This is a genomic window from Pseudoxanthomonas sp. Root630 (assembly GCF_001427585.1).
In the GTDB taxonomy this organism is placed as follows: domain Bacteria; phylum Pseudomonadota; class Gammaproteobacteria; order Xanthomonadales; family Xanthomonadaceae; genus Pseudoxanthomonas_A.
Genome location: NZ_LMGY01000001.1, coordinates 450316 through 507668, shown reverse-complemented (window position 1 = coordinate 507668; position 57353 = coordinate 450316). Strand labels below are relative to the sequence as shown.

Below are 57353 nucleotides of genomic sequence, written 5' to 3'. Positions count from 1 at the left end.
GACGGCGGCCTGATGCGGCCGCCGTCGCTTGCGCTTACTGCTCGTCCCGCTCGACGAACGGCTTGCGCGGCAGTCGCTCTTCGCGCATCGCGGCGTGGTACGCGAACGAGGCGATGATCGCCGCCGCCTGCTTGAGGTCTTCCGGCACCACGTGGTCGTACGTGTCCAGGTGCGTGTGGTGGACGTGGGTGAAGTAGTCCGCCGGGTCCTGCACGAACTGGAAGCCCGGCAAACCGACACGGTCGAACGAAACGTGGTCCGTACTACCCGTGTTGCGGGTGGTCACGATGGTCGCGCCGACATCGGCGAAGGGTTCCAGCCAGGCCTTGAAGACCGGCACGGCGGCGTGGTTTTCCTGCGCATAGATGCCGCGGATGCGGCCGGTGCCGTTGTCGAAGTTGAAATACGTCGAGAAGCCATCGTAACCGCGCTGGCGTTGCAGCGGCCCGGTGCCGCGCTGGTAGGCACGCGGCAGCGCCTTCTGCTCCGGATCGGTCGGGGCCGGGTAGTCGGCCAGGTACTTGGCGACGTAAGCCGCCGAGCCGTGCAAGCCTTGTTCTTCACCGCCCCACAGCGCCAGCCGGATCGTGCGGCGCGGCTTCACCCCGATCGCCTTCAGGATGCGCATGGCCTCCATCATCACGACGACACCGGCACCGTTGTCGCTGGCGCCCGTACCGGTATGCCACGAATCCAGGTGCGCGCCGATCATCACGACCTCGCCCGCTTTGCCGCCACTGCCCGGGATTTCCGCGAACGTGTTGGTGGCCGGCAGGTCCTGCTCGCTGGTGAAGCGGGAATCCACGTCGATGCGCAGGCGCACCGGCTGCTTGCCCTGCACGGCACGCACCAGCGGGTTGTAGTGCTCGGTGGGCAACACCAGCTCGGTCACGCCGACCGGCTCGTCCGCCTTGCGCGCGCCACCGCCGGTGGCCCGGATGATGCCGTTATCCCATGAGCTGAGCGACAACGTCGCCAGCACGCCCTCCTCCGCGAGGAACGTGTTCAGCGCCTTGGTCAGTGCCTGGCGCTTGCGGTATTCCTCCAGGCGCTTTTCCTGCGCGTCAGGCGCCGCATCCGCCGCGACGGGGAAGGTCTGCAGTTCGCCCAGCTCGGTCTCGCTGTATCGGCGGAAATCGGCCTTCTCGGCAGGTTTGTAGGCACGCGCGTCGTCCAGCAGCACGATCTTCCCGCGCAGCTTGCCGCGCTGCTTGTCGATGTCGGCCAGCGTCTTGAACGAGGCCAGCACCACGTCGCCCTCTACCGGCCCAGTCGTGCCGCGTGTCCAGGCTTTCGGCAGGGCATGCACGGGCACCTGCCGCGGCGACACCATCTCTACCCGCACGGAGCTGAACTCCCAGCCGCGGCCGAAAGCGGGATCGAAGACTTCTTCGTGCACCCCGGAGAGACCCCAGCCGGACAGCTTGCCGCGTGCCCATGCGCTGGCGCGGGTGTAGTTGGGCGACGCGGTCAGGCGCGGCCCGACGGTCTCGGTGAGCTCCTTCAGATTGGCCGCGGCCTGCGAGCGGTTGAACGCCTCGTGCCGGATCTTCGCGACCACATCCAGGTCCACCGGCTCGGCGGCCCGCACGTCGCCCGCCATCACGCACATCGCCACGCAGGCGACAATCCACAGCCGCTTCATCCAACCCCCTGATTGATAAGGATCCCCATCCCTGTGACCCATGGCGCACGCCAGGGGCCGCCCCGCAGTGTCCCTGCTGGGCTTCACCGGGACCCCTGCCAATGGTCATGGTCGGTGGGCCGGAAACGCGAAGGCCCGGGATGCGATCCCGGGCCTCCGTGTCGCGGTGACGGCGCGCGTGCGCCGCGCGGCTTACCAGGCGAACTGCGTGCGCAGCGCGTACTGCGCGGTTTCGTCGCCGGTGACTTCGTTGTCGCCCTGCGTGTAGTTGAACATGAAGCGCAGGTTGGGATTGACGTAGTAGTTCACGCCGAGGATCCAGCTGGTGACTTCGCGGTTCAGCGTTTCGTTCTCGACATAGTCGTAGCGACCGGTCAGCTCCCACAGGCCCTTGTCGGCGACCTTCGGCGAACCGAACACGCCGGTGGCGCCCTTGTACGGCTTGTGGCCGCCGTTGAGCATGAAGCTGCCCTGCACGTAGTACGTCGTCACATCCTGGTCGCGGCCCAGCGGCTGGCCGAAGGTCGCGTCGGCGTACTCGGCCTGGAAGAAGGTCGGGCCGAACGAACCGGCGGCTTCCACCGCCATCACGTCCACGGTGTTGCGGCTGGCGCCGGTCGTGGTGGCGATGACCTGCGACGGACCGCGGCGACCCGCGTAGTTGGAGGTGGCAACCAGGTCTGCCGAACCCTGGTTCTGGTCTTCGAAGCTGTACCAGGCGCCGAAGTGCAGGGTGCTGTTGTCGTTGTTGATCGGCGCGAACGTCACGCGGCCGGCAGCGCCGACGCCTTCGTTGCGCGTACCGGCGGCACCACGCAGATTGAACACGCTCAAGCCCGCCGTGTAGTTCTCGCCGGCACGCAGGTAGCCCACGCCCTGCTGGAACTGGCGACCGTTGAACAGACCGGTGGCGGACGCGAACGGACGCTCCATGGTCAGCAGCTCGTTGGAGCTGGTCAGCTCCTCCATCGCGCGGTAAGGCTTGAAGTGACCGATGGTGAACTTGCCGCCCAGCGCCGACTTGGCGATGTAGACGTCGCGGAAGCCGTCGAGGCCACCGCCCGCACCGAAATCGTTCTCCATCTTGTATTCCCAGCCATAGGCCTTGCCCTGCAGGGTCAGGCGCGCGCGGCGGAACTCGGTGGTACCGGTGGTGCTGGCCAGGTCGCGGTCGAACGCATAGGTGTCGAACTGGATGCGGCCACCGACGGAAGCTTCGAACTTGCCGTCGGCCGAGGTGATCTTCAGGCCGCCCTTGGTATCGACCTTCGGCGAGCCGGTGTTGAGCTTGTCCAGCTGCGAAGCGGTATCGATGTTGACGTCCGACTGCGCGTCGCTGCGCTCTTCCAGCTCGGCCACCTTGGCCGACAGCGCTTCCAGCTGCGCCTTCAGTTCGGCGATCGTCTGATCGCGGGAGTCGGCGGCGGACGCCGAGAAGCTGGTGCTGCCCATGGCGACGGCGAGCGCGGCAGCCAGGAGGGAATAACGCATGGTGACTCTCCGAGTGGAAGTAGAAGTAAGAGCGCTGGCTTCGTGGGCGCCGGCTTCACTTCCGAGATCACCTTCGGAAATCATTAAGCGCCCGTCAAAGATGCGCTAAAGGATGGGAGTGAAATCTTGCAGTCACATGTGCGTTTCGTGACCGGAATATGACAAGGGCGCATCGCCACCCACCGCCTGCCGACCACCCCGGCGTGCGCTCCTATAGATAGGTGCGCACGCATCCGCGCACCTCCCGGATCCGTCGCGCGCGCGAAGCACGCCACTCCTGTACGGAATGCCAGCACGGCCTGGGCCGCATCGCCCGCCGTCACGGGACTGTCTTAATCGCGACACCGGGCTGTCACACAAACGTCGTGGAATGGCCACCCAACGGGCACGCCCGTCCTTCCACCCTGCCTTCTCCCAGGAGACTTCCGTGTTGAACTCGATCAAATCCCGCGTGGCGCTGCTCGCGCTCGCCTCGGCCTTCTCGGTGCAGGCGTTCGCCGCCGACGTGACCGGCGCCGGTGCGTCGTTCGTGTACCCGGTGATGACCAAGTGGTCCGCCGACTACGCCAAGGCCACCAACAACCGCGTGAACTACCAGTCGATCGGTTCCGGCGGCGGTATCGCGCAGATCAAGGCCGGCACCGTGGACTTCGGTTCGTCCGACGCCCCGCTGAAGCCGGAAGAACTGGCGAAGTACGGCCTGGCCCAGTTCCCGTCGGTGATCGGCGGCGTGGTCCCGGTGCTGAACGTGGCCGGCCTGAAGCCGGGCCAGCTGAAGCTGGATGGCCCGACCCTGGCCAACATCTTCCTCGGCACCATCAAGACCTGGAACGACCCGGCCATCGCCGCGCTGAACCCGGGCGTGACGCTGCCGGCGCAGCGCATCACCGTCGTGCGTCGTTCGGATGGTTCGGGCACCACCTTCAACTTCGTCAACTACCTGTCCAAGGTCAGCCCGGAGTGGAAGAGCAAGGTCGGTGAAGGCACCACCGTGCAGTGGCCGACCGGCGTGGGCGGCAAGGGCAACGAAGGCGTCGCCGCCTACGTGAAGCAGATCAAGGGCGGCATCGGCTACGTCGAGCTGTCGTACGCGCTGCAGAACAAGATGGCCTACGCGAGCCTGAAGAATGCCTCCGGCAACTTTGTGCAGCCGAGCGACGAGTCCTTCGCCGCCGCTGCGGCCAGCGCCGAGTGGGCCAAGTCCAAGGACTTCTACCTGGTCATGACGAATGCCCCGGGTGCCAACTCCTGGCCGATCACCGCCACCAACTTCATCCTGATGTACAAGGCACCGAAGAAGGGCAACAAGGACGCCCGCGATTTCTTCCGCTGGGTCTACGCCAATGGCGACGCCCAGGCCAAGTCGCTCGACTACGTGCCGCTGCCGCCGGCGCTGGTGCAGCAGATCGAGACGTACTGGAAGGCCAACCTGAAGTACTGATCGCAGAACCGCCGGCACGTTCTCTCCTCCGTGCCGGCACCGGGATCGCGTCCCCTCCCGCGCGATCCCACCTCTGGCGGGCCTTCGGGCCCGCTTTCTTTTTGCCCGGACGCACGGACGTGGCGGTCGCATGACGGCGCGAGACCGCCATGTCATCACGCTGTAACAAAAACATCATTTCATAGCGTGGATCACAAACGACCCGTCTGGAGCGCCCATGCACGTCCGTAACGCCCGCCTGGCCACGTTGGCCCTGGCCACCGCCTTCTTCGCCGCCGCCTGCGGCGGAAAGACCGATGCCCCGGCCACGAGCGCGGGCGCCGAAGGTGCCGCTGCCCCCGCCGAAGGTGCACAGAAGATCTCGGCCGAGCTCACCGGCGCCGGCGCATCCTTCATCTATCCGCTGATGGCCCGCTGGTCCACGGACTACAACAAGGCCACCGGCGCCAAGATCAACTACCAGTCGATCGGTTCCGGCGGCGGCATCGCCCAGATCAAGGCCGCGACCGTCGACTTCGGTTCGTCCGACAAGCCGCTGTCGCCGGAAGAACTGGCGCAGGCCGGCCTGGGCCAGTTCCCGTCGGTGATCGGCGGCGTGGTCCCGGTCATCAACGTGGAAGGCCTGCAGCCGGGCCAGTTGAAGCTCAACGGGACCGTGCTGGCGGACATCTTCCTGCACAAGATCACCACCTGGAACGACCCGGCGATCGTCGCGCTGAACCCGGGCGTCACGCTGCCGGCCGGCAAGATCAACACCGTGCACCGCTCCGACGGTTCGGGCACCACCTTCAACTTCGTCAACTACCTGTCCAAGGTCAGCCCGGCGTGGAAGGACACGGTCGGCGAAGGCACCAGCGTCAACTGGCCTGGCGGCGTCGGCGGCAAGGGCAACGAAGGCGTCGCCGCTTACGTGCGCCAGCTGAAGGGTTCGATCGGCTACGTCGAACTGGCCTATGCCGAGCAGAACAAGATGTCGTACGCCTCGCTGCAGAACGCGGCCGGCCAGTTCGTGCTGCCCACCGCCGAGAGTTTCGCCGCTGCCGCGGCCAGCGCCGACTGGGCGAATGCCAAGGACTTCAACCTGGTCATCACCAATGCGCCGGGCGAGCACGCGTGGCCGATCACCGCCACCAACTTCATCCTGGTCTACAAGCAGCCGAAGGACGCGGCGAAGGCCAAGCACACGCTCGAGTTCTTCAAGTGGGCCTACGCGCAGGGCCAGGCGCAGGCCAACGAACTGGACTACGTGCCGCTGCCGCCGGAACTGGTGGGCCAGATCGAGCAGTACTGGAACACCGAGATCAAGCTCTGAGTCGCCCGCACCGGGCCGCCGTGATGGGCGGCCCGGTGTCATCACGCGGTAACGACATACCCGTGCACTAGCCAGACCGCCACACCGCCCTCCCCCACCCTTCGGGTTGCATGAACGCCACTGCCCTCCCCGTTTCCCTGACGGACGTGCGCACCGCCAAAGATGCGCGCGCAGACAAGCTGTTCCGGCTCACGCTGACCGGCGCCGGCCTGTTCGTCCTCGTTTCGCTGATCGCCGCCGCCGTGTCGATGCTGTGGGGCGGTCGCGAAGCCCTGCAGACCTTCGGCCTGGGCTTCTTCACCAGCACCGAGTGGAACGTCGGCACGCGCGAATTCGGCGCGCTGGTGCCGATCTTCGGCACGCTGGTCAGCGCCGGCATCGCCATGCTGATCGCGGTGCCGGTGAGCTTCGGCATCGCGGTCTTCCTGACCGAAGTCGCACCGGCCTGGATGCGCGGCCCGGTCGGCATGGCCATCGAACTGCTGGCCGGCATCCCCTCGATCATCTACGGCATGTGGGGCCTGTTCGTGCTGGCGCCGCAGCTGAGCGAACACGTCTATCCGTGGATCAACGACAACCTCGGCCAGATCCCGCTGGTGGGCGTGCTGCTCTCCGGCCCGCCGCTGGGCATCGGCATGATGACCGCCGGCCTGGTGCTGGCGATCATGGTGATCCCCTTCATTTCGTCGGTGATGCGCGAGGTCTTCCTGACCGTGCCGGGCCGCCTGAAGGAATCGGCCTACGCGCTGGGTTCGACCAAGTGGGAAGTGGTCTGGGACATCGTGCTGCCGTACACCCGCTCGGCGGTGATCGGCGGCGTGTTCCTCGGCCTGGGCCGCGCACTGGGTGAAACGATGGCGGTGACCTTCGTCATCGGCAATGCCTACGCCATCAGCCTGGCGCTGCTGGAGCCGGGCACTTCGATCGCCGCGACGATTGCGAATGAATTCGCCGAAGCCACCGACCCGCTGCACAAGGGTTCGCTGCTGCTGCTCGGCTTCACCCTGTTCGTGCTGACCTTCATCGTGCTGGCGATCGCCCGCCTGATGCTGCGCCAGCTCGCCAAGCGGGAGGGCAACTGATGTCCGCTTCGCTCTACACGTGGCGCAAGGTCAAGAATGTCGCCGCCCTCACCCTGTCCATCGCCGCGGCCATGTTCGGCCTGATGTGGCTGGTCTGGATCCTCTGGACCACGATCACCAAGGGCATGGGCAGCCTCAACCTCGATCTCTTCACCCAGATGACGCCGCCGCCGAATGAACCGGGCGGCCTGGCGAACGCGCTGTTCGGCAGCGTGGTGATCAGCCTGCTGGCGATCGTGCTGGGTACGCCGATCGGCATCGCCGCCGGCACCTACCTGGCCGAGTACGCCAACAAGCACTGGCTGGGCGAAACCGTCCGCTTCGTCAACGACATCCTGCTGTCGGCGCCGTCGATCGTGCTGGGCCTCTTCATCTACACCGTGATGGTGGCGCAGATGGGGCACTACTCGGCCTGGGCCGGTGCCGTGGCGCTGGCGTTCATCGCGCTGCCGGTGATCGTGCGCACCACCGACGAGATGCTCCGGCTGGTGCCGCAGCAGATGCGCGAAGCCGCGCTGTCGCTGGGCGTGCCGCAGTGGAAGGTCACCACCCAGGTGCTGATGCGTTCGGCGTTGCCGGGCATCGTCACCGGCATCCTGCTGGCGCTGGCGCGCATCAGCGGCGAAACCGCGCCGTTGCTGTTCACCGCCTTCAACAACCAGTTCTGGAGCACGGACCTCAACCAGTCGATGGCCAACCTGCCGATGGTCATCTTCCAGTACGCGATGAGCCCCTACGACTCCTGGAATTCGCTGGCCTGGGCCGGCGCCTTCCTCGTCACCGGCATGGTGCTGATCCTCAGCCTGATTGCGCGAACCATCCTTCTTCGAAACAAGGTGACCCATGAATGACGCCGCCCGCATTGCCGTGGTGACGCCGCAACGCCACGACGACCTCGCCGCGCCGGCCAGCGTGAAGCTGGCCGCCAAGGGCCTGGACTTCTACTACGGCGACTTCCACGCGCTGAAGAACATCAACCTGGAGATCCCCGAGAAGCGCGTCACCGCGCTGATCGGTCCCTCCGGCTGCGGCAAGTCCACCCTGCTGCGCGTCTTCAACCGGATCTATTCGCTGTACCCGAAGCTGCGCGCCGCCGGCGACGTCCTGCTGGATGGCGAGAACATCCTGGACCCCAAGTACCCGATGAACCGCCTGCGCAGCAAGGTGGGCATGGTGTTCCAGAAGCCGGTGCCGTTCCCGATGACGATCTTCGAGAACGTGGCGTACGGCATCCGCCACCACGAGCGCCTGAACAAGGCCGACATGGAAATCCGCGTCGAGCAGGCATTGCGCCAGGCGGCGCTGTGGGACGAGGCCAAGGACAAGCTGAAGCAGAGCGCGCTGGGACTGTCCGGCGGCCAGCAGCAGCGCCTGTGCATCGCGCGCGCCGTCGCGCTGCGCCCGGACGTCATCCTGCTGGACGAACCGACCTCCGCGCTGGACCCCATCTCGACCAGCAAGATCGAACAGCTGATCGAAGAACTGAAGCACCAGTACACCATCGCCATCGTGACGCACAACATGCAGCAGGCCGCGCGCGTGTCCGACTACACGGCCTTCATGTACCTGGGCGAGCTGGTCGAACACGACGCCACGTCGACGATCTTCTCCAACCCCGGCAAGCAGCAGACCGAAGACTACATCACCGGACGTTTCGGCTGAGGACGCCCATGAACACCCAACCCAACGACCATATCGTGAAGAGCTACGACGAAGAACAACGCCGCCTCGTGGCCGAGATCGTCCGCATGGGCGAGACCGCCGTCGCCCAGTTGGAGGCCGCGCTGGACGTGGTCGAACGCCGGGACGACAAGGCCGCACAACGCATCATCGCCAACGATGAAGCGATCGACGCCATCGAGCACCAGGTCAGCCACGACGTGATGCACCTGGCCCTGCGTGGCCCGATGGCGCGCGACCTGCGGGAGATCCTCGCCGGCCTGCGCATCCCGGCCGACATCGAGCGCATCGGCGACTACGCCGCGAACGTCGCCAAGCGTTCGATCGCCCTCAACGTGTCGCCGCCGATGCCGCAGATCACCGGCCTGCGCGCGCTCGGCAAGCTGGCGGCGCGCCAGGTCCGCGACGTGCTGGCCGCATACCAGAACGGCGACGCCGAACAGGCCGTGCAGGTGCGCGAACGCGATGCCGAGCTGGACGCGCACTACACCGCGCTGTTCCGCGAGCTGCTGACCTACATGATGGAAGACCCGCGCAACATCACGCCGTGCACGCACCTGCTGTTCATGGCCAAGAACCTGGAGCGGATCGGCGACCACGCCACCAACATCGCCGAGAACGTGTGGTTCCTGGTGCATGGCGAGCAACCGCTGCCGCCGCGGGCCAAGCGCGACGACACCAGCACCACCGGCGCCGTCTGATCCCGGCGCCACGCCGCAACACGCGACGGGCCCCGCTCCGGCGGGGCTTGCCCGTTCTGGGCCGTGCGCAAACGGCACGCTAACGTCCCGCGGCTACAATCGCGCCACGCTGGTGCGGATCCCCCGCACGCCCTGGGAGAGAACACGATGTCCAAGACCACCAAACCCGCCGCCGTCGCCGTCGCGCTGGCGGGCGGCATCCTGCTGGCCGGCTCGAGCTTCGCGATGGAGCCGCTGGCGCAGGGTTACCTGCTGGCCGCGCCGGAAGCCGCGAAGGCAGGCGAAGGCAAGTGCGGTGAAGGCAAATGCGGCGAGGGCAAGTGCGGCATGGCCAAGGCCGATACCGACAAGGACGGCAAGGTCTCGCAGGCCGAATTCGCCGCCGCCCATCCCGGCAAGGCCGCCGACTTCGCCGGCATCGACACCAACAAGGACGGCTTCATCGACGCCGCCGAGCACAAGGCCCACGCGGGCGCCAAGGGTGCCGAAGGCAAATGCGGTGAAGGCAAGTGTGGCGAAGGCAAGTGCGGCGCCGACAAGAAGACCGGCGACAAGTAAGCCTGTGCGCAAGGGTCCCGGCGCATCCGCCGGGACCCGACGCCTTCCTGCATGACCACACCCCTGCCCTCCGCCTCTGCAGGCCTCGGCCTGCGCCGTGCCCTGCTCGATGACCTGCTGGACGCGCCCGCAGGCAGCTTCGACTTCCTCGAGTGCGCGCCGGACAACTGGATCGGCGTGGGCGGCCGCTACGGCGAGGCGCTGCGTGAGCTGTCCTCCCGCCACCCGATCACCTGCCACGGCCTGTCGCTGTCGCTGGGCGGCATGGCGCCGCTGGACGACACCTTCCTTGCGCGCACCCGCCGCTTCCTCGACCAGCACGGCGTATCGCTCTACAGCGAGCACCTGAGCTACTGCAGCGACGATGGCCATCTGTACGACCTGATGCCGATCCCGTTCACCGAGGAAGCCGTGCACCATGTCGCCGCGCGTATCCGCCAGGTGCAGGACACCCTCGGCCGGCGCATCGCGGTGGAGAACGTCTCCTACTACGCCGCGCCTTACCAGGCGATGGCGGAAGCCGACTTCATCGGCGCGGTACTCGACGAGGCCGACTGCGACCTGCTGCTGGACGTCAACAACATCTTCGTCAACGCCATCAACCACGGCTACGATGCGCGCGCGTTCCTGGCCCGCATGCCGTCGGCGCGGATCGCGTCGTACCACATCGCCGGCCACTACGACGAAGCCGACGACCTGAAGGTGGACACCCACGGCGCGCCGGTGAAGGACGACGTGTGGTCGCTGCTGTCGCTGGCCTACGAGCGACACGGCGTGCGCCCCACCCTGCTCGAACGCGATTTCAACTTCCCGCCGCTGGCCGAGCTCGCCGCGGAAGTGCAGCGCATCCGCGACCTGCAATCCGCATGCTCTGGCACGGCCGTGCGCGCCACCCATGGCTGACACCCTGCACGACCAGCAGTTCAGGCTGTCGCGGCATCTGCGGGATCCGTCCGCGCACCCCCCGCCTCCCGGCATCGAAGAACGGCGGCTCGCGATCTACCGCGACCTGTTCTTCAACAACATCGAAGGCCTGCTGGCCGGCAATTTCCCGGTGATACGCAAGACGCTGGGCGACGACGCCTGGCGCCGGCTCGTGCGCGGTTTCTACGCCGACTACCGCAGCCACACGCCGCTGTTCCCCGAGATCGCGCGCGAGTTCATCCGTTTCCTCGACACCCGGACGGACGACGGCGATCCGCCATGGCTGCGCGAACTCGCCCACTACGAATGGGTGGAGCTGGCGCTGCAGATCGCGGACGACGCCGTGCCGCCACATGACCCGGAGGGCGACCTGCTCACGGGCGTACCCGTGATGTCGCCGTTCGCGTGGGCGCTGGCGTACCCATGGCCGGTGCACCGGATAGGCCCGGATTTCCAGCCCGAGGCGCCACCGGCGGAACCCGCCCTGCTGCTGGTCCGGCGCGACGCAGGCCACCACGTGCGCTTCGCCACCATCTCGCCGCTGGTGTACCGCCTGGTCGAACTCCTCGGTGAAGGCGGCCGCAGTGGCGCCGATACGCTGCGGCAACTGGCGGCGGAAGCGGGAGTCGACGACGTGCCTGCCTTCGTCGAACAGGGGGCGGCGATGCTGTCGCGCATGCGTGAGGAAGGCACGTTGTTGGGCGCACGCCCGTAACTGCAGTGGGAGCGACGTCAGTCGCGATTCCGCGACTGCACGTCGCCATCGCGACTGATGTCGCTCCCACACCTCGATTTCGCCCCCAGTCGGGGTCCGACCACGGCGACCTGCTACGCTTTCGCCCATGGAAAACGCCCCCGAAACCGCCCGCATCACCCCCATGGCCCACCGCTTCCGCGGCTATCTGCCCGTGGTGGTGGATGTGGAGACCGGCGGCTTCGACTGGAACCGGCACGCCCTGCTGGAATTGGCGGCGGTCCCCCTCGATCTGGACGAGAACGGCCTGCTGGTGCCCGGCACCACCTCCAGCGTGCACCTGCATCCGGCGCCCGGCCTGGAGATCGATCCCAAGTCGCTGGAGGTCACCGGCATCGACCTCGACCATCCGTTCCGCTTCGCCAAGCACGAAAAGGATGGACTGGACCACGTGTTCGCGCCGGTGCGCGCGGCGGTGAAGAAGCACGGCTGCCAGCGCGCGATCCTGGTCGGCCACAACGCGCACTTCGACCTGAACTTCCTCAATGCCGCCGTGGCGCGTGTCGGCCACAAGCGCAATCCGTTCCATCCCTTCAGCGTGTTCGACACGGTCACGCTGGCCGGCGTGGCGTACGGCCAGACCGTGCTCGCGCGCGCCGTCGCAGCCGCCGGTTTCGACTGGAATGCCGAAGACGCGCATTCCGCCGTCTACGACGCGGAACAGACCGCGCGCCTGTTCTGCACGATCGCGAACGCGTGGCCGCGGCCGCTGGCCTGAGATTCCGCGTGGGCCTGCGATGCAACTGACTGCGCTCCTGGCCGACATCACGACGCTGCACGTCGATGCCATCGTCAATGCGGCGAACTCATCGCTGCTCGGCGGTGGCGGTGTCGACGGCGCCATCCATCGCGCCGCCGGGCCGGAACTTGTCGCCGAGTGCCGCCTGCTGGGTGGTTGCCGCACGGGCGAGGCGAAGATCACCCGCGGCTACCGATTGCCCGCGCGGTCCGTGATCCACACTGTCGGCCCGGTGTGGCACGGCGGCGAAGAGGACGAACCCGCGCTGCTGGAAGCCTGCTACCGCAACAGCCTCGCGCTGGCGGCGCGGCATGGCGTGCTCAGCATCGCGTTTCCCTGCATCAGCACGGGTATTTACGGGTATCCCGCCGATCTCGCGGCGCGCGTGGCGGTCGATACCGTGCGCACAAGCCTGGCCAATACGACGCTGCCGTCGGGCGTGATCTTCTGCTGCTTCTCCCAGGACGATCTGGCGCGCTATCGCGCCCTGCTGGCCTAGCCTTCACCACTGCCCGCCGACTCCACCGGCGCACGTGACGTCATCGCGGCACCCGCGGACGCGACGATGATCGCGGCAATGGCCAGCCACTGCAGCACGGTGAGGCGCTCGTGCAGGAACAGCAGGCCGCACAGTGCGCCGATGGCGGGTTCCAGGCTCATCAGCATGCCGAACGTCCGGGTCGGCAGTTTCGTCAGCGCAACCATTTCCAGGCTGTACGGCAAGGCCGTCGACAGCAGTGCGACCGCGAACGCGATCGGCAACAACGCGGGCGACAGCAATGCTGCGCCGGCATGCACCACGCCGAACGGCACCGCGACCACCGCGGCGATGCAGGTGCCCAGCGCAACGGTCTGCGGACCGTGTTCATTGCCCGCCTTCTGCCCGAACACGATGTACAGCGCCCAGCACGCACCCGCGCCCAGCGCATAGGCGGCGCCGAGAGGATCCAGCGCCTGCGTGCCCTGTTCCGGCACCAGCAGCACCAAGCCCAGCACCGCCAGCGCGACCCAGACGAAGTCGCGCAGATGGCGCGAACCGAACAGCGCCACCGCCAGCGGCCCGGTGAATTCGAGCGCGATGGCGATGCCCAGCGGCACGGTTTCCAGCGACTTGTAGAACATGAGGTTCATCAGGCCCAGCGAGACGCCGTACGCCAACAGCGCGGGCCATTGGTGGCGTTCGACGCGCATGCGCCAGGGACGGAACACGGCCACCAGCAGCACCGTGGCCAGGCTCAGGCGCAGGGCCGTCGCCCCCGTCGCACCGACGGCGGGAAACAGATGCTTGGCCAGCGACGCGCCGGACTGGATGGACACCATGGCGACCAGCAACAGGGCGATCGGCTGCCAGCGCGAGGCGGCGGGGGAAGAAGAGACGAAGTTCATGGAGGAGCTACCTGCCAGGGCACGTGAAAGGCCCTGCGCTTGTGGGGAGATACGATTGCGCACTATATTGCGCAATCGAAGCTTACCCGATGCGCAATATACTGCGCAACCCCTACCCATGAGCGTACTTGAACACGTCGCCGAGAACGTCCGCCGCCTGCGGACCGCCGCCGGCCTCAGCCAACAGGCCCTGGCCGACGCGGCGGACGTCAGCCGCCGGATGCTGGTCGGCATCGAATCCGGCGACGCCAATGTCAGCCTGAACACCCTGGACCGGATCGCCGAGGCGTTGCAGGTCAGCTTTGCCGATCTGGTGAAGGCGCCGGCCCGGGACCTGCGCAGGATCGAGGCCCTAGCCTGGAGCGGCAGCACGCCCGGCTCCCAGGCCGTGCTGCTGGCCACCGCGCCGGCGGCGCACGATGTCGAACTGTGGGCATGGACGCTGATGCCCGGGGATCGCTACACCTCGGGTGCCGATCCGGCCGGCTGGCACGAGATGTTCTACGTCATGGACGGTCGGCTGACCGTGGAGTTGCCCAGCGGCGAGCAGGTGATCGACGCAGGCGACTTCTTCGTCTTCCCCAGCGACTGCAAGTACGCCTACCGCAACGACGGGCAGGCGCCGTTGCGCTTCATCCGCAACGTCGTGCACTGAGCCACGGGCGCATCACTTCGCCGGTGCGATGCCATGCCGGCGCAGGATGTCGCGCACGCGGTCCAGCGGAATCGCTTCGACCGTCTCGCCGTTGCCGCTGACGGTGGTGGCCATGAACAGCGCGTTGTAGATCGCTTCCTCGATCGCATCCACGCTGGCCTGGAACACCGCAGTGGTCTGTTCGTTCGCCAGTTCACTGGTTTCCACGCGTGGCGCGTCGAATGCACGGCGCACGGAGTCCGCGGTGGAGAACGCCACGATGTAGTCGCCGCTGCCGTTCGAAGCGGCACTGCCGGTGCGCCCCAGCCCCATCATGCCGCGCGAGGCCAGCCGGCGCAGGTTGCGGTCGCCCAGTGGCGCATCGGTGGCGATGACGATGATGATGGAGCCGTCGCCGCGGTCGTCCGCGCGGCCGCGCGCACCATTCGCGTTCCCCGCCACGGCGTTCTGGAACGCGTAGCGGTCCAGGTCGCGCCCTACCGGCGCACCGGACACCTGCAGCACGCCACCGAAATTGGCCTGCACCAGCACACCCACCGTCCACCCGCCCAGCGACGCGGGAAGCTTGCGCGACGAGGTGCCGATGCCGCCTTTCCAACCGAACGCCACGGTCCCCGTACCCGCGCCGACGCTGCCTTCCTGCACGGCGCCATCGCGGGCGGTGTCCAGCGCGCGCCGCACGGCCTCGGCCGTGACCGGACGCGCGCGGATGTCGTTGAGGCCGCCATCGTTGGTCTCGCCGACCACGACGTTGAGCGAACGCACCTGCTGCATGTCCGGACGTTCCAGCATCCAGGCCGCCATCGCATCGGCGGCCTTCCACACGCACAAGGTGCAGGTCAGCACGATGGGGGTTTCGAGTTCGCCCAGTTCGTTGACCTGGGTGCTGCCGATGAACTTGCCGAAGCCGTTGCCGACATGCACGGCAGCAGGCACCCGCGAACGGTAGGTGTTGCCAGGATGCGGCAGGATCGCAGTGACGCCCGTGCGCACGGTGTCGCCTTCCACCAGCGTCACCTGGCCGACCCGCACGCTCGCCACGTCGGTGATCGCGTTGTGCTTGCCGGGGGCGAAGATACCGGGGGCCACGCCCAGATCACGGGCACGCGCACGCGGTGCGTCCTGCGAGAGGGCGTTGGCGGAAACGGCGGCGAGCAGCAGCGCCGCCAGCCGGATCGAGGAACGGTGCGGCGCAGCGGGCATGCGGATTCCTTTATTGGCGCTGACGGACGGCTTCGAACAGGGTGACGCCGGCGGCGACCGACACGTTGAGGCTTTCGATCTCGCCGGGCATGGGAATCTTCACCAGACCATCGCAGTGTTCACGCGTCAGCCGGCGCAGACCGTCGGCTTCGCCGCCCAGTACCAGGGCGACGTTGCCGCGCAGGTCGAGCGAATACAGCGACGCGTCGGCCTCGCCGGCCAGGCCGTAGATCCAGACGCCGAGTTGCTGCAGGTCGCGCAGGCAGCGCGACAGGTTGGTCACCTGCACGACCGGAATGCGGTCGGCGGCACCGGCCGAGGTCTTGCGCACGGTGGCGTTGACGCCCACCGACTTGTCCTTCGGAATGACCACGGCGGTGACGCCGGCACCGGCGGCGCTGCGCAGGCACGCGCCCAGGTTGTGCGGATCCTGCACGCCGTCCAGCACCAGCAGCAGCGCCTTGCCTTCGGCGGCTTCGACCAGGCCCTGCAGTTCGCCTTCGTCCCAGGTCTTCGCAGCGGCATAGCGCGCGGCGACACCCTGGTGGCGCAACGAACCGGCCACGCCATCGAGCGCCTGCCCGGTGACGCGGCGCACGTCGATGCCCTTGCGGCGCGCGTTCTCTTCGATCTCGGTCAGGCGGGCATTCTTGCTGCCGCCCTCGACCAGCACCTCGCGCACGTTGTCGGCATCGTTCTCGATGGCCGAAGCCACCGCGTTGACGCCGACGATCCACTGGTTCTGCTTGCTCATGCGCTGTGTGGCCGCGTAGGAAAGGCCGGCATTATCGCACCGACCAGCCGGTCAGCGCGGCGGCCAGGCCGGCGTGTCGTGGTCCGGGTGCTGGAAGGACACCACGTTGGCGAGGAACGCGGCGGCGGCCTCGTCCTCCTCGGTGCGTCGCTGCGGCAGCGCAGGAAGCCCGTCGACATACGGCAGCTTGCCCTCGACGCCGTACTGCACCCACGGCGCCAGCCCGGCCGGATCGTCGAACGCACCCGCGGCCAAGGCCACGCCATCCGGCGCTTCGTAGGTCAGCGGCGTACCGCAGCCGCCGCAGAAGCCGCGCTGCACCACGTTCGACGAGCGGAAGCGCTTCGGCTCCCCGCGCGTCCATTCGAGCCGAGCGCCACGCGTGGACACCAGCGGTGCGTAGTAGGCACCGAAGGCCTTCTGGCACATGCGGCAATGGCAGATGGACGCGTCTTTCAGCTCACCGGTGACCCGGAAGCGGACCGCGCCGCATTGGCAGCCGCCGGTGTGGATTTCGGGGGACATGGGCGCTCCGGATCAGCAAAGAAAAAACAAAGAAATCCCAATCGTCATCCCGGCGAAAGCCGGGACCCAGCGACTTCCGTTCCATCGCCGTGATGCCTGTGCGCAGGCTATGCAGGGGCAGGCGCTAAAGACACTGGGTCCCGGCGTTCGCCGGGATGACGGAACTGCATCAGTACGGGAACGGCGTCAGTGCAGAAACGGCATCAGTACTTCTGCTTCTTCCGCTTGGCCGGCTGCCCGCGCGGCGCGGGTGGCGGCAGGCCGCCATCCTGGGTCTTGTCCTCGACCAGGCGGAAGTCGATCTTGCGCTCCTCCAGGCTGGCCTTCAGCACGATGATGCGCACGCGGTCGCCCAACCGGAACTGCAGGCCGCGGCGTTCGCCGGAGAGCGTCTTGCGGACGGGATCGAAGTGGTAATAGTCATGCGGCAGCTGGGTCACGTGGACCAGGCCGTTGACCTTGGACGCGTCCAGCTCCACGAACAGGCCGAAGCTGGTGACGCCACTGATGACGCCATCGAACTGCCCACCGACATGCTTCTCCATCCAGGCGGCGCGATAACGCTCGTCGACTTCGCGCTCCGCCTCGTCGGCACGACGTTCGCGCTCGGAACACTGCAGTGCCAGCGCCGCCATGTCGCGCGGCGAATACGGGAAGGCATCCGGCTGTTTCCGCGACAGGCCATGCTTGATCGCACGATGCACCAGCAGGTCCGGGTAACGGCGGATCGGCGACGTGAAGTGCGCGTAAGCCGCCAGCGCCAGGCCGAAATGACCGACGTTCTCGGGCGCGTACACCGCCAGGCTCTGGCTGCGCAGCAGCACCGATTCCAGCAGGGCGGCGTCCGGACGCTCGCGCACCTTCTTCAGCAACTGGGTGAAATCCTTCGGCTGCACCTTGCTCCATGACGGCATCGACAGCTTGAATTCCTTGAGGAATTCCAGCAGGTCCGCGTACTTGGTTTCCGGCGGCTTGTCGTGGATGCGGTACGGCGCCGGGATGTGCGCGGCGAGCAGGTACTTCGCGGCTTCCACGTTGGCGGCGATCATGCACTCCTCGATCAGCTTGTGCGCGTCGTTGCGCACCAGCATGCCGGCCTGGGTGACCTCGCCGCGATTGTCCAGCACGAAGCGGACTTCCGAACTCTCGAACTCGATGGCGCCGCGCTGCGCGCGCGCCTTGGCCAGCACGTGGTACAGCTGGTACAGCCGCTCCACGTGCGGCAGCACCGGCGCGATCAGCGCACGCACTTCTTCATCGTTCTCGCCGACGGCCTTCCACACCTGCGTATAGGTCAGGCGCGCGTGCGAATTCATCACCGCCTCGTAGAACTTCGACTGCGTTACTTCACCGTCGCGATTGACGTGCATGTCGCAGACGAAGGTCATGCGATCGACCTTCGGGTTCAGCGAGCAGATGCCGTTGGACAGCGTCTCCGGCAGCATCGGCACCACGAACCCGGGGAAATACACCGAGGTCGCGCGCTTCTGCGCCTCATCGTCCAGCGGCGTGCCGGGACGCACGTAGTGCGACACGTCGGCGATGGCGACGACCAGGCGGAAACCGTCGCGCGTGGGTTCGCAGTAGACGGCATCATCGAAGTCCTTCGCGTCTTCGCCGTCGATCGTCACCAGCGGCGTCGATCGCAGGTCGACGCGGTCGCCGATCATCGCCGGCTCGACCACCAGCGGCACCGCCGTGGCTTCGTCCAGCACTTCCTGCGGGAATTCGTGCGGCAGGTTGTGGCCGTGGATCGCGGCCTCGACCACCAGCGACGGGGTCAGGCTGTCGCCCAGCACCGCGATGATCTTGCCGATGGGGGGACGACGCGCATCCGGCGCCTGCGTCAGCTCGACGACGACCAGCTGGCCGTCGCGCGCGCCACCGGTGGCGTCCTGCGGGATCTGCACGTTGCGCTGGATGCGCTTGTCGTCCGGCGCCACGTAGGCGATGCCGGCCTCGAAGCCGAAGCGCCCGATCAGGCGGGTGACGCCACGTTCCAGCACGCGCGCGATGCTGCCTTCGCGGCGGCCGCGACGATCGATGCCGGTGACGTTGGCCAGCGCGCGGTCGCCGTGCATCACCTTGCGCATCTCGAACGGCGGCAAGAAGAGATCGTCGCCACCGCCCGTGTCGGGACGGAGGAAACCGAAGCCGTCGGGGTTGGCGATCACGGTGCCGGCGATCAGGTCGGTGTGCTGCACCGGTGCGAAGCCACCGCGGCGGTTCTGCACCAGTTGCCCGTCACGGACCATCGCGCCAAGCCGCTTGGACAGCGCGTCGAAGCGGTCGGGTGCGTCCAGACCCAACGGCCCGGCGATCTCTTCGGCCGTCTGCGGCCCCCCCGCCGCCTCCAGGAAACCAAGGATGGCTTCGCGGCTGGCGATGGGCTGGTCGTAGCGCTGCGCCTCGCGCTGCGCGTGCGGATCGACGAAGCGTCCCGCGGCACGCGGCGGCGGACCGGCGCGATGGGGCGCCGACGCAGCGGTTTTCGCACGGCCACCCGATGCCGGCAGGTCTGGCATCCAGGGGGGCAGGCTCTTTTTGGCCGGCTTGCCCGGTTTGCCGGCGGGCTTGCCCGCCTTGGCTGAGGTATTGCGGGAGGCGGGCTTTGCGCCGGCCTTGGCGGTCGCGGCGGGCTTCTTGCCGCCGCCAGTCGGGGTCTTCTTGGTCATCGGCGCATCGTACACCCCGCCTGAACAACACCGCGCGAAGACACCCGTTGACATTCCCCCGCCCTATCCTCAAAATGCGCGCCTCGCTTACCTGCCCAGGTGGCGGAATTGGTAGACGCACTAGTTTCAGGTACTAGCGGGTAAAACCGTGGAGGTTCGAGTCCTCTCCTGGGCACCACGCAAAACGGAACCCTCGCGCAAGCGGGGGTTTTTCGTTTCCGGGCATCGCTCACGCGCGCAAGCGCTGAGACCGCGACGGGTAGAATTGCGGCAGGACACTGCTGCAGACGAATGCACCCGATGAGCGACACCATCCGCCCCACCTTCCACGGTTTCGAACAGATCCCGCTACGCGAGTACGCCGAGCGCGCCTACCTCGATTATTCGATGTACGTGGTGCTCGACCGCGCCCTGCCCTTCATCGGCGACGGCCTCAAGCCGGTGCAGCGCCGCATCATCTATTCGATGAGCGAGCTCGGCCTCAATGCGGGCGCCAAGCCGAAGAAATCCGCACGTACCGTCGGCGACGTGATCGGCAAGTACCACCCGCATGGCGACAGCGCGTGCTACGAAGCGCTGGTGCTGATGGCCCAGCCTTTCTCGTACCGCTATCCGCTGATCGAAGGCCAGGGCAACTTCGGTTCGCCGGACGACCCAAAGTCGTTCGCGGCCATGCGTTACACCGAATCCAAGCTCACCCCCATCGCCGAAGTGCTGCTGGGCGAACTGGGCCAGGGCACGGTGGACTGGGCATCGAACTTCGACGGCACGCTGGAAGAACCCACGTGGCTACCGGCACGCCTGCCGCACCTGCTGCTCAACGGCACCACCGGCATCGCCGTGGGCATGGCCACCGACGTACCGCCGCACAACCTCAACGAGATCGTCAGCGCGTGCATCCGCCTGATCGACGATCCGGACGCGACGGTCGCCGACCTGTGCGAACACGTGCGCGGCCCGGACTACCCCACGAAGGCGGAGATCATCACCGCGGCGTCCGATCTGCGCACGATGTACGAGAACGGGACCGGCAGCGTCCGCGCGCGCGCCGTGTGGCGCAAGGACAACGCGAACCTCGTGATCGACGCGCTGCCCTACCAGGTGTCGCCTTCCAAGGTGATCGAGCAGATCGCCACGCAGATGCGGGCGAAGAAGCTGCCCTGGCTGGAAGACATCCGAGACGAATCCGACCACGCGAACCCGGTGCGCGTCGTGCTGATCCCGCGCTCCAACCGCGTGGACGCCGAACAACTGATGGGCCACCTGTTCGCCACCACGGACCTCGAGAAGAGCTACCGGGTCAACCTCAACATCATCGGGCTGGATGGCCGCCCGCAGGTCAAGAACCTGAAGATGCTGCTGACCGAGTGGCTGGCATTCCGCAGCGACACGGTGACGCGCCGCCTGAAGCACCGGCTGGAGAAGGTCGAGCGCCGCCTGCACCTGTTGGAAGGTTTGCTGGTCGCGTTCCTCAACCTGGATGAAGTGATCCGCATCATCCGCACCGAGGACGAGCCGAAGGCCGCGTTGATCGCCCGCTTCAAGTTGAGCGAGGAGCAGGCGGACTACATTCTCGAGACCAAGCTGCGGCAGCTCGCCCGCCTCGAGGAAATGAAGATCCGCGGGGAGCAGGACGAGTTGCAGGCCGAGCGCGAGAAGATCGCCGGCATCCTGGATTCCAAGGCGAAGCTGAAGAAGCTGATCAAGGACGAACTGACGGCCGACGCGAAGAAGTTCGGCGATGGCCGCATGTCGCCGCTGGTGCAGCGCGATGCCGCGCAGGCGCTGGACGAAACCGAACTGGTCGCCAGCGAGCCGATGACCGTGGTGGTGTCGGAGAAGGGCTGGATCCGCGCGGCGAAGGGCCACGACGTGGACGCTGCCACGCTGTCCTACCGCGACGGCGACGGTCTGCTGGCAGCGGTGCGTTCGCGCAGCACGCAGCAGGTCGCGTTCCTCGATTCCGAAGGCCGCAGCTACTCGACGGCCGTGCACACGCTACCCTCGGCGCGCGGCAATGGCGAACCGCTGACCGGCCGCTTCTCGCCGGCCGCGGGCGCATCGTTCCAGGCGTTGGCCAGCGGCGACAACGACAGCCGCTTCGTATTGGCCTCGTCGCACGGCTACGGCTTCGTCACCCGCTTCGAGAACCTCACCGGCCGCCAGAAGGCGGGCAAGGCGATGCTCAACCTGACCGTGGGCGCGAACGTGCTGCAGCCCGCGCAGGTGGCCAACACCGAGACCGACCGCATCGTCGCCGTGACCAGCGCGGGCCACCTGCTCGCCTTCCCGGTCAGCGAACTGCCGGAACTCGACAAGGGCAAAGGCAACAAGATCATCGAGATCCCGAAAGCCAAGCTCGGCACCGAGCGCGTGGTCGCCATCGCGGCCGTCACGCCGGGCAGCACGCTGCTGGTGAAGAGCGGCCAGCGCACGATGAGCCTGTCGTTCAAGGACCTGGACGAGTATGTCGGTGCACGGGCGACACGCGGCGGGCTGTTGCCGCGTGGGTGGCAGAAGGTCGATGGATTGGATGTCCAGTAACTCGCCATACGGGCGCGCTGCGGCGCGCCCATGGAGGCATCGCCATTGCAGGAGGGGCTTCAGCCCCGACCGCTTTACGGCGGAAAAGCATCGGGGCTGAAGCCCCTCCTACAACAGTCGGATAGGTTCGACTCTGGGGTTTCAAGAAAGGACCGCACGATGGATGCCGATTTCTGGTTGCAGCGTTGGCAGGAAGGCCAGATCGGCTTCCACCGCAGCGATGTGATGCCGCTGCTCGAGAAGCACTGGCCGTCGCTGCAGCTGCCCGCAGGCAGTCGCGTGCTGGTGCCGCTGTGCGGCAAGTCGCTGGACATGCACTGGTTGGCGGCACAGGGCCACCGCGTGCTCGGCGTGGAGCTGTCGCCGCTGGCGGTCACGCAGTTCTTCGAGGAGGCCGGACTCGAACCGGTACGGACCACGAGCCCCTACGGCGAGCATTTCAGCGCGGGGCCGGTGGAGATCCTGCTGGGCGACGCCTTCGGCGTCGATCCGGCGCTGCTTGCGGACGTGGCGGGTGTCTACGACCGCGCGGCACTGATTGCGCTACCCGCGGACCTGCGTTTGCGCTATCGCGATACGGTGTATGCCTCGCTTCCCGCGGGATCCCAGGGGCTGCTCATCACGCTGGAATACCCGCAGGCCGAAAAAGCCGGACCACCGTTCTCGGTGGAGCAGCCGGAGGTCGAAGCGCTGTTCGCCGCACCGTGGCGGCAGACCCTGCTGGAGCGGCGCGACATCCTGGACCAGGAGCCGCGCTTCCGCGAAGATGGCCTGAGCGCGCTGGAAACGGCGGTCTACCGCCTGCGCCGGGCCTGACGCCGCCGCTTATCCGGCGACGGCTTCGCCGTCCAGCTTGGAGGTCAGGTACAGCTGGATGCCCAGGCGCTTGATCAGGCCGAGCTGCTGTTCCAGCCAGTGCGCGTGGTCTTCTTCGGTGTCCTGCAGCTGGGTCAGCAGGATTTCGCGGCTGACGTAGTCGCCATGCTGCTCGCACAGCGCCACGCCCTTGGCCAGGTGCGCACGCACCGCGTACTCGACTTCCAGGTCGCGCTGCAGCATCTCCTCGACCGTCTTGCCGGCGGTGAACGCTTCCGGGCGCATGTCCGGGTCGCCTTCCAGGAACAGGATGCGGCGCAGCAGCGCGTCGGCGTGCTGGGTCTCTTCCTGCATCTCATGGTCGATGCGGTGGAACAACGCCTTCAGGCCCTGGTCCTCGTAACGCCGCGAATGGATGAAGTACTGGTCGCGCGCGGCCAGCTCGCCACGCAGCAGGAACTTGAGGTAATCGACGACGTCCGGGTGGCCTTTCATGGGGGCGGCTCCTGTGGCGAGGCGCACAGGATGCCCGATCCCGCCGGCCGGCGACCGAATCGGAATCAGTCGCGTTCGTCGTCGCATCGCGGCATGGAACGTCACCGCTTCCATGGAATAATCGCCCCGCCCGCCCCTACCCTCAGGACCTGCAATGCTGAAGTGGACCCGCCGCATCGCGCTGCTGCTGTTGGCCTTGATCGTCGTGGTGGTGCTGGTTGCATGGTGGATGTTGCGCGGCAGCCTGGCTCAGCTGGACGGCGAGTCGGGCCTGGTCGGACTGTCGGCGCCCGTCAGCGTGCAACGCGACGCGTTGGGGGTGGTGACCATCGACGCGGCCAGCGAGACGGATGCCGTCCGTGCGCTGGGCTACGTGCACGCGCAAGAGCGCTACTTCGAAATGGACCTGATGCGCCGCAGCTCGGCGGGCGAGCTGTCAGAGCTGTTCGGCCCCATCGCCGTCGACCTGGACAAGGAACGTCGCGTGCACCGCATCCGCGCGCGCGTGTCGGATCACCTGGACGCCTTCGCGGGCAACCGCGTGCCGCAGCTGCAGGCGTATGCCGACGGCGTGAATGCCGGGCTGGGCAGCCTGCGCGCGCGTCCCTGGTCCTACCTGTTGCTGCGACAGGAACCGCGTCGCTGGGAGGTGCTGGATTCCGCGCTGACCGGTTACGCGATGTACTTCGACCTGCAGGATGCGCAGAACGTGCGCGAACTGGGGCTGTGGCAGATCCGCCAGCATGTGCCGCAAGGCCTCTACGACCTGCTCGCGCACGATGGCACCGAATGGGATGCGCCCCTCCTGGGGGAACCGCGCGGGAACGCCACGCTGCCGGACGCCGGCCAGGTGGACCTGCGCACGCTGCCGATGCCGAAGACGGATTCCCACCAGCGCCTGGCCGACAAAGGCACGCCCGGCAGCAACAACTGGGCGGTCGCCGGCGCGCTGACCGCCGACGGCCGCGCCATCGTCGCCGACGACATGCACCTGGGCCTGCGCGCACCCGGCATCTGGTTCCGCGTGCGCCTGCGCTATCCCGACCCGCACGCACCGGGCGGCAAGGTCGATGTGTCCGGCTTCAGCCTGCCTGGCCTGCCCGCGATCATCGTGGGCAGCAACGGCCGTGTCGCCTGGGGCTTCACCAACAGCTATGCGGACACGGCCGACTGGTATCCGGTGGTGCCGTGCGAAGGCAAGACGACCGAGGGCTGCGAGGCCGTCGAGCGCCACGCCGAAACCATCAAGGTCGCCGGTGGCGAAGACGTAGCCTTCGAGGTGCTCGAAACGCGCCACGGCCCGATCGTCCATCCCGCGAAAGGCGATCGGCCCGCACTCGCACTGCGCTGGGTGGCGCAGCAGCCGGGCGCGTTGAACTTCGGCCTGTCGGAACTCGCGCGCGCAGACGACCTGTCCGCCGCCCTGGCCGTGGCCCAGCGCACCGCCACGCCGGCGCAGAACCTGGTCGTCGCCGACCGCAATGGCCGCATCGCCTGGCGCATCCTCGGGCCGCTGCCTTCGCGTGCGGGTGCATGCACGCACGCCCTCGATGGGGTCGCGACGACGGCGCCCGCCGACGCTGCGGCCGCGCCCTGCAAGCCGTGGGATCTCTCCTACCAGCTCTCGCCGGTGCTGACGTCGCCGGAAAACCATCGCCTCTGGACCGCCAACGCCCGCGTGCTGGACGGCGCCGCGCTCGCCCGCGTCGGCGATGGCGGCTATGCACTGGGTGCGCGCGCGAAGCAGATCCGCGACGGCCTGATGGCAAAGGATCGCTTCACCGAAAAGGACCTGCTGGCGATCCAGCTGGATGATCGCGCCCTGTTCCTGGAGCGCTGGTGGACGTTGTTGCAGGACGAAGCGAAGAAGCTGCCGGCCGATTCCGCCGTGAAGGCCCTTGCCGACGCCGGCAAGACCTGGGATGGCACCGCGAGTATCGATTCGGTGAGCTACCGGTTGGTGCGCGCGTGGCGCCTGGCCGTACATGCGCGCATCGCCGACGGCCTCACCGCACCGGCGCAGGCCGCGCTGGGCAGCGACTTCATCATGCCCGACCTGCCGCAATTGGAAGGCGTGGTGTGGCCGCTGCTCGAACAGCGCCCGGCCCACCTGCTGTCGCGCCGCTACCAGACCTGGGACGCCCTGCTGGAAGACGCAGCGAAGGAAGTGCGCGACGACCTGGCCGAACAAGGACCGCTGTCCGAGCGCCGCTGGGGCGAGCGCAACACGGCAAAGATCTGCCATCCGCTGGCGACCGCCCTGCCCGCCTCGCTGAAACCGCGGCTCTGCATGCCCGGCGAGCCGCTGGCAGGCGACGGCGCCATGCCGCGTGTGCAGGGTCCGGCGTTCGGCGCGTCCGAACGCATGGTGGTGTCGCCGGGGCACGAGGCCGACGGCATCATCCACATGCCCGGTGGCCAGAGTGGCCACCCGATGTCGCCGTTCTGGGGCGCCGGCCATGACGATTGGGTGCATGGCAGGCCGACGCCCTTCCTGCCGGGCGAAGCGACCCACACGCTCACGCTGCGGCCCGCCAACGCTCAACCCAGGTAGTGATCCGGGACCGCCAGCCCTTGCTGGCGGAAGAAGCTGAGCTGGTCGAAGTAGCCGCGCTGGAACACGATGCGGCCGTCGCGCACCTGGAAGAAGCCGCAGCCGCGCAATCCGAGCGGATCGCGCCATTCCATGACGGCCCACTCGCCGTCCTCGAGGATCTGTTCCACCTCGCACACCATCGTCGCGCGCGCGAATTCGGTGCGGAACAGGTTCGCGATCGCCTCGCGGCCGTGCAGCGGATCGGTCACCACCTGGTGGTTGACGGCATTCTCCGCGTACAACGCCGCCAGTCCGCCGACGTCCGCCGCATTGAAGCGGCGGACCCATTCGCGGACGACCTCGGACGGCGTCATGTCGTCGTCGCCTGCAGCGCGGACGCATGCACGCCCGCGACGGCGCGACCGGACGGATCGGCCATCTTCGCGAAGCTGGCGTCCCAGGCGATGGCGGCCGGCGACGAGCACGCGATCGATTTGCCGCCGGGCACCGTCTCGGCGCAGGCCTGGCCCGGGTAGTGCTGCTCGAACAGCGTGCGGTAGAAGTAGGCTTCCTTGGTCTGCGGCGGGTTCACCGGGAAACGCTTGTCGGCCGCCGCCAGTTCGCGGTCGCTGACCTGCGCTTCGGCATGCGCCTTGAGCCCGTCGATCCAGCCATAGCCGACGCCATCGCTGAACTGCTCCTTCTGCCGCCACAGGATCGACTCCGGCAGATAGCCGTCGAACGCCTCGCGCAGTACGCCTTTCTCCATGCGCCGCGCACCCTGGCTCGTCTTGTCGATCATCTTGTGCGCGGCGTCCATCTTCATCGCCACGTCGAGGAATTCGACGTCCAGGAACGGCACGCGCGGCTCCACGCCCCAGGCCATCATCGACTTGTTGGCGCGCAGGCAGTCGTAGTTGTGCAGCGCGTCCAGCTTGCGCACCAGTTCTTCGTGGAACTCGCGCGCGTTCGGCGCCTTGTGGAAGTACAGATAGCCGCCGAAGATCTCGTCGCTGCCTTCGCCCGACAGCACCATCTTCACGCCCATCGCCTTGATCCGCCGCGCCAGCAGGTACATCGGCGTGGAGGCGCGGATGGTGGTGACGTCGTAGGTCTCTATGTGGCGGATGACCTCCGGAATCGCGTCCAGGCCCTCCTGGAAGGTATAGGTGAAACCGTGGTGCACGGTGCCCAGCGCCTTCGCCGCGACCTCGGCCGCCGCCAGGTCCGGTGAACCGTCCAGGCCGATGGCGAAAGAATGCAGTCGCGGCCACCACGCTTCGGTCGTGTCGTTGTCCTCGATGCGGTGGCGTGCGTAGCGCGCGGCGACCGCCGCGACCAGCGACGAATCCAGTCCGCCGGAGAGCAGCACGCCATACGGCACATCGGTCATCAGCTGCCGGTGCACGGCACGTTCGAAGGCTTCGCGCAGTTCGTCCTTCGGCACCTGCGCGCCTTCGACATCGGCATAGTCGCGCCAGGGCTTCTCGTAGTACTTCACCAGTTCCCGCGTGGCGGTGTCGTAGTAGTGGCCCGGCGGGAACTGCGCCACGTCGGCGCAGATCGGCGCCAGGGCCTTCATCTCCGAGGCCACGCACAGGCGGCCTTCGCGATCATGGCCCCAGTACAGCGGGCAGACGCCGATCGGGTCGCGTGCGATCAGCGCACGCCCTGTCGCGCGGTCCCACAGCGCGAACGCGAAGATGCCGTTGAGGCGGTTGAGGAACGAGGCCGGCGTGTCCTCGCGATACAGCGCGTTGATCACTTCGCAGTCCGAACCGGTCTGGAAGGCGTAGTCCTGCGCCAGCTCGCCCTTCAATTCCCGGTGGTTGTAGATCTCGCCGTTGACCGCCAGCACCAGCGCGCCATCGGCCGAACGCAGCGGTTGCGATCCACCCGCCGGGTCGACGATGGCCAGGCGCTCGTGCACGAGGATCGCGCCGTCGTCGTGATGGACGCCGCTCCAGTCCGGCCCGCGGTGGCGCTGCTTCTGGGAAAGTTCGAGCGACTGCCGTCGCAGCGCCGCGATGTCGTCGCCGGGCTGCAGCCCGAAGATGCCGAAGATGGAACACATGGGTGGAAGCTCCTGGTGGGGTTCGGGATCGGGGGCCTGAAACGAAGAAACCCGCATCTTGCGATGCGGGTTTCTGGAATCCGGCAGGTCTTTCTTTGCCTAGTCGCAGAGCCGCATCGCCCGCGTCCCGTTGTTCGGGCGCAGGTTGTTGCGGTTATTGGCGATGGTGGTGCGGCAAGGCATGGGGCGACCGTAACCGGTCCCGGCGGGGCCGCGCAACTGTTTCATCCGTAAGGGAACCGTGTCGCCTGCCGCCGTCAGGTCGCGGGCCGGGTCAGCATCAGCCGCTCCACCAGCGCCTGGTAGAGGCCCGGCAGCGCTTCCAGGTCGGACATCCGGACGTGCTCATCGACCTTGTGGATGCTGGCGTTGACCGGACCGACCTCGATGCACTCCGCGCCCAGCGGGGCGATGAAGCGGGCATCCGAGGTGCCGCCTGCCGTGCTTTCTTCCGGTGGGGCACCCGCGAACTCGCCGAGCACCGTGCGCGCCGTGGCCCGCAGGTGGCCTTCGGGCGTGTAGAACGGCTCGCCGCCACGCAACCATTTGATGCTGTACTCCAGCCCGTGCCGCCGGAAGATCGCCTCGATCTCCTGCTCCAGCCTCTCCGCCGTCCACGACGGATTGAAGCGCAGGTTGAACACCACCTGCAGTTCGCCGGGGATGACATTGCTGGCGCCGGTGCCGGCGTGGATGTTGGAGATCTGCAGGCTGGTCGGCGGGAACGTCTCGTAGCCCTCGTCCCATTGCCGTGCCGCGAGTTCGTCCAGCGCAGGCATCGCCTTGTGGATCGGATTGAGCGCCTTGTGCGGGTAGGCCACGTGACCCTGCACGCCATGCACGCTGAGCGTGCCGGTCAGCGTGCCACGCCGGCCGACCCGCAACAGGTCGCCGAGCGCCTCCTTCGAGGACGGCTCGCCGGTGATGCACCAGTCGATCCGCTGGCCGCGCTCGCGGAACAGCGCCGCGACTTTCTTCACGCCATCGTGCGCGTCGCCTTCCTCATCCGAGGTGACGAGCAGCGCGACCGTGCCCGGATGGTCCGGGTGCGCATCGACGAAACGCTCCAGCGCGATCGTGCACGCGGCCACACTGCATTTCATGTCCGCCGTGCCACGCCCGTACAGCACACCGTCGCGCACGGTCGGCACAAAGGGATCGCTGGTCCAGGCGGACAGCGGACCCGGCGGCACCACGTCGGTGTGGCCGAGCAACACCAGCACCGGCTCACCGCTGCCGTGGGTCGCCCACAGGTTGTCGGTATCGCCGAAACGCAGGTGTTCGCAGTGGAAGCCCCACTGGTTCAATCGCGTCGCGAGCGCCTGCTGGCAACCGGCGTCGTCCGGCGTCACCGAATGGCGACGGATCAGTTCGCTGGAAAGTTCAACGACGTCGCTCACGCGCCGGCTCCGAACAGTTTCTTGAAGCCATTGTCGCTGAAGCCCTGTGAAAAGCCCGCCACGTCGCCGACGACCACCGGACGGCGGACCAGTTGCGGGTACTCCTTCAACAACAGTTTCCATTCCGCATCGGAGCCGGGCGACTTGCGGTTCTCCGGCAGCTGCCGCCAGGTCGTCGACGACTTGTTGATCAGCGCGTCCCAGCCGCCCGCCTTGTCCGCCCATTCCTTCAGCGTCTCGGGCGCCTGCCGGTTGTCGCGGTAGTCGATGAATTCATGCGCGACGCCGAAGCGATCCAGCCATTTCGTCGCCTTCTTGCAGGTGTCGCAGTTCTTCAGGCCGTAGAGCGTCGTCGCCATCGGTCAGTCCGCCAGCCCACGCAGCAGCTCGTTGACGCTGGTCTTGCTGCGCGTCTTCTCGTCGACCTGCTTGACGATCACGGCGCAGTACAGCGAGTGCGAGCCGTCCGCGGCCGGCAGCGAGCCGGAGACCACCACGCTGCCCGGCGGCACGTAGCCGTAGGTGATCTCCTTCGTCGCGCGGTTGTAGATGCGGGTGGACTGGCCGATGAACACGCCCATGCCGATCACGCTGTGATGGCCGACGACCACGCCCTCGACCACTTCCGAACGCGCGCCGATGAAGCAATGGTCTTCGATGATCGTGGGGCTGGCCTGCAACGGCTCGAGCACGCCGCCGATGCCGGCGCCGCCGGACAGATGGCAATGCTTGCCGATCTGGGCACAGGAACCCACCGTCGCCCACGTATCGACCATCGTGCCCTCGCCGACATGCGCGCCGATGTTGACGAAGCTCGGCATCAGCACCACGTCCTTGCCGAAATAGCTGCCGCGACGGGCAATGGCGCCCGGCACGACGCGCACGCCGAGCTTGCGGAAGTCGTTCTCGTCGAAGGCGCCGAAACGCGCTTCGACCTTGTCCCAGAACGGCGCGGGGTAGGCTTCGACCAGTTCCATCTCGTTGACGCGGAAGTACAGCAGCACGGCTTTCTTCAGCCACTCGTTGACCTTCCAGCCGCCTTTGCCGTCCGGCTCGGCGACGCGCAGCTTGCCGGCTTCCAAGCCTTCGATGGCGAGCTCGACGGCGGTACGGGTGGAGCCTTCGATTTCGGCGGGCGTGAGTTCGGCCCTACGCTCGAACGCGCTCTCGATGGTGGACTTCAGTTCTTCGGTCTTGGTGGCTTTGCGGGTCATCAAACGTCTACCGGATTCTGCTCAGGTGGGGGTATCGAGGCCGGCGCGCAGCGCATCGCGCAGCGCGTCCTGCTGGGTGGTGTCGGTGAGGGGCTGGTCGTGCTCGTCGGTGATCTGGAAGACGTCCTCGGCGCGCTCGCCGAAGGTCGCGATGCGCGCGTCGTGCACGCGCAGGCGCTGGCCACGCAGCACCTGGGCCACGTCGGACAGCAGGCCCGGGCGGTCGGGCGCGACCAGGCCGAGGACCGTGCGGCGGCCATCCGGCGTGGTGCCGAACTCGATGCGTGGCGCGAACCGGAAATGCTTCAGCTGGCGCGGCACCGCGCGGCGCGAGGTGCGCACGCTGTCCAGCGGCCTTGCCAGCGCTTCGCCGAGCCCGCGCTCGATGTCGGCCGGGTCGCGTGGTGCGTAGGTGTCTGCCGGCAACACTTCGAACGTATCGAAGATGGCGCCCTGCGGCCCCACCAGCACGCGGGCCTGGTGGATCGCGAAGCCCATCCGGTCCAGCGTGGCGAGGATGGCCGCGAACAGACCGTCGCGATCCGGCGAGTGGACGAACACTTCCATCGCATCGGCGTCGTCGGCGATCCGGCGCGCACGCACGCGGGTCTCGCCCGGCGTCGCGCCACGGAGCGCGTGCGCCTGCCAGGCCAGTTGTTCCGGACGGAAACGCAGGAAACTCTCCTCCGGCATCGTGGCGAACAAGGTGTCGGCCTGCATCGCCGTCATGCCCTGCACCTCCAGCAGCGCGCGCACGCTGCCGCGCGCCTCCGACAGGCGCTCATCCACCGCCACCGGATTCTCGAGCCCCTCGCGCAGCACGCGGCGCGCGGCGAAATAGAGGTCCGCGAGCAGCCGGTCCTTCCATGCGTTCCAGAGCTTCGGGCTGGTGCCCGCGATATCGGCGCAGGTCAGCAGATAGAGGTAATCCAGTCGCTCGCGGTCCTTCACCAGGGCAGCGAAGGCATGGATGACGTCCGGATCGGCGATGTCCTGCTTCTGCGCGGTCACCGACATGCGCAGGTGTTGCTCCACCAGCCAGGCCACCAGGTCGGTATCGGACTCGCTGAGCGCGTGCGCAGCGCAGAACTCGCGCGCATCGACCGCACCGAGTTCGGAATGGTCGCCGCCGCGGCCCTTGGCGATGTCGTGGAACAGGCCGGCCAGCAGCAGCAGTTCCGGCTTGCGGAGTCGTGGCCACACCTCGTGCGCGATCGAGAAGCGCTCATCGGCGCGACCTGCGGCGAAGGCCGCGATGTTCCGCAGCACCATCAGCGTGTGCTGGTCGACGGTGTAGACGTGGAAGAGATCGAACTGCATCCGCCCGGACACGCGGGCGAAGGCGGGAATCCACTGCCCCAGCACGCCGAGTCGCGCCATGCGGGTGAGCGTCTCCACCGCGCGCGGCCCGCGCAGCAGCGCCATGAAGGCATCCCGCTGGAGACGGCCCGCCTGGGGATAGGACTGCAGCTTCGGCAGCGCCTCGGCCAGCGCACGCGCCGTGCGCGAATGCAGCCCGCGCACCTGCGGGTTCGCCGCCCACGCCGCGAACAGCGCGAAGACCTGCGTCGCGTCGCCGGACGGCCACGCCGGATCGCGCGCGGCCAGGTAGCCACGACGAAGCGCGAAGTCCGCGTCCAGCGGTTCGGCCAGCGCTTCGCCGTCGAACTGTTCCTCGAAACGCTGCAGCAGGCGGTCGCTGATCCGGCGCACGATGGCGGCGCTGCGGTAGAACCCCTGCATCATCTTTTCGACGCCGAGGTTCTCCGCGTCGTCGGCGAAGCCCAGCCGCTGGGCCAGGGTCTTCTGGTAATCGAAGCGCAGGCGTTCTTCCGCCCGTCCGGCCACGCGGTGCAGGCCATACCGCAGGCGCCCCAGCGCACGGCGTTCGCGCGCCAGGGCCACGGCTTCGTCCTGGCCCAGGTGGCCCATGCCCACCAACGGCTCCAGGTCGCGCACGCCGAACGTACGCAGCGCCATCCAGCCCAGCGTATGCAGGTCGCGCAGGCCGCCGGGGCCATCCTTGATGTTGGGTTCGAGATTGTCCGAGGTGTCGCCGAAGCGTGCGTGGCGGATGCGCAGTTCCTCGCGCTTGGCCACGAAGAAATCGCGCGGCGGCCAGACGCGGGCCGGGCCGATCGCATCGATCAGCAAGCCTTCGTCGACGGGCTCGCCGACGATCAGGCGCTCTTCGATCAGCGCGGTCAGCACGGTCTGGTCCGCAGCAGCGGCGGCGGTGCATTCCGCGGCCGAGCGCACACTGTGGCTGATCGGCAGGCCGGCATCCCAGAGGGTGGCGAAGAATCGCGCGACCGCATCGTGGTGGACCTGCTGGACATCGCTGCCGGCCAGCACCAGCACGTCGACATCCGATTGCGGGAACAGTTCGCCGCGCCCGTAGCCGCCGACCGCGAACAGCGCCATCGGCGCCTGCCCGGGGATGCAGCGAAGCCACGCATCTTTCAGAAGATGGTCGACCGCGCGTGCGCGCAGGGCCAGGATGCGGTCCATGCCGTCGTCCTGGTCGAAGCGCTTGTCCAGGCGGGCGTCGGTGTGGGCCAGCGACGCGCGGGCCGCCGCCGACCAGGCCGCGTCATCTCCGACATCCGGGCCGATGTCCGGAAGCCGCGTCGCATGTCCGTTCGCGGCTGCCGGGACGCTCACAGGTCGTTGTCGTCGCCCGGCACGCGGGTCAGGATCTCGACACCATCCTCGGTGACCGCCACCGTGTGCTCCCACTGCGCCGAGAGCTTGCGGTCCTTGGTCACCACGGTCCAGCCATCGGGCAGCACCCGGGTATGGCGGGCGCCCTCGTTGATCATCGGCTCGATGGTGAAGGTCATGCCCGGCTTGAGCACCACGCCCTCGCCCGAGCGGCCGTAGTGCAGCACTTGGGGTTCGTCGTGGTAGACCTTGCCGATGCCGTGCCCGCAGTACTCACGCACCACGCTGAAGCGTTCGCCCTCGGCGTACTGCTGGATCGCGTGCCCCACGTCGCCGAGGGTGGCGCCCGGCTTCACCGCCCGGATGCCGCGGAACATGGCCTCGCGGGTGACGTCCACCAGGCGCTTGGCCATCACCGACGGGGTGCCGACGACGTACATGCGGCTGGTGTCGCCGTGCCAGCCGTCCTTGATGACGGTGACATCGATGTTGAGGATGTCGCCGTCCTTGAGGACCTTCCCCTCGCTGGGGATGCCGTGGCAGATGACGTTGTTGACCGACGTGCAGACGGTGGCCGGGAAGCCCTTGTAGCCCACGTTCGCCGGGATCGCCTTCTGCACGTTGACGATGTGATCGTGGCAGATGCGGTCGAGTTCGGCGGTGGTCACGCCCGGCTTCACGTGCGGGGCGACCACCTGGAGCACCTCGGCGGCCAGCCGGCCGGCGATGCGCATCTGGGCGAGGTCTTCGGGGGTTTTCAGCTGGATGGCCATTGGCCGATTATCCCCCATTTGGCGTGCCAGCTGAACGCCCCGGAGCCCCGGGCCCTTCCGCGGCCCGCCCCCGGTTTGCGGCCGGCCGCGCATGACGGCTATAATCCCGCGGCTTCGCGCCCGGGCACGCCCGGCCGGACCGCCCACGTCGGGCGCCACCGACGAATCCACACCTGTCGCCACCACCCGTGCCGGGGTGCCCTTCGCCTGAAGGGTTCGGTCACGGAAGCGACAGGGAGGCCCAACCCCGGAACCCTGCCCTCGCGGGCACCGCCTTCCATATGCCTGGCGGCGGGTTCCTTATCAGGAGTAGAGCAATGCCCCAAGTCACCATGCGCCAGATGCTGGAAGCCGGCGTCCATTTCGGCCACCAGACCCGCTATTGGAACCCCAAGATGGCGCCGTACATCTTCGGTGCCCGCGGCAAGATCCACATCATCAACCTCGAGAAGACCGTTCCGCTGTTCAACGACGCGATGAACTTCCTCTCGGGCGTCGCGCAGAAGCGCGGCACCGTCCTGTTCCTGGGCACCAAGCGCAGCGCGCGCGAAGCCGTGAAGGAAGAGGCCGTGCGTTGCGGCATGCCGTACATGACCCAGCGCTGGCTGGGCGGCACGCTGACCAACTTCGCCACCGTGAAGAAGTCGGTCGCCCGCCTGAAGGAGCTGGAATCCGCCGAAACCGACGGCACCTTCGAGAAGCTGGTCAAGCACGAAGTACTGGGCCTGCGCCGCGAGCGCGACAAGCTGGAAGCCTCGCTGGGCGGCATCAAGGACATGAACCGCCTGCCGGACGCGCTGTTCGTCATCGACATCGGCCATGAAGACATCGCCATCAAGGAAGCCAAGAAGCTCGGCATCCCGGTGATCGCGGTGGTCGACTCGAACTACGACCCGGCCCTGGTCGACTACGCCATCCCCGGCAACGACGACGCCATCCGCGCCGTGCAGCTGTACGCCCGCGCCGCCGCCGACGCCGTGCTGGAAGGCAAGGCCGCGTCGCCGAACGCCGCGACCGTCCGCGAGGAAGAGTTCGCCGAAGGTGGCGACGACAAGGGTGCCCGTCGCGCCCCGGCCAAGAAGGCCGCCGGCAAGAAGTCCGACGAAGCCGCTGCCGAGTAATCCGGCTGCAACGCCGCCGCGCCATGCTGCGCGGCGGCCCATGTTCATCCCTTCTCCCATCGGGAGAAGGTGCCCGAAGGGCGGATGAGGGTGCGGTAAGCACGTTGGCGCTCCATGCGTCGCGACACCGCCGGACCCCCACCCCAACCCCTCTCCCGACGGGAGAGGGGCTTTGCCAATCTAAACCGAGGTAATCCCGTGGAAATCACCGCTTCCCTGGTCAAGGAACTGCGCGAGCGCACCGGCGCCGGCATGATGGAGTGCAAGAAGGCGCTCACCGAGAACAACGCCGACATCGACGCCGCCGCCGAGTGGCTGCGCAAGTCGGGCCTGGCCAAGGCCGACAAGAAGGCCGACCGCGTCACCGCCGAAGGCCGCGTCGCCGTGGCCCAGGCCGGCGGCAAGGCCGTGCTGGTCGAGATCAACTCCGAGACCGACTTCGTCGCCAAGGACGCCAACTTCATCGCCTTCACCGACGCCATCGCGCAGGCCGCGCTGACCTCGGGCGCCGCTGACGTCGAAGCCCTGAAGAGCGCCAAGCTCGCCTCGGGCGAGACCGTCGAGGAGGCCCGTGCCGCCGCGATCGCCAAGCTGGGCGAGAACATGCAGATCCGTCGCCTGGTCGCCATCGACAGCGCCAACAACGTGGCGGCCTACGTCCACGGCGGCAAGATCGGCGTGCTGGTCGAGGTCAAGGGCGGCGACGCCGACCTGGCCCGTGGCCTGGCGATGCACATCGCCGCGATGAACCCCCCGCACAACAAGGCGGCCGACGTGCCGGCCGAGTTCGTGGCGAAGGAGAAGGAAATCGAACTGGCGAAGATGTCCGACAAGGACAAGTCCAAGCCGGCCGACATCCTGGAGAAGATCATCTCCGGCAAGATCAACAAGATCGTCAACGAAGTCACCCTGTACGGCCAGCCGTACGTGCTGGACAGCGACAAGTCGGTCGAGCAGGTGGTCAAGGCCGCCGGCGCCGATGTGATCGGCTTCCAGCGCCTGGTGGTCGGCGAAGGCATCGAGAAGGTGGTGGAAGACTACGCCGCCGAAGTGATGAAGCAGGCCGGCCTGGCGTAAGCCATCGCCCCACCTGTCGTACACGGGAAAGCCGCGGGGAACCGCGGCTTTCCTGCTTTCCGGGAATGCATCTTCCGCATGCAGCGACCGCTCGTCGCGCTCCGCTAAAGTTTGTCCTTGTTGCGCCGAAACTGGTTACAAAGGTGACACTTCGTCACGCTTTGCTGGCATGCTGCCGGCGACCTCTCTCAACGCAGTGCGCACCCGGATGCGTCCCGAACTCGAAGCCCAGCTCCTGAATTGCCGCAACCTGCCGAGCCCGCCGGGCGTGGCGTTGCGCATCCTCGAGCTCGCGCAGGATCCGGAAGTGGTGATGGCCACTGCCGCCGACGCGATCGGCCTGGACGCCGCCCTCAGCGCGCGTATGTTGCGCATCGCCAATTCGCCGCTGTATGCCAGCCGTCGCCGCGTGGAGAATCTCTCGCAGGCGCTGACGGTGCTGGGCCTCAACGCCACCCTGACGCTGGCGCTGGGCTTCTCGCTGGCGCGTTGCGGCAGCGGCAGCCATCCGGTTGCGCAGGCGCGCGTCTGGCGCCGCAGCGTGGTGGCCGCGCTGGCCAGCCGCCTGCTCGGCCAGCATGCCGGCATCCGCAAGGCGGAAGAACTGATGCTGGCCGGCTTGCTGCAGGACATCGGCATGCTCGCCCTGCTGGAAGTGCTGGGCGAGGACTATGCCCGCCTGGTGGAGAACGCCGAGGACAACGTGGCACTGCTCGCCGCCGAGCGCGACTGGCTGGGCTGCGACCACGCCACCGTGGGTGGCTGGCTGGGGCGCCAGTGGAACCTGCCGGCCCTGCTGCGCGAGGCGATCATCGAAAGCGAGCAGCCCGCATCGGATACGGCGTTCAATGCCTGCGTCGCGGTCTCTGGCCACATCGCCGACATCTGGCTGTCCACCGGCGATGCCGATCGCACCGAGGCCGCGCATCGCGATGCCGCCTTGCAGGCCGCCACGCGCCTGGGGCTGGATTACGCCGCGTTCCTGGCCCTCACCGAGGAGATGGTGGCCGCCCTTCCCGACGTGTGCGCGATGTTCGACGTGCCGCCCGCGCCGCCGGCCCGCATCCAGGCGCTGCTGGACCAGGCCCGCGAATTGCTGGTGGTGCGCAACCTGCGCGAGATCCAGGAAGCCGCGCGCGCGCGCAAGGAAGCCGACGAACACGAGGACCGCGCCCGCCGCCTGGCCGAGGAAGTCCGCCGCGACCCACTGACCGGCGCGTACAACCGCAGCCAGTTGGAAGAGGTGCTGGAGAAGGAATTCGACGCCGCCACCCGCCATGGCTGGCCGCTGTCGATCGCCTTCATCGATCTCGACGATTTCAAGCAGGTGAACGACCGCTGGGGCCACCTGGTCGGCGACGAGGTCCTGCGCAATTTCGCCAAGGCGCTGATGCGGCATGTGCGCAGCAGCGACATCGTCGCCCGCTACGGCGGCGAGGAGTTCCTGGTGGTGTTGCCGGGTATCGCCGAAGACGCGGCGGCCCATGTCGTGCGCCGCATCCTGTCGGAAGTCTCCGCGGCCGCCATGGCCGACGTCAGCGGCCAGCCGTTGCACGTGACCTTTTCGGCCGGACTCGCGACGCAGGGAACACTGGAACAGTTCCACCACGTCGACGACCTGCTCCGCGCGGCAGACGAAGCGCTCTACGGCGCCAAGCGCGAAGGCCGCAACCGGGTGTCGGTGGGCGCGATCGGCGCCCCGTGACGCTCCGCGGCCGCGGCTTACTGCCGGGGCTGCAGCACCACTTCCTCGTAAGGCTGGACGACCACCCAGCCCTCGCCCGCGAACCGCAGTTGGATGCTCTCGCCGGAGCCACGGCCCAACAGGGTGCCCAGCGAAACGTCGGCGACGATTTCCGGCGTCAGCCCGCCCGACCAGGCCACCGTCGCATTCGGATCGGTGAAGACGGGGCCGGTCTGCGCGGTCACCGGCAGCGTCAGCGGCTCGTAATGGGAGGTGATGGCGACGATGCCATGGCCGCTCAGGCGCACGTTGAACAGGCCGCCCGACAGCATGCCGGCCACCTTGCGCATCATCGTGATGCGGCTCTCGATGCCCGACTCCACGGCCAGTACATCGTTGCCGTTGACGAAGATCGATTCGCCCGCCAGGCGCAACAGCGTGATCTTCTTGCCGGCATCGGCCAGGTAGACGCGGCCCTGCCCCTCGATCTTCATCAGCTGCATGCCCTCGCCGCTGACGGCCTTCTTCAGCAGGTTGCCCAGGCCCTGTTCCAGCAGGCCCTGGCGGGTGAATTTCACCGCCCCCTTGCGCGCCACCATCGCGCCGGCCTTGGCCCACACCAGCCCGTCCAGGCGCACCTCGAGCAGGTGCGGGCTCTCGAGTTCGAAGGCGTCCGCACTGGCATCCTTTTCCCGGGAAGAAGCGATGAACTCCTGCAGCGTGCGCACGCTCATGTCGATGCCTTGATGGTCGCCTGACGGGAGCGCCATCATAAGCCGCATCCCCGGAGACCACGCCATGCCCGAGATCGTGCCCGTCCCCCACGCGCTGGACAGCGCGCCGCGCGAAGCCGTCGCCGCCGACCGGCTGCTGTCGGGCCACCCCACGCAGGCGGTCGCCAATGCGTTCTCGTCCCCGGACGCGCGCTTCCATTGCGGGGTGTGGGAGGCCGATGCCGGCGCCTGGCGCGTCAGCTACACCGAGCACGAGTTCTGCCACCTGCTCGCAGGCCGGCTGAGACTGCGCGGCGACGACGGTGACGAGACCGTCTGGGAGGCGGGCCAGAGTTTCGTGGTGCCGGCGGGCTTCAGCGGCACCTGGGAAGTCCTCGAACCCGCACGCAAGCTTTACGCGATCTACGAACCCGGCGACTGACGCAATACGTGGGCTCGGATAGAATTGCGTCCGTTTGCCCCCACGCTGAGAGCCCCCATGACCGCACCCCTCGCCTATCGCCGCATCCTGCTCAAACTGTCCGGCGAAGCGCTGATGGGGGCCGAGGACTACGGCATCGACCCGGCCGTGATCACCCGGATCGCCCGGGAAATCATCGAGGCGCGCGACGCCGGCGCCGAGATCGGACTGGTGATCGGCGGCGGCAACATCTTCCGCGGTGCCGGCCTGGCGGCCGGCGGCATGGACCGCGTCACCGGCGACCAGATGGGCATGCTGGCCACGGTGATCAACGCGCTCGCCATGCAGGACTCGCTGGAGAAGCTCGGCGCCAAGTGCCGCGTGATGAGCGCCATCAAGATCAACGATGTGTGCGAGGACTACATCCGCCGCCGCGCCATCCGCCACCTGGAGAAGGGCCGCATCGCGATCTTCGCCGCCGGCACGGGCAACCCGTTCTTCACCACCGACTCCGGCGCCGCGCTGCGTGCGATCGAGATCGGTGCGGACCTGCTGCTGAAGGCGACCAAGGTGGACGGCGTCTACGACAAGGACCCCAGCAAGCATGCCGACGCCAAGCGCTTCGACCAGCTGACCTACGACGACGTCATCGCCCGCGACCTGCAGGTGATGGATACCGCCGCCTTCGCACTGTGCCGCGACAGCGAGGTACCGCTGCGCATCTATGATCTCTCGGTGCCGGGCAACCTGATGCGCATCCTGCGCGGCGAGCACGTGGGCACCCTGGTGAAGGGCCGCAACTGACGCGACCCCGCTGTAATAGTGTCCGTGCCGGCCCGCCGGCACCCTAGGCGACATGGCACACGGACACGGACACGGCGCACACGCGCACCCCCACGGCTCGGCCACGCGCGCCTTCGCGCTGGTCACGCTGATCAACCTGGCCTATACCGCTCTCGAGGCGGGCTACGGCTTCTACACCAACTCGCTGGCCCTGCTGTCGGACGCCGTGCACAACCTCGGCGACGTGCTGGGACTGGCACTGGCCTGGAGCGCGGCCGCGCTGGCGCGGCGCCCGCCCCGCGGACGCCATACGTACGGCTGGCGGCGCGCCACGCTCTTGTCTCCCCTGGCCAACGCCCTCCTGCTGGTGGTGTTCTCCGGCGCCCTGGGCTGGGAAGCCGTACGCCGCTTCAGCGCGCCGCCGGAGATTCCCGCGACCCCCGTGATCGTGGTGGCTGCGCTCGGCATCCTGGTCAACCTGGGCGCCGCCTGGCTGATGCGCGACGGCCACGCGCACGACCTGAACAAGCGTGGCGCGTTCCTCCACCTGATGGCCGATGCCGCCGTTTCGCTGGCAGCGGTGCTGGCCGGCGTGGGCATGGCGACGCTGGGCTGGGCCTGGCTGGACCCGGCCACCGCCCTGCTGATCGCCGTGGTGGTCGCCGTCGGCTCCTGGGGGTTGCTGCGCGACAGCTTCGACGCCGCGATGGACGCGGTGCCGGGCAGCATCGATCCCGAGGAAGTCGGCGTGTTCCTGCGCGAACAGCCCGGCGTGTCGGCCGTCCACCACCTGCACATCTGGTCCCTCGGCGCCAACGAGATCGCACTGACCGCACACCTGGTGCGGCCCAGCGAGGACGATCACGACGCCTTCATCGACGCCACCGTGCATGCGCTGGACCACCGCTTCGGCATCAACCACGCGACGCTGCAGATCGAGCGGGGCGCGGGTTGCGGCCACGACCTGCACGATGCCGCGCCGCATCATTCCCACTGAGCGCCCTCCGGGCGGTCGGCAAGGGCGCCGAATCGCCCTATAATCGGTCGTTTACAGCTTTGCAACGGAAAGGGCGATGCTCAACGACATCAAGAAAGACGCGCAGGCGCGCATGACCAAGAGCATCGAGGCGCTCCGCCACACGCTGGTCAAGGTCCGCACCGGCCGGGCCTCCACGGCGCTGGTCGAGCACCTGAAGGTCAACTACTACGGCTCCGACATGCCGCTGAGCCAGGTCGCCACGGTGACGATCTCCGACTCCCGTTCGCTGACGATCACCCCGTGGGAAAAGCAGATGGTCGGCGCGGTGGAGAAAGCCATCCTGGCCTCCGACCTGGGCCTGACCCCGAATACCGCCGGCACCACCATCCGCCTGAACCTGCCGGCCCTCACCGAGGAACGCCGCAAGGAACTCTCCAAGGTGGTCCACGGCGAAGGCGAAGACACCAAGGTCGCGATCCGCAACATCCGCCGCGATGCCAACCAGCAGGTCAAGGACCTGCTGAAGGACAAGCAGATCACCGAAGACGAAGAGCGCCGGACCGAAGACGAGATCCAGAAGCTCACCGACAAGTCCATCAAGGACGTCGATGACGTCGTCAAGGCCAAGGAACAGGAACTGATGGCGGTCTGAGGACTGCCATGTCCCCTGCCGTTTCCCCGTCCGTGCCCCGCCACCTCGCCGTCATCATGGACGGCAACGGGCGCTGGGCCGAACGCCGCCGGCGCCCGCGGGTCATCGGCCATCGCGCCGGGGCCCGCGCGGTCAACGTCTGCATCGACTTCTGCCTGGAGCGCGGCATCGGCGCGCTGACCCTGTTCGCGTTCTCCAGCGAGAACTGGGGCCGGCCGGAAGAAGAAGTCGGTGCGCTGATGAAGCTGTTCCTCAATGCGCTGGACCGCGAGGTGGAGGAACTCCATCGCCGCCAGGTGCGCGTACGCTTCATCGGCGACCGCGCCCGTTTCTCCGACGACATCCGCGCGCGCATGCACGCGGCCGAAACGTTGACCCTGGGCAACACGCGGCTGCACCTGGTGATCGCCGCGAGCTACGGCGGGCGCCAGGACATCGCGCACGCGGCACGCGCATTGGCCGAAGAGGTCGCCGCGGGCCGCCTGCGACCGCAGGACATCGACGAAGCCGCCCTCGGCGGTCACGTGGCGCTGGCCGACCTGCCGGCGCCGGATCTCTTCATCCGCACGGGCGGCGACCACAGGATCAGCAATTTCCTGCTGTGGCAGCTGGCCTACACCGAACTCTGGTTCACCGACGTGTTGTGGCCGGACCTGGATGCCACGCTGTTGCAGCGCGCCCTGGACGACTTCTCGGGGCGCGAGCGCCGCTTCGGCCTGACCAGCGCCCAGGTGGCCGGCAGCACCACGGAGGACACCCCTGCATGAGCGTCACCCGCACCCGCGTCATTGCCGCGCTCGTCATGGCTCCCTTCGCCATCGGCGCCATCCTGCTGCTGCCGACGTCCTGGCTGGTCATGCTGGCCGCCCTGGTGTTCCTGATCGGCCTGTGGGAGTGGTTCAAGCTCGCCGAGATCGACGACACCCTGCAGCGGACCGTGCTGCTGACCGCCAACCTGCTGCTCATGGTGTTGCTGGTGTGGGCCTCGCGGGGTTCGACCGACCTGGTCCCCTTGCGGCTGATGGCCCTGGTTGGCACGGCCTGGTGGCTGCTCGCGCTGCTGTGGCTGCGCTTCTACCACTTCGCGTCCGACCACGAGACGTGGGCCCGCGTGTTCAAGCTGGCGGCCGGTACGCTGGCCGTGGTGCCGGCCTGGTGCGCGCTCGGACTGATCCACGCTTCCGAACCGAATGGCCACATCTGGCTGTTCGTTGCGCTGGCCATCGTCTGGGCAGCCGACAGCGGCGCCTACTTCGCCGGTCGCCACTTCGGAGGCCGCTGGTTCGCGGGCCGCAAGCTGGCGCCGCGCATCAGTCCCAACAAGACCCTCGAAGGCCTGCTGGGCGGCCTGGCCGCGGGCCTGCTGGTCGCGGGCATCGGCGCGCTGATCGCAGGCGCCGGCGTGGCCCAGCTGCCGGGCGTGCTGGTGGTCGCGATCTTCACCGTGCTGTTCTCGGTGGTGGGCGACCTGTTCGAAAGCCTGCTCAAGCGCCATGTAGGCGCGAAAGACTCGGGCGACGTGATCCCCGGCCACGGCGGCGTGCTGGACCGCATCGACGGCGTGCTGGCCGCATTGCCCGTGTTCGTGCTGGGCAAGGAAGTCTTCGGATTCTGAGCATGGCCGCGCACGCACCCCGCAATGTGGCGGTCCTGGGCGCGACGGGCTCGATCGGTGCCTCGGCGCTCGACGTCATCGCCCGTCACCCGGATCGCTATCGCGTCAGCGTGCTGGCCGCGGGCCACAATGTGGATGCACTGATCGCGCTATGCGTGGCGCACCGGCCCGACCATGCCGTGATCGCTGACGCATCGCTCTATCCGCGCCTGCGCGATGGCCTGGCCGGCGCGGGCCTGTCCACCCGGGCGCATGCCGGCGACGCACCTCTCGATGCGCTCGTGGCCGATGCCGCGTGCGATACGGTCGTCGCCGCCATCGTCGGTGCCGCAGGCCTGTCGTCGACGCTGGCGGCGGCCCGCGCAGGCAAGCGGCTGCTGCTGGCCAACAAGGAATCCCTCGTCCTGGCCGGCGAGCTGGTCACCGGCGCGGCCGATGCGGCCGGCGCCGACATCATCCCGATCGACAGCGAGCACAACGCCATCTTCCAATGCCTGCGTTCACGACAGGCTCAGGGCGATGTCAGCCGCATCGTGCTGACGGCATCGGGTGGACCGTTCCGCGGCCGCAGCCGGTCCGAACTGGCGCAAGTGACGCGCGAACAGGCCGTCGCGCACCCCAAGTGGTCGATGGGGCCGAAGATCAGCGTCGACTCCGCCACGCTGATGAACAAGGGCCTGGAGCTGATCGAGGCCCACCACCTGTTCGGCGTGGGACGCGAGCGGCTTGACGTGCTGGTGCACCCGCAAAGCCTGGTGCATTCCCTGGTGGAATTCGCCGACGGCTCCACGCTCGCACAGCTCGGATTGCCCGACATGCGGACGTCGCTGGCGGTGGGACTGGGCTGGCCCGAACGCATCGACTCCGGGGTTCCGGGACTCGACCTTCTGCAACACCCGCGGCTGGACTTCGAAGCCCCCGACACCGATGCATTCCCTTGCCTGCGCCTGGCCTGGGAGGCGATGGAAGCCGGCGGTACCGCCCCGGCCGTGCTGAATGCTGCGAACGAAGTCGCGGTTTCAGCCTTTCTTCAGGGCCGCGTGGGTTTCCTATCCATTCCCGCGCTGGTCGAGGACGCCCTCGCTGCGCTGCCCGCGACGCCGGCCGATTCGCTGGAGGCGTTGCTGGAAGCGGATGCGCAGGCTCGCCGACTGACCGAACGCAACCTCGCAGGCCACCTCTCCCCCATGAGCGCCGAGATCCGATGAGTGACCTGCTGGGCTCCGTCTGGTGGATGATCGTGGCGCTGGGCATCCTGGTGACCTTCCACGAGTTCGGCCACTACTGGGTCGCGCGCCGCTGCGGCGTCAAGGTGCTGCGCTTCTCCGTGGGCTTCGGCAAGCCGCTGTGGTCGCGACGCGACCGCCACGGCACGGAGTTCGCGGTCGCCGCGATCCCGCTCGGCGGCTACGTCAAGATGCTGGACGAAGCCGAAGGCGATGTCCCCGCTGCGCAGCTCGACCAGGCCTTCAACCGCAAGCCGGTCTGGCAGCGCATCGCTGTGGTCGCCGCCGGGCCCCTGGCCAATGTGGTGCTCTGCATCGCCCTGCTGTGGGCGATGTTCGTGCTGGGCAAGCAGGACTATTCGGCCACGCTGGGCAGCGTGACCGGCATCGCCGCGGAAGCGGGCCTGCAGCGTGGCGACCGGATCGTCAGCATCGGCGACCGCGCGATCGACACCTGGACCGATGCGTCCATCGTGCTGACCAAGGCCGCCATCGATGGCGATGACATTTCCGTCCAGGTCGAGACTGCCGCAGGCACGACCGCAGACCGTCGCCTGGCCCTGTCCCGGCTGCCGACTGACTTCGACCAGGAGAACGCCGTGGGCCTGATCGGCCTGACCTGGCGCCATTGGGTCGTGCCGGCGACGATCGGCAAGGTCAGCCCTGGTGCCCCGGCCGATGGCGTGCTGAAGCCTGGCGACGTGGTCACCGCGGTCGACGGCCAGCCCGTGCATGGCTTCAACGATATCGCCACCCAGGTGGACGCCCTCGGCAAGCGCGGCGGGCCGGCCATGGTCGAAGTCGATCGCGCCGGCGAGCGGCTAGCCTTCGAGCTCGAGCCCCGCCGGATGAAGCGCCCCGACAATGGGCAGGACTACTGGGGCCTGGGCCTGGCGCCGCCGGAAACCGCGCAGATGCCCGGCTACGACGCGACCCTGCACTACGGCCCGCTGGCCGCGCTCCCCGCCGCGCTGCGCGAAACGGGCAAATTGACGTCCGATTCCCTGGGCATGATCCGTCGCATGCTGACCGGCGACGCCTCGCTGAAGAACGTCTCCGGCCCGATCACCATCGCCCAGGTGGCGAATGTTTCGGCCAAACGCGGGCCTGACTGGTTCCTCTGGTTCCTGGCGGCGATGTCGCTGAGCCTGGCGATCATCAACCTGCTGCCGATCCCCGTCTTGGACGGCGGGCACCTCCTGTATTACCTTATCGAGTTGGTCAAGGGCAGTCCCTTGAGCGAGCGCCACATGGTGGCCGGACAATATGTGGGCCTGGCTGCGTTGGCAGGCCTGATGGGGTTGGCGTTCTACAACGACATCCTGCGTCTGGTGACCTGATGCCCCTGAACTTTTCCGGGCAGGCCCGCTCCAAGGGCCACCCCCAGACGGCAAAACCCGGGACCGTAGCCCTGCGGCCCACCCCTGCATCGCAGGAACTACCCCAATCGGATGTGATGATGACGCGACTGCCTTCCCGCCGCCTGCTTGCCCTCGCCCTGGCCTCGGCCATCGCCATGCCGGCACTGGCCCAGACGACGGAACCTGCGGCTACCCCCGCCGCGGCCGCACCGCTCAGCAGCGAGTCGTTCACCGCGACCGACATCCGCATCGACGGCCTGCAGCGCATCTCGGCCGGCACCGTGCTGACGTACCTGCCGATCGAGCGGGGCGACATGGTGACGCCGTCCGGCGTGTCGGAATCGATCCGCGCCCTCTACAAGACCGGCTTCTTCGAAGAGGTCAAGCTCGACCGCCAGGGCGACATCCTGGTGGTCACGGTCACCGAGCGCCCCGCCATCAACAAGCTGACGCTCACCGGCAACAAGGACATCAAGACCGACGACCTGATGTCGGGCCTCAAGGACATCGGCCTGGCCGAAGGCGAGACGTTCGACCGCCTGAGCCTGGACCGCGTCACGCAGGAACTGGTGCGCCAGTACAACAACCGCGGCAAGTACAACGTCGAGATCACGCCCACCGTCAGCCCGCTGGACCGCAACCGCGTGGACGTGACGATCGCCGTGAAGGAAGGCAAGGCGGCGAAGATCAAGCACGTCAACGTCGTCGGCGCCGAGAAGTTCGAGACCGAGGACCTGCTGGAGAACTGGGAATCGAAGGAATCCAGCTGGCTCTCGTGGTATCGCCGCGATGACCAGTACTCCAAGGAAAAGCTGTCGGGCGACATGGAACGCCTGAACTCGTACTACCTCGACCGCGGCTACGTGGACTTCAACATCGACTCCACCCAGGTGTCGATCAGTCCCGACAAGCGCGACATGTTCATCACCGCCGGCATCACCGAGGGCGAGCAGTACAAGATCTCCGAGGTCAAGGTCACCGGCGACACGGTGCTGCCGAAGGAAGAGATCGAGAAGCTGGTGATCGTGAAGCCGGAACAGACGTTCTCGCGCATCCTGCTCGAGATGACGTCCGACTCGATCACCGCCACGCTGGGCAACATCGGCCATGCGTTCGCGCAGGTGAACCCGATCCCGACGATCGATCGCGAGAACCGCACTGTCGCGATCAACCTGCAGGTGGTGCCGGGCCCGCGCGTCAACGTGCGCCGGGTCGTCTTCAAGGGCAACACGCGCACGTCCGACGAAGTGATGCGCCGCGAGATGCGCCAGTTCGAGGGCAGCTGGTTCTCGCAGGTCGCCGTTGACCGTTCGCGCGTGCGTCTGCGCCGCCTGGGCTACTTCGAGACGGTCGATGTCGAGACCACCCCGGTACCGGGCACCACCGACCAGGTGGACGTGGTCTACACCGTGAAGGAAACCACCTCCGGCAGCTTCGTGTTCGGCCTGGGCTATTCGCAGCTCTCCGGCCTGACCACCTCGATCCAGCTGTCGCAGAACAACTTCCTGGGCGGCGGCAACCGCGTCGCCGTCGAAGCGCAGCGCAGCGACTACCTGCAGCGCTATTCGTTCTCGTACACCAATCCGTTCTTCACCGACGAAGGCATGTCGCTCGGGTACAACCTGTGGTGGCGCGAGTTCGACTACTCGGACTTCAACACCGCGCAGTACTCCACCACCAGCGCCGCCGCACAGGGCGTCCTGGGCCTGCCGATCACCGAGAACGACACCGTCTCGCTGTTGTTCGGCGTGGACAGCAACGAGATCCTGACGTTCGAAGGCTCCACGCCGCAGTCGATCGTCGACTACATCAATGCGGTCGGCCAGCGCACCTTCCATGCATGGCGTACCGAGCTGGGCTGGGCGCGCGACACCCGCAACGACTACTTCATGCCCACGGGCGGCACCTACCAGCGCGTGTCGGCGGAGATCGCACTGCCGGGCTCCACCGTCGAGTACTACAAGCTCAATTACGAATTCTCGAAGTACTGGTCGCTGAGTCCGTCCTTCGTGCTGAACACCCGCGCCGAAGTCGGCTACGGCGACAGCTACGGTTCGGAAATCTATCGGTACATCTGCCGCGTGAACGGGTCCGACCCGCAGATTCCCGGAGGGTCGAACACGACGACCACGCCGGCCGCGGATGGAACGTGCGCGGACGGCGGCACCCTCCACAGGACCCTCGTGGCGGACGGGCTGCCTTTCTTCGAGAACTTCTACGCGGGCGGCACGCGCTCGGTGCGCGGCTTCCGCGACAACACGCTGGGCCCGCGCTCCGAAGTCATCAGCGGTTACCGCGGCCAGCCGCTCGGCGGTTCGCTGAAGACCACCGGCTCGGTCGAACTGATCTTCCCGAAGCTGTTCGATTCCAATGCCGCGCGGGTCTCGGCGTTCTTCGACTTCGGCAACGTGTTCGATGGCGTAGACAACTTCGATGCCGGCGAGCTGCGCGCCTCCACGGGTGTCGCGCTGCTGTGGCGCGCACCGGTAGGCCCGATTTCGATCAGCTACGCCTTCCCGTTGAAGAAGGAAGAAGGCGACGAGCTGGAGCGCCTGCAGTTCACCTTCGGCGGCGCGTTCTGACGCCCGCCATCCGGTGACGGACCGGGGGAGAACCTCCCCCGGCCGCCTTCCACCATACGCCCCCGTCAAAGCGGTTCGGCGTTGGCTGGCGCTAAACTACGCGCCTTATGACGCTGCCCACTTACACCGCCCGCGCACTGGCCGACCGTTTCGGCCTTGAGCTCAGGGGCGACCCCGACCTTCGCATCGAAGGCGTCGCCACGCTGGGGCGGGCCGAGCCCGGCCAGTTGGCGTTCCTCGCCAATACCCGCTACCGCGGGCAGCTCGCGGACAGCCAGGCCAGCCTGGTCGTGCTGCGCCTGGAAGACGCCGACGCCGCACCCGGCGCCGCGCTGATAGCGAAAGATCCCTACACCGCCTTCGCCAAGATGGCGGCCCTGTTCGACAGCAAGCCCGTCCGCGCGCCTGGCATCCACCCCAGCGCGGTCATCGACCCCAGTGCCCGCGTCGCCGCGGATGCGCACGTGGGCCCCTTCGTCACGGTGGGCGCACGCAGCGTGATCGGGGACGGTTGCGTCATCGGACCCGGCTGCGTGATCGGCGACGACTGCACGGTCGGCGAAGGCAGCGAGCTGATCGCCCGCATCACCCTGGTCACGCGGGTTCGCCTGGGCAGGCGCGTGCTGGTCCATCCGGGCGCCGTCATCGGCGCGGATGGCTTCGGCCTGGCGATGGACAGCGGGCACTGGATCAAGGTCCCGCAGCTCGGCGGTGTGGTCATCGGCGACGACTGCGAGATCGGCGCCAACACCACGATCGACCGCGGCGCGCTGGACGACACGGTGCTGGAAGAGGACGTCCGCCTCGACAACCAGATCCAGATCGGCCACAACGTCCGCATCGGCGCGCACACGGCGATGGCCGGCTGCAGCGCCGCCGCCGGCAGTGCGCGCATCGGCCGCTATTGCCTGATCGGCGGCGCCGCCGGCGTGCTGGGCCACCTCGAGATCTGCGACCGCGTGGTGATCACCGCGATGTCCCTGGTGACCAGTTCGATCACCGAACCCGGCGAGTATTCCAGCGGCACGCCGCTCACCGACAACCGTACCTGGCGCAAGAACGCCGCCCGCTTCAAGCAACTGGACGCCTTGGCACGACGCGTGCTGGCGGCCGACAAGGAAAGCTGATGACCCTGGACCTGCAACTACCGATCGACTCCACCACCATCCGCAAGCTGCTGCCGCACCGCTATCCGTTCCTGCTGGTGGACCGCGTGGTGGAGTTCGAGAAGGACAAGCGCGTGCTGGCCTACAAGAACGTCACCCAGAACGAGCCCTTCTTCACCGGCCACTTCCCGGACCGTCCGATCATGCCGGGCGTGCTGATCATCGAGGCGCTGGCGCAGGCCGGCGGCCTGCTGACGCAGCTGTCGCACCAGGGCGACACGGCCGGCCGGATGTTCTACATGGTGAAGGTCGAGAACGCGCGCTTCACCCGCATGGTGGTGCCGGGCGACCGGCTGGACCTCGACGTCACCCTGAAGCGGCTGATCCGCAACATGGCGTTCTACACCGGCGTGGCGTCGGTCAACGGCGAACAGGTCGCCTGCGCCGACGTGCTGTGCGCCGAGGACACCCGCTGAGATGGGCGCCCCCACCGCCATCCATCCCAGCGCGGTCGTCGATCCCGGCGCCTCGCTGGGCGAAGGCGTCAGCATCGGCCCGTTCGCCTACGTCGGCCCCGAGGTCGAAATCGGCGATGGCACCGTCATCGGCCCCCATTGCACGGTCACGGGTCCGACCCGGATCGGCCGCGACAACCATTTTGTCGGCCACGCCGCCATCGGCGGCGATCCGCAGGACAAGAAGTTCAAGGGCGAACGCGTCGAACTGGTGATCGGCGACCGTAACCAGGTGCGCGAGTTCGTCACCCTGAATCGCGGCACCGTCACCGGCACCGGCATCACCCGGATCGGCAGCGACAACATGCTGCTGGCCTACACGCACGTCGCCCACGATTGCATCGTGGGCAACCATTGCGTGTTTTCCAACAATTCCACGCTGGCGGGCCACGTCACCGTGGAGGATTGGGTGATCATGAGCGGCTTCGCCGGGGTGCACCAGTTCTGCCGGATCGGCGCGCACGCCTTCATCGGCATGGGCGTGTTGCTCAGCGGCGATGTGCCGCCGTTCACCATGGTCGCGGGCGAGGCTTCCGGCCGGCCGCGCGGGATCAACAGCGAAGGCCTGAAGCGCCGCGGCTTCGACGCCGACCGCATCGCGGCGATCAAGCGTGCCTACCGCACGCTGTACGTCGCCGGCCTGCCGCTGGCGGAAGCCAAGCAGCAACTCGCCGAACAGGCCCAGGCCAGCGACGACGTGAAGGCGCTGCTGCACTTCATCGACAGCGGCGAACGGCCGTTGCAGCGCTGATGGATGCGACTCCCGCGGCACGGCCGCTCCGCATCGCGCTGTGCGCGGGCGAAGCGTCCGGCGACGGGCTGGGCGCGGGCCTGATCGCGGCATTGAAGCAGCGGTTCCCGGAGGCCGAATTCGCCGGCATCGGCGGCGATGCCATGCGCGCCGCCGGGTGCGACACCTGGTACGACGCGGGCGAACTCGCGGTGATGGGCCTGGCCGAAGTGCTGCGCCACCTGCCGCGCCTGCTCCGGCTGCGCAAGGCATTCCGTCAGCGCATGCTCGACTGGAAGCCCGACGTCTTCGTGGGCATCGACGCGCCCGACTTCAATCTCGGCGTCGAGGCCTGGCTCAAGCAGCGCGGCGTACGCACCGTGCATTACGTCAGTCCGTCCGTCTGGGCCTGGCGCGAGAAGCGTGCGGAAAAAATCGGCCGCAGCGCGGACCGGGTGCTGTGCCTGTTCCCGATGGAGCCGCCCATCTATGCGCGGCACGGTGTGGATGCGCGTTTCGTCGGACACCCGATGGCCGACGACATCCCGATGCAGCCGGATCGCGACGCCGCACGCGCCACGCTGGGATTGCCTGCCGGCGCGCCGGTGCTGGCGGTGCTGCCGGGCAGCCGGCTGGGCGAAATCCATCGCCTCGCGCCTGCGTTCTTCGAAGCCGCACGCCGCATCTCGACCGAGATTCCCGGGCTCCGGGTCATCGTGCCCGCTGCGAACGCGGCGTGCCGGCAGGCCCTGGAAACGCAGTTCGCAGCGCATGGCGCAGACACCGCCTGGCATCTGCTCGACGGCCGGGCGCGCACGGCGATGATCGCCAGCGATGTCGTGCTGTTGGCCTCCGGTACCGCCACGCTGGAAGCGATGTTGTGCAAACGGCCGATGGTGGTGGGCTACCGGATCGCGCCGCTGACCTACCGGATCGTCAAGGGATTGGGCCTGTTGAAGGTGGAGCGTTACGCACTGCCCAACGTGCTGGCCGGCGAGGACATCGCGCCTGAGCGCATGCAGGACGACTGCACGCCCGAACACCTCGCCACCGACGTCCTGCGCTGGTTCCGCTCGCCCGATGCGGTCGCTGCGTTGCAGCCCACCTACCAGCGCCTGCACGCGCAGCTGAAGCAGGACGCATCGGCCAGTGCCGCCGATGCGGTCGCGGACGTGCTCTGCGCAGCGTCGCACGCATGAGCACGGAAGGCCTCTTCGAGATGCCCCTCGCCCGCCTGATCGCCGGCGTGGATGAAGCCGGCCGCGGGCCGCTGGCCGGGCCGGTCGCCGTCGCGGCGGTGATCCTCGACGCGGCACGCCCCATCGCCGGTATGAACGACTCCAAGCAACTCAGCGAAGCGAAGCGCGAAGCACTGTTCCCGCTGATCCAGGAACGCGCGCTCGCGTGGCGCGTGGAATTCGTCGAGCCCGACGAGATCGACCGCCTCAACATCCTGCAGGCCACGCTGGAGGGCATGCGCCGTGCGGTGATGGCGCTGCAGCCGTTCCCGGACCTGGTGCGCATCGACGGCAATCGCGCGCCCAAGGGCCTGGACTGCATGGTCGAGACACTGGTCGGGGGCGATGCCATCGAGCCGGCGATCATGGCGGCGTCGATCCTGGCGAAGGTATCGCGCGATCGCCTGATGGTCCAATTGCACGCGACGTTCCCGCAGTACGGCTTCGACGTGCACAAGGGCTATCCCACGCCGGCGCATCTGTCGGCACTCGCGCAGCACGGCCCCTGCTCGCACCACCGGCGCAGTTTCGCCCCCGTGCGCGAGGCGTTGCTCACGCGCTGAATCGCGTGACCATCGGCACCGTGCCCATGGTCACGATGGCTTCTTGCAGGCGCATCCCGGCGCGGCGCGCGGCAGCATGACGGTCATGCCCGCACCCTCCCCCTGGACGCGGGTTCCTCTCCCCCACGAGGCCTGCATGACCCTGATGCATTCCGCCGTCGCCCCCGCGACGGCGCTCCGTAGCCACCACCCCGACGACGAACGCCTCGCGCTGCTGCGCTGCCTGTTGGCCGACCGCAGCTGGACGCAAGACGCCGGCCAGCGCGCGCTTCTCCAGCAGGTACTGGCTGCGCTGCGCACGCCCGGCCTGGCGACCCTCGATGAAGGCCAGTGGACGCTGCTGGCGGACGAGACCGCGCGCTACCTGGATTTCCGCCGCCAGCAGAGCCTGGAGCGCCTGCTGCACTGACCCCGGCCACGCCGCTGAAGACGGCACGCCTTCCGCTTCCCCCTGCCGCTCCCCTGGGCGGCTTTTTTTTACCCGGTGGAGCCGGCCGGCGGCGTCGGAATGTCAAGCCTTGCCCCACCCCACCCCCGCCGTTACGCTGGCCCGACAGTACCCCGAGCCGGCATGTCTTCCCGTTTCGTCCACCTCCACCTGCACACCGAATTTTCGTTGGCGGATTCGATCATCCGCGTGCCCGAGAAGCCGGATCACGCTGACCCGAAGAAGGCCAAGCAGGCGAACCTGCTGAGCCGCGCGGTGGAACTGGGCATGCCCGCGCTCGCGGTCACCGACCGCAACAACCTGTTCGCGCTGGTGAAGTTCTACAAGGCGGCCGAAGGCGTGGGCCTGAAACCCATCGCGGGTGCCGACCTGCTGGTCGCCGAAGGCAACGAGGCTCCCTGGACGGTCACGCTGCTGTGCCGCGACCGCGAAGGCTATCTGTCGTTGTCGCGCCTGCTGACGCGCGCCTGGATGGAAGGGCACCGCACCGACGGCGTCGCCATCGATCCGGACTGGCTGCGCCAGGACCATGCGGGCCTGTTCGCGCTGATGGGACGGCAGAGCCTGGCCGGCCGGATGGCGCTGGGCGGCCGCCATGACCTGGCCGAGCAGCACCTGGCCGACTGGCAGCGCAGCTTCGGTGAAGACCTGCACCTCGAACTGACACGCACCCAGCGCGATGGCGAGGAAACGTTCAATGCGTTCGCCCTGCATGCCGCCGATACGCGCGGCCTGCCGGTGATCGCCAGCAACGACGTGCGCTTCCTGTCGCCGGATGATTTCGATGCGCACGAGGCGCGCGTCTGCATCGCATCCGGGCGCGTGCTGGACGACCCCAAGCGTCCGCGCGACTACAGCGCCGAGCAGTACATGAAGTCGGCCGCGCAGATGGCCGAGCTGTTCGCCGACGTTCCGGACGCGATCGACAACACGATGGCGCTGGCCCAGCGCTGCAACATCGAGATGCGGCTGGGGACGTACTTCCTGCCGGCGTATCCGGTACCCGACGATGAGACGCTGGACAGCTGGATCCGAAGCCTGTCGCACGAAGGACTGAAGACGCGGCTGGAAAAGAACCCGCTGGCGCCCGGCCACACGCGCGAGGACTACGAGAAGCGGCTGGACTTCGAGCTGGACACCATCTGCAAGATGGGGTTCCCCGGCTACTTCCTGATCGTGGCCGACTTCATCCAGTGGGGAAAGAACCATGGCATCCCGATCGGGCCGGGCCGCGGCTCGGGCGCGGGTTCGCTGGTGGCGTGGGCGCTGCAGATCACCGACCTGGATCCGCTGCCCTACGGCTTGCTGTTCGAGCGCTTCCTCAACCCGGAACGCGTGTCGATGCCCGACTTCGACATCGACTTCTGCATGGACCGCCGCGACGAGGTGATCGACTACGTCGCGCGCAAGTACGGGCGCGACCGGGTCAGCCAGATCATCACCTACGGCACCATGGCGGCGAAGGCCGTGGTGCGCGATGCCGGCCGCGTACTGGGCTTTCCGTACGGCCTGGTCGATGGCGTCGCCAAGCTGATCCCGAACATCCTGGGCGTGACGCTGAAGGATGCGATGGGCGAAGGCAGCAGCGAGATGGCCTCGCAGGAGCTGATCGAACGCTATCGCGACGAGGACGATGTCCGCGACCTGATCGACCTGGCGCGCCAGCTGGAAGACCTCACCCGCAACGCCGGCAAGCATGCCGGCGGCGTGGTGATCGCGCCCACGCCGCTCTCGGACTTCTGCCCGCTGTTCGCCGAACACGACGAAGGTGGCCGCGGCAGGAACCCGGTCACCCAGTTCGACAAGGACGACGTGGAAGCCGTCGGCCTGGTGAAGTTCGACTTTCTCGGCCTGCGCACGCTGACGATCATCGACTGGGCCGTGAAGGCGGTGAATGCGCGGCGCGCGCACCTTGGCGTGACGCCGGTCGATATCGCGACGATCCCGCTCGACGACGCCAGCGTGTACCGCGACGTGTTCGCCAACGGCAACACCGGTTCGGTGTTCCAGTTCGAATCCTCGGGCATGCGGCGCGCGCTGAAGGAAGCCAAGCCCGACCGCTTCGAGGACCTGATCGCGCTGAACGCGTTGTACCGCCCCGGCCCGATGGACATGATCCCGTCGTTCGTCGAGCGCAAGCACGGTCGCGAAGAGTTCGATTACCCGGACCCGCGCACCAAGGCCATGCTGGAAGAGACCTACGGCATCATGGTCTACCAGGAGCAGGTCATGCAGATGGCGCAGATCGTCGGCGGCTACTCGCTGGGCGGCGCCGACCTGCTGCGCCGCGCGATGGGCAAGAAGGTGCCGGCCGAAATGGCCAAGCACCGCGAGATCTTCCGCGAAGGCGCCGCACAGGGCGGCGTGGACGAGCGCAAGGCCGATGAAATCTTCGACCTGATGGAGAAGTTCGCCGGCTACGGCTTCAACAAGTCGCACGCCGCCGCGTACTCGCTGGTCGCCTACCAGACCGCGTGGCTGAAGAAGCATTACCCCGCCGAATTCATGGCGGCCACACTGTCGTCGGACATGGACAAGACCGACAAGGTGGTCGGCTTCCTCGACGAGGCACGCGGCCTCGGCCTGAATGTGTTGCCGCCGGACGTGAACCACTCGGACTTCATGTTCGTCGCCACCGATGCCAACACCGTGCGCTACGGCCTGGGTGCGGTGAAGGGCGTGGGCCAGGGCGTATGCGAGAGCATCGTCGAGGCGCGCCGCGATGGCGACGCGTTCCGCGACCTGCTGGACTTCTGCAAGCGCGTCGATTCGTCCAAGCTCAACAAGCGCGCGCTTGAAGCGCTGATCAACGCCGGCGCGCTCGACGCCCTCGGCAGGAACCGCGCCTCGTTGGCCCTGCAGCTGCCGGAAGTGCTGAAGGCGATCGACCAGATCAGCAAGAACCGCAGCGCCGGCATCGTCGACATGTTCGGTTCCAGTGCGGGCACCGACGACATCCATGTCGAGCTCCCGACCACGGACGAGTGGCCACTCACGCAGAAGCTGCACGGCGAGCGCGAGACACTGGGGCACTACCTCAGCGGCCACCCGATGGACCCGTATCGCGACGACCTGCGCACGCTCGTGGGCAGCGACCTGAGCGAGCTGGACCGCATCTGGACGAGCGGTTCCAGTGGCGAGAAGAAAGGCTGGCGCCCCGAGGTCAACGCGATCGTCGCCGGCCAGGTGGTCGGCGTGCGGCGCAAGGGCGACAGCCAGGTGTTCGTGCAGTTGGAAGACGGCCGCGGCCGGATCGAGTGCAGTGCGTTCTCGGATGCCTTGAACGAATTCGGCGCGCTGATGACGCGCGACCGCGTGCTGGTGATCAAGGGCGGCCTGCGCGAAGACGAGTTCAGTGGCGGCTACAGCCTGCGCATCCGCCAGGTGTGGGACTACACCGCGTTGTGCCAACAGCATGCGCAGCGCCTGCAGCTGCGCCTGGACCTGCGCGTGCCGGGCTTGTGGGAACGCGTGGATGCCCTGCTGTCGCGGCATCGGCCCGGCGGCACGCCGCTGCGCCTGGACCTGTTGATGGGCGCGGGCGGCAACACCATCGCCGGCATGCTCGACCTCAACGGCCAGAAGGCCGTGCGCGTGGATGCCGAGCTGCTGGACGCCCTGCGCGCCATGCCCGGCGTACGCACCGCCAAGCCCGCCTTCTACCGTCCGTGGGCCAACTGACGCAGGCCGTGCGCCACGTCACGGCCCTACCCCCCCGTACGTGACCGCCGGACGGCTTCGGCTACACTTCCCCCCTTTCCGGCCCATGGCCCGCAGATGAATCCGAACTACCTCGATTTCGAACAGCCCATCGCCGATCTGGAAGCCAAGATCCAGGATCTGCGCGCCGCCAGCACCGGCCCGGCGGTGAATGTCGATGCCGAGGTGCACGCGCTGCAGGACAAGCTCCGCATCCGCACCGCGCAGATCTTCCGCGACCTGTCGCCCTGGCAGGTGTCGCAGCTGGCACGCCATCCGGCGCGCCCGTACACGCTGGACTACATCAAGGTCTTCTGCGACGAGTTCCAGGAGCTGGCCGGCGACCGTGCGTTTTCCGACGATGCCGCCATCGTCGGCGGCCTGGGCCGTATCGACGGCCGCAGCGTGGTCATCATCGGCCACCAGAAGGGTCGCGACACCAAGAGCAAGATCGCGCGCAACTTCGGCATGCCGCGCCCGGAGGGCTACCGCAAGGCGCTGCGCCTGATGAAGATGGCCGAGCGCTTCAAGCTGCCGCTGCTGACCTTCATCGACACCCCCGGCGCGTACCCGGGCGTGGGCGCGGAAGAGCGCGGCCAGTCCGAAGCCATCGCGCGCAACCTGATGGAGATGGCCGAGCTGAAGATCCCGATCATCTGCACGGTGATCGGCGAAGGCGGCAGCGGCGGCGCGCTCGCCATCGGCGTCGGCGACCGCACGCTGATGCTCGAGTACGGTACGTACTCGGTGATTTCGCCCGAAGGCTGCGCTTCCATCCTCTGGAAGGATGCCGCCAAGG

At 67.8% G+C, this 57353-nt stretch carries 51 protein-coding genes, 1 tRNA gene and 1 pseudogene (2 of these 53 only partly in view); 37 read left to right on the top strand and 16 right to left on the bottom strand.

Translation table 11 applies throughout. The annotated features are described in order from the left end of the window. Positions 1-13, top strand: the 3' end of a protein-coding gene (gene nth / locus ASD72_RS02405; RefSeq protein WP_056878352.1) for an endonuclease III. It extends 650 nt beyond the left edge of the window; only the last 13 of its 663 coding nucleotides appear in the window; the start codon falls outside the window, past its left edge; the stop codon is at positions 11-13. 21 nt (positions 14-34) lie between these two features. Here the strand turns inward: nth and ASD72_RS02400 are convergent, their stop codons facing one another. Together ASD72_RS02400 and ASD72_RS02395 are read right to left on the bottom strand one after the other, a co-directional pair. Continuing rightward, positions 35-1612, bottom strand: coding sequence for a M28 family metallopeptidase (locus ASD72_RS02400; RefSeq protein WP_235577919.1), 1578 nt, complete (start codon positions 1610-1612; stop codon positions 35-37). A 225-nt stretch (positions 1613-1837) separates the two neighbouring features. Then, positions 1838-3136 (bottom strand): porin, encoded by a 1299-nt coding sequence (locus ASD72_RS02395; protein WP_056878350.1) that lies wholly within the window; start codon positions 3134-3136, stop codon positions 1838-1840. 427 nt (positions 3137-3563) lie between these two features. Here ASD72_RS02395 and pstS (ASD72_RS02390) point away from each other — a divergent pair, with 427 nt between their 5' ends. The 11 genes from pstS (ASD72_RS02390) (at position 3564) to ASD72_RS02340 (ending at position 12826) form a co-directional block, all read left to right on the top strand. Further along, entirely contained in the window at positions 3564-4577 is a 1014-nt protein-coding gene (gene pstS, locus ASD72_RS02390) for a phosphate ABC transporter substrate-binding protein PstS (protein ID WP_056878349.1), read from the top strand. A gap of 217 nt (positions 4578-4794) precedes the next feature. Next, the gene (pstS, locus tag ASD72_RS02385) at positions 4795-5889 is read left to right on the top strand and encodes a phosphate ABC transporter substrate-binding protein PstS (RefSeq protein ID WP_056878348.1); all 1095 of its coding nucleotides are present in this window, start codon (positions 4795-4797) and stop codon (positions 5887-5889) included. A gap of 110 nt (positions 5890-5999) precedes the next feature. Beyond that, positions 6000-6971, top strand: coding sequence for a phosphate ABC transporter permease subunit PstC (pstC, locus tag ASD72_RS02380; protein WP_056878347.1), 972 nt, complete (start codon positions 6000-6002; stop codon positions 6969-6971). Then, the gene (gene pstA / locus ASD72_RS02375; protein WP_056878346.1) at positions 6971-7822 is read left to right on the top strand and encodes a phosphate ABC transporter permease PstA; all 852 of its coding nucleotides are present in this window, start codon (positions 6971-6973) and stop codon (positions 7820-7822) included. The genes pstC and pstA overlap by 1 nt, the downstream gene beginning before the upstream one ends. Next, entirely contained in the window at positions 7815-8633 is an 819-nt protein-coding gene (gene pstB / locus ASD72_RS02370) for a phosphate ABC transporter ATP-binding protein PstB (RefSeq protein WP_056878345.1), read from the top strand. The genes pstA and pstB overlap by 8 nt, the downstream gene beginning before the upstream one ends. Before the next feature lie 8 nt (positions 8634-8641). Beyond that, on the top strand, positions 8642-9352 hold the full coding sequence (gene phoU / locus ASD72_RS02365; protein WP_056878344.1) for a phosphate signaling complex protein PhoU: 711 nt from the start codon (positions 8642-8644) through the stop codon (positions 9350-9352). Between the two features lie 147 nt (positions 9353-9499). Next, entirely contained in the window at positions 9500-9910 is a 411-nt protein-coding gene (locus ASD72_RS02360; protein ID WP_056878343.1) for a hypothetical protein, read from the top strand. Between the two features lie 51 nt (positions 9911-9961). Next, positions 9962-10813, top strand: a complete 852-nt coding sequence (locus tag ASD72_RS02355) for a DUF692 domain-containing protein (protein ID WP_056878342.1) — start codon at positions 9962-9964, stop codon at positions 10811-10813. Continuing rightward, positions 10806-11549, top strand: coding sequence for a putative DNA-binding domain-containing protein (locus ASD72_RS02350; protein ID WP_056878341.1), 744 nt, complete (start codon positions 10806-10808; stop codon positions 11547-11549). Before ASD72_RS02355 ends, ASD72_RS02350 begins: the two co-directional genes overlap by 8 nt. A gap of 127 nt (positions 11550-11676) precedes the next feature. Further along, positions 11677-12306, top strand: a complete 630-nt coding sequence (gene rnt, locus ASD72_RS02345; protein ID WP_056878340.1) for a ribonuclease T — start codon at positions 11677-11679, stop codon at positions 12304-12306. Positions 12307-12325: 19 nt separating this feature from the next. Continuing rightward, positions 12326-12826 carry an O-acetyl-ADP-ribose deacetylase gene (locus ASD72_RS02340; RefSeq protein WP_056878339.1) on the top strand — a complete coding sequence of 167 codons (501 nt, stop codon included), beginning with the start codon at positions 12326-12328 and terminating at the stop codon, positions 12824-12826. Here ASD72_RS02340 and rhtA read toward each other — a convergent pair. Next, entirely contained in the window at positions 12823-13713 is an 891-nt protein-coding gene (gene rhtA / locus ASD72_RS02335) for a threonine/homoserine exporter RhtA (RefSeq protein WP_056878338.1), read from the bottom strand. The two genes, ASD72_RS02340 and rhtA, sit on opposite strands and share 4 nt — an antisense overlap. Before the next feature lie 118 nt (positions 13714-13831). Here rhtA and ASD72_RS02330 point away from each other — a divergent pair, with 118 nt between their 5' ends. After that, positions 13832-14368 (top strand): XRE family transcriptional regulator, encoded by a 537-nt coding sequence (locus ASD72_RS02330; protein ID WP_155944420.1) that lies wholly within the window; start codon positions 13832-13834, stop codon positions 14366-14368. Between the two features lie 12 nt (positions 14369-14380). Here the strand turns inward: ASD72_RS02330 and ASD72_RS02325 are convergent, their stop codons facing one another. From ASD72_RS02325 to rnr, 4 genes are all read right to left on the bottom strand, one after another. Beyond that, complete coding sequence (locus ASD72_RS02325) at positions 14381-15571, bottom strand: P1 family peptidase (protein ID WP_155944419.1); 1191 nt, start codon at positions 15569-15571, stop codon at positions 14381-14383. Between the two features lie 10 nt (positions 15572-15581). Beyond that, positions 15582-16325 (bottom strand): 23S rRNA (guanosine(2251)-2'-O)-methyltransferase RlmB, encoded by a 744-nt coding sequence (rlmB, locus tag ASD72_RS02320; RefSeq protein WP_056878336.1) that lies wholly within the window; start codon positions 16323-16325, stop codon positions 15582-15584. A 51-nt stretch (positions 16326-16376) separates the two neighbouring features. Then, a complete protein-coding gene (locus tag ASD72_RS02315) occupies positions 16377-16850 on the bottom strand; it encodes a GFA family protein (RefSeq protein WP_056878335.1) in 474 nt (157 codons plus the stop codon). Between the two features lie 203 nt (positions 16851-17053). Then, entirely contained in the window at positions 17054-19375 is a 2322-nt protein-coding gene (rnr, locus tag ASD72_RS02310) for a ribonuclease R (RefSeq protein WP_235577918.1), read from the bottom strand. 243 nt (positions 19376-19618) lie between these two features. Here rnr and ASD72_RS02305 point away from each other — a divergent pair. The 3 genes from ASD72_RS02305 (at position 19619) to ASD72_RS02295 (ending at position 22885) form a co-directional block, all read left to right on the top strand. Then, positions 19619-19703: transfer RNA gene (locus tag ASD72_RS02305), tRNA-Leu, on the top strand. A gap of 122 nt (positions 19704-19825) precedes the next feature. Continuing rightward, on the top strand, positions 19826-22069 hold the full coding sequence (parC, locus tag ASD72_RS02300; RefSeq protein ID WP_056878334.1) for a DNA topoisomerase IV subunit A: 2244 nt from the start codon (positions 19826-19828) through the stop codon (positions 22067-22069). Positions 22070-22228: 159 nt separating this feature from the next. Further along, complete coding sequence (locus ASD72_RS02295; RefSeq protein ID WP_056878333.1) at positions 22229-22885, top strand: thiopurine S-methyltransferase; 657 nt, start codon at positions 22229-22231, stop codon at positions 22883-22885. 9 nt (positions 22886-22894) lie between these two features. On the opposite strand, the gene bfr is transcribed toward ASD72_RS02295, so the two are convergent. Then, a complete protein-coding gene (gene bfr, locus ASD72_RS02290) occupies positions 22895-23380 on the bottom strand; it encodes a bacterioferritin (RefSeq protein WP_056878332.1) in 486 nt (161 codons plus the stop codon). A 154-nt stretch (positions 23381-23534) separates the two neighbouring features. Between bfr and ASD72_RS02285 the strand changes: the two genes are divergently transcribed. Next, positions 23535-25934 carry a penicillin acylase family protein gene (locus tag ASD72_RS02285; protein ID WP_056878331.1) on the top strand — a complete coding sequence of 800 codons (2400 nt, stop codon included), beginning with the start codon at positions 23535-23537 and terminating at the stop codon, positions 25932-25934. Here the strand turns inward: ASD72_RS02285 and ASD72_RS02280 are convergent. From ASD72_RS02280 to map, 7 genes are all read right to left on the bottom strand, one after another. Further along, positions 25922-26290, bottom strand: coding sequence for a nuclear transport factor 2 family protein (locus tag ASD72_RS02280; RefSeq protein WP_056878330.1), 369 nt, complete (start codon positions 26288-26290; stop codon positions 25922-25924). The two genes, ASD72_RS02285 and ASD72_RS02280, sit on opposite strands and share 13 nt — an antisense overlap. Then, complete coding sequence (gene asnB, locus ASD72_RS02275; RefSeq protein WP_056878329.1) at positions 26287-27990, bottom strand: asparagine synthase B; 1704 nt, start codon at positions 27988-27990, stop codon at positions 26287-26289. The genes ASD72_RS02280 and asnB overlap by 4 nt, the downstream gene beginning before the upstream one ends. A 257-nt stretch (positions 27991-28247) precedes the next feature. After that, a complete protein-coding gene (gene dapE, locus ASD72_RS02270) occupies positions 28248-29390 on the bottom strand; it encodes a succinyl-diaminopimelate desuccinylase (protein ID WP_056878328.1) in 1143 nt (380 codons plus the stop codon). Beyond that, a complete protein-coding gene (locus ASD72_RS02265) occupies positions 29387-29749 on the bottom strand; it encodes a Spx/MgsR family RNA polymerase-binding regulatory protein (RefSeq protein ID WP_056878327.1) in 363 nt (120 codons plus the stop codon). Before ASD72_RS02265 ends, dapE begins: the two co-directional genes overlap by 4 nt. Before the next feature lie 3 nt (positions 29750-29752). Then, positions 29753-30604, bottom strand: a complete 852-nt coding sequence (dapD, locus tag ASD72_RS02260) for a 2,3,4,5-tetrahydropyridine-2,6-dicarboxylate N-succinyltransferase (protein WP_056878326.1) — start codon at positions 30602-30604, stop codon at positions 29753-29755. 21 nt (positions 30605-30625) lie between these two features. Next, positions 30626-33220 (bottom strand): [protein-PII] uridylyltransferase, encoded by a 2595-nt coding sequence (gene glnD, locus ASD72_RS02255; protein WP_056878489.1) that lies wholly within the window; start codon positions 33218-33220, stop codon positions 30626-30628. Between the two features lie 44 nt (positions 33221-33264). After that, on the bottom strand, positions 33265-34041 hold the full coding sequence (gene map, locus ASD72_RS02250) for a type I methionyl aminopeptidase (protein WP_056878325.1): 777 nt from the start codon (positions 34039-34041) through the stop codon (positions 33265-33267). A gap of 317 nt (positions 34042-34358) precedes the next feature. On the opposite strand from map, the gene rpsB reads away from it, so the two are divergent. From rpsB to ASD72_RS02235, 3 genes are all read left to right on the top strand, one after another. Next, positions 34359-35162: a 30S ribosomal protein S2 gene (rpsB, locus tag ASD72_RS02245; protein WP_056878324.1), complete on the top strand. Its 804-nt coding sequence runs from the start codon at positions 34359-34361 to the stop codon at positions 35160-35162. Between the two features lie 198 nt (positions 35163-35360). Then, a complete protein-coding gene (gene tsf / locus ASD72_RS02240) occupies positions 35361-36239 on the top strand; it encodes a translation elongation factor Ts (protein ID WP_056878323.1) in 879 nt (292 codons plus the stop codon). 208 nt (positions 36240-36447) lie between these two features. Beyond that, positions 36448-37944 carry a GGDEF domain-containing protein gene (locus tag ASD72_RS02235; RefSeq protein WP_056878488.1) on the top strand — a complete coding sequence of 499 codons (1497 nt, stop codon included), beginning with the start codon at positions 36448-36450 and terminating at the stop codon, positions 37942-37944. A gap of 17 nt (positions 37945-37961) precedes the next feature. On the opposite strand, the gene ASD72_RS02230 is transcribed toward ASD72_RS02235, so the two are convergent. After that, positions 37962-38657, bottom strand: coding sequence for an AIM24 family protein (locus ASD72_RS02230; RefSeq protein WP_056878487.1), 696 nt, complete (start codon positions 38655-38657; stop codon positions 37962-37964). Positions 38658-38721: 64 nt separating this feature from the next. Here ASD72_RS02230 and ASD72_RS02225 point away from each other — a divergent pair, with 64 nt between their 5' ends. From ASD72_RS02225 to ASD72_RS02145, 17 genes and pseudogenes are all read left to right on the top strand, one after another. Beyond that, complete coding sequence (locus ASD72_RS02225) at positions 38722-39078, top strand: cupin domain-containing protein (protein ID WP_056878322.1); 357 nt, start codon at positions 38722-38724, stop codon at positions 39076-39078. A 57-nt stretch (positions 39079-39135) separates the two neighbouring features. Next, positions 39136-39861, top strand: a complete 726-nt coding sequence (pyrH, locus tag ASD72_RS02220; RefSeq protein WP_056878321.1) for a UMP kinase — start codon at positions 39136-39138, stop codon at positions 39859-39861. Between the two features lie 52 nt (positions 39862-39913). Beyond that, positions 39914-40837, top strand: a complete 924-nt coding sequence (locus ASD72_RS02215) for a cation diffusion facilitator family transporter (protein ID WP_056878320.1) — start codon at positions 39914-39916, stop codon at positions 40835-40837. 76 nt (positions 40838-40913) lie between these two features. Beyond that, positions 40914-41471 carry a ribosome recycling factor gene (frr, locus tag ASD72_RS02210; protein ID WP_056878319.1) on the top strand — a complete coding sequence of 186 codons (558 nt, stop codon included), beginning with the start codon at positions 40914-40916 and terminating at the stop codon, positions 41469-41471. 8 nt (positions 41472-41479) lie between these two features. Further along, positions 41480-42238, top strand: a complete 759-nt coding sequence (uppS, locus tag ASD72_RS02205; RefSeq protein WP_056878318.1) for a polyprenyl diphosphate synthase — start codon at positions 41480-41482, stop codon at positions 42236-42238. Continuing rightward, on the top strand, positions 42235-43086 hold the full coding sequence (locus ASD72_RS02200; RefSeq protein ID WP_056878317.1) for a phosphatidate cytidylyltransferase: 852 nt from the start codon (positions 42235-42237) through the stop codon (positions 43084-43086). Before uppS ends, ASD72_RS02200 begins: the two co-directional genes overlap by 4 nt. Positions 43087-43088: 2 nt before the next feature. Beyond that, complete coding sequence (locus tag ASD72_RS02195; RefSeq protein WP_056878316.1) at positions 43089-44294, top strand: 1-deoxy-D-xylulose-5-phosphate reductoisomerase; 1206 nt, start codon at positions 43089-43091, stop codon at positions 44292-44294. Beyond that, on the top strand, positions 44291-45652 hold the full coding sequence (gene rseP, locus ASD72_RS02190; RefSeq protein ID WP_056878315.1) for an RIP metalloprotease RseP: 1362 nt from the start codon (positions 44291-44293) through the stop codon (positions 45650-45652). Before ASD72_RS02195 ends, rseP begins: the two co-directional genes overlap by 4 nt. Positions 45653-45771: 119 nt before the next feature. Beyond that, positions 45772-48255 (top strand): outer membrane protein assembly factor BamA, encoded by a 2484-nt coding sequence (gene bamA / locus ASD72_RS02185; protein WP_056878486.1) that lies wholly within the window; start codon positions 45772-45774, stop codon positions 48253-48255. Between the two features lie 107 nt (positions 48256-48362). Next, on the top strand, positions 48363-49382 hold the full coding sequence (gene lpxD / locus ASD72_RS02180) for a UDP-3-O-(3-hydroxymyristoyl)glucosamine N-acyltransferase (protein WP_056878314.1): 1020 nt from the start codon (positions 48363-48365) through the stop codon (positions 49380-49382). Next, positions 49382-49837, top strand: a complete 456-nt coding sequence (gene fabZ / locus ASD72_RS02175) for a 3-hydroxyacyl-ACP dehydratase FabZ (RefSeq protein ID WP_056878313.1) — start codon at positions 49382-49384, stop codon at positions 49835-49837. The genes lpxD and fabZ overlap by 1 nt, the downstream gene beginning before the upstream one ends. 1 nt (position 49838) lies before the next feature. Beyond that, complete coding sequence (lpxA, locus tag ASD72_RS02170) at positions 49839-50627, top strand: acyl-ACP--UDP-N-acetylglucosamine O-acyltransferase (protein WP_056878312.1); 789 nt, start codon at positions 49839-49841, stop codon at positions 50625-50627. A gap of 17 nt (positions 50628-50644) precedes the next feature. Beyond that, positions 50645-51805 (top strand): annotated as a pseudogene (gene lpxB / locus ASD72_RS02165) (lipid-A-disaccharide synthase); the annotation flags it as partial. Continuing rightward, positions 51802-52407 carry a ribonuclease HII gene (gene rnhB / locus ASD72_RS02160; RefSeq protein WP_056878310.1) on the top strand — a complete coding sequence of 202 codons (606 nt, stop codon included), beginning with the start codon at positions 51802-51804 and terminating at the stop codon, positions 52405-52407. The pseudogene lpxB and the gene rnhB, both read left to right, overlap by 4 nt. A 136-nt stretch (positions 52408-52543) precedes the next feature. Further along, positions 52544-52816, top strand: coding sequence for a hypothetical protein (locus ASD72_RS02155; protein WP_056878309.1), 273 nt, complete (start codon positions 52544-52546; stop codon positions 52814-52816). A 162-nt stretch (positions 52817-52978) separates the two neighbouring features. Further along, positions 52979-56536, top strand: a complete 3558-nt coding sequence (gene dnaE, locus ASD72_RS02150; RefSeq protein WP_056878308.1) for a DNA polymerase III subunit alpha — start codon at positions 52979-52981, stop codon at positions 56534-56536. 96 nt (positions 56537-56632) lie between these two features. Next, positions 56633-57353, top strand: partial view of an acetyl-CoA carboxylase carboxyltransferase subunit alpha gene (locus tag ASD72_RS02145; protein WP_056878307.1) — the 5' portion only. 239 nt of this gene lie beyond the right edge of the window; only the first 721 of its 960 coding nucleotides appear in the window; its start codon is at positions 56633-56635; its stop codon lies beyond the right edge, outside the window.

Excerpts from the sequence above, each read along its gene's own strand:
- ASD72_RS02400 (WP_235577919.1), bottom strand. The coding sequence starts at position 1,612 with ATGTGCGTGATGGCGGGCGACGTGCGGGCCGCCGAGCCGGTGGACCTG.
- ASD72_RS02395 (WP_056878350.1), bottom strand. The coding sequence starts at position 3,136 with ATGCGTTATTCCCTCCTGGCTGCCGCGCTCGCCGTCGCCATGGGCAGC.
- pstS (WP_056878348.1), top strand. The coding sequence starts at position 4,795 with ATGCACGTCCGTAACGCCCGCCTGGCCACGTTGGCCCTGGCCACCGCC.
- pstC (WP_056878347.1), top strand. The coding sequence starts at position 6,000 with ATGAACGCCACTGCCCTCCCCGTTTCCCTGACGGACGTGCGCACCGCC.
- pstA (WP_056878346.1), top strand. The coding sequence starts at position 6,971 with ATGTCCGCTTCGCTCTACACGTGGCGCAAGGTCAAGAATGTCGCCGCC.
- pstB (WP_056878345.1), top strand. The coding sequence starts at position 7,815 with ATGAATGACGCCGCCCGCATTGCCGTGGTGACGCCGCAACGCCACGAC.
- phoU (WP_056878344.1), top strand. The coding sequence starts at position 8,642 with ATGAACACCCAACCCAACGACCATATCGTGAAGAGCTACGACGAAGAA.
- ASD72_RS02360 (WP_056878343.1), top strand. The coding sequence starts at position 9,500 with ATGTCCAAGACCACCAAACCCGCCGCCGTCGCCGTCGCGCTGGCGGGC.
- ASD72_RS02355 (WP_056878342.1), top strand. The coding sequence starts at position 9,962 with ATGACCACACCCCTGCCCTCCGCCTCTGCAGGCCTCGGCCTGCGCCGT.
- ASD72_RS02350 (WP_056878341.1), top strand. The coding sequence starts at position 10,806 with ATGGCTGACACCCTGCACGACCAGCAGTTCAGGCTGTCGCGGCATCTG.
- rnt (WP_056878340.1), top strand. The coding sequence starts at position 11,677 with ATGGAAAACGCCCCCGAAACCGCCCGCATCACCCCCATGGCCCACCGC.
- ASD72_RS02340 (WP_056878339.1), top strand. The coding sequence starts at position 12,326 with ATGCAACTGACTGCGCTCCTGGCCGACATCACGACGCTGCACGTCGAT.
- rhtA (WP_056878338.1), bottom strand. The coding sequence starts at position 13,713 with ATGAACTTCGTCTCTTCTTCCCCCGCCGCCTCGCGCTGGCAGCCGATC.
- ASD72_RS02330 (WP_155944420.1), top strand. The coding sequence starts at position 13,832 with ATGAGCGTACTTGAACACGTCGCCGAGAACGTCCGCCGCCTGCGGACC.
- ASD72_RS02325 (WP_155944419.1), bottom strand. The coding sequence starts at position 15,571 with ATGCCCGCTGCGCCGCACCGTTCCTCGATCCGGCTGGCGGCGCTGCTG.
- rlmB (WP_056878336.1), bottom strand. The coding sequence starts at position 16,325 with ATGAGCAAGCAGAACCAGTGGATCGTCGGCGTCAACGCGGTGGCTTCG.
- ASD72_RS02315 (WP_056878335.1), bottom strand. The coding sequence starts at position 16,850 with ATGTCCCCCGAAATCCACACCGGCGGCTGCCAATGCGGCGCGGTCCGC.
- rnr (WP_235577918.1), bottom strand. The coding sequence starts at position 19,375 with ATGCCAGACCTGCCGGCATCGGGTGGCCGTGCGAAAACCGCTGCGTCG.
- parC (WP_056878334.1), top strand. The coding sequence starts at position 19,826 with ATGAGCGACACCATCCGCCCCACCTTCCACGGTTTCGAACAGATCCCG.
- ASD72_RS02295 (WP_056878333.1), top strand. The coding sequence starts at position 22,229 with ATGGATGCCGATTTCTGGTTGCAGCGTTGGCAGGAAGGCCAGATCGGC.
- bfr (WP_056878332.1), bottom strand. The coding sequence starts at position 23,380 with ATGAAAGGCCACCCGGACGTCGTCGATTACCTCAAGTTCCTGCTGCGT.
- ASD72_RS02285 (WP_056878331.1), top strand. The coding sequence starts at position 23,535 with ATGCTGAAGTGGACCCGCCGCATCGCGCTGCTGCTGTTGGCCTTGATC.
- ASD72_RS02280 (WP_056878330.1), bottom strand. The coding sequence starts at position 26,290 with ATGACGCCGTCCGAGGTCGTCCGCGAATGGGTCCGCCGCTTCAATGCG.
- asnB (WP_056878329.1), bottom strand. The coding sequence starts at position 27,990 with ATGTGTTCCATCTTCGGCATCTTCGGGCTGCAGCCCGGCGACGACATC.
- ASD72_RS02265 (WP_056878327.1), bottom strand. The coding sequence starts at position 29,749 with ATGGCGACGACGCTCTACGGCCTGAAGAACTGCGACACCTGCAAGAAG.
- dapD (WP_056878326.1), bottom strand. The coding sequence starts at position 30,604 with ATGACCCGCAAAGCCACCAAGACCGAAGAACTGAAGTCCACCATCGAG.
- map (WP_056878325.1), bottom strand. The coding sequence starts at position 34,041 with ATGGCCATCCAGCTGAAAACCCCCGAAGACCTCGCCCAGATGCGCATC.
- rpsB (WP_056878324.1), top strand. The coding sequence starts at position 34,359 with ATGCCCCAAGTCACCATGCGCCAGATGCTGGAAGCCGGCGTCCATTTC.
- ASD72_RS02235 (WP_056878488.1), top strand. The coding sequence starts at position 36,448 with ATGCGTCCCGAACTCGAAGCCCAGCTCCTGAATTGCCGCAACCTGCCG.
- ASD72_RS02230 (WP_056878487.1), bottom strand. The coding sequence starts at position 38,657 with ATGAGCGTGCGCACGCTGCAGGAGTTCATCGCTTCTTCCCGGGAAAAG.
- ASD72_RS02225 (WP_056878322.1), top strand. The coding sequence starts at position 38,722 with ATGCCCGAGATCGTGCCCGTCCCCCACGCGCTGGACAGCGCGCCGCGC.
- pyrH (WP_056878321.1), top strand. The coding sequence starts at position 39,136 with ATGACCGCACCCCTCGCCTATCGCCGCATCCTGCTCAAACTGTCCGGC.
- ASD72_RS02215 (WP_056878320.1), top strand. The coding sequence starts at position 39,914 with ATGGCACACGGACACGGACACGGCGCACACGCGCACCCCCACGGCTCG.
- frr (WP_056878319.1), top strand. The coding sequence starts at position 40,914 with ATGCTCAACGACATCAAGAAAGACGCGCAGGCGCGCATGACCAAGAGC.
- uppS (WP_056878318.1), top strand. The coding sequence starts at position 41,480 with ATGTCCCCTGCCGTTTCCCCGTCCGTGCCCCGCCACCTCGCCGTCATC.
- ASD72_RS02200 (WP_056878317.1), top strand. The coding sequence starts at position 42,235 with ATGAGCGTCACCCGCACCCGCGTCATTGCCGCGCTCGTCATGGCTCCC.
- ASD72_RS02195 (WP_056878316.1), top strand. The coding sequence starts at position 43,089 with ATGGCCGCGCACGCACCCCGCAATGTGGCGGTCCTGGGCGCGACGGGC.
- rseP (WP_056878315.1), top strand. The coding sequence starts at position 44,291 with ATGAGTGACCTGCTGGGCTCCGTCTGGTGGATGATCGTGGCGCTGGGC.
- bamA (WP_056878486.1), top strand. The coding sequence starts at position 45,772 with ATGACGCGACTGCCTTCCCGCCGCCTGCTTGCCCTCGCCCTGGCCTCG.
- lpxD (WP_056878314.1), top strand. The coding sequence starts at position 48,363 with ATGACGCTGCCCACTTACACCGCCCGCGCACTGGCCGACCGTTTCGGC.
- fabZ (WP_056878313.1), top strand. The coding sequence starts at position 49,382 with ATGACCCTGGACCTGCAACTACCGATCGACTCCACCACCATCCGCAAG.
- lpxA (WP_056878312.1), top strand. The coding sequence starts at position 49,839 with ATGGGCGCCCCCACCGCCATCCATCCCAGCGCGGTCGTCGATCCCGGC.
- rnhB (WP_056878310.1), top strand. The coding sequence starts at position 51,802 with ATGAGCACGGAAGGCCTCTTCGAGATGCCCCTCGCCCGCCTGATCGCC.
- ASD72_RS02155 (WP_056878309.1), top strand. The coding sequence starts at position 52,544 with ATGACCCTGATGCATTCCGCCGTCGCCCCCGCGACGGCGCTCCGTAGC.
- dnaE (WP_056878308.1), top strand. The coding sequence starts at position 52,979 with ATGTCTTCCCGTTTCGTCCACCTCCACCTGCACACCGAATTTTCGTTG.